The sequence below is a fragment of the Rhizobium leguminosarum genome, from assembly GCF_019798305.1.
In the GTDB taxonomy this organism is placed as follows: Bacteria; Pseudomonadota; Alphaproteobacteria; order Rhizobiales; family Rhizobiaceae; genus Rhizobium; species Rhizobium leguminosarum_U.
Map to the genome: position 1 here is coordinate 57,522 of NZ_JAAXDD010000016.1, position 54,943 is coordinate 112,464.

Here is a 54,943-nt window from a genome sequence, read left to right on the forward strand (position 1 = left end):
TCTGCTGCGCCGCGGTCCCGCGAGAGGTAAGAATGTTCTCGTGAGTGCGGCAGCGGGCGGTGTCGGGTCGCTGCTTGTGCAGCTGGCGAGACGTGACGGGGCGAAGATGGTGATCGCGGCGGCGAGCAGTGACGAGAAGAGGGCGCTTTCCCTGTCTCTCGGCGCCGATCATGCGGTCGATTATACGGCGCCTGCCTGGCAGGAGGACATCAAGAGGCTGACCGGAGGGCTCGGTGCGGATATCATCTATGAGACGGTCGGCGGTGCGTTTTCAAGGGCGGCGCTCGATGCGCTGGCGCCTTGCGGCGAGCTGGTGCTGGTGGCGATGGGGCGGTTCGGGCTTGAGGCGGCCGATATCGAGCGCATGCTTGGTGACAATCAGTCAATCAAGGGATTTTCGCTGTTGCCGCTGGTGACGTCCCAGGGTGTGCGGGAGGATCTTGCCGAACTCTTCGAGTTTGCCGCGGCGGGCGCCCTGACGGTTATCGACGGCGGTCGTTTCCAACTGCATCAAGCGGCGGAAGCGCATCGCGCCATCGAAGGGCGGAGGGCGGTCGGCAAGGTGGTGCTGGTGCCTTAAATCAAACAGGGCGAGCACGACGTGGCGCCGCTCGACGTCATGCTCCGTCAATCAGATCGCCGTGGCGATCTCCATGGCGAGCTGTCCGAGGGTTGCTTCGGCGGAGGGGCCGGCAAGCACATAGGAGGTGCCGGCATTGTGCCAGGTCACGAGGCCGATCTCGTCCTTGATCGTTTCCTTGAAGTCGTCGGTCTCGGGCGGCTGCGCGTCCTTGCGGAAACAGATGGAGATAACGTCGCCGTCGGCGTTGGAATAAACGAGCTGCCCGACAGGGCGGCTGTCGCCGAGGATGACACGCGCGCCTTGGAAGGTCCAGGCTTCGGCGCTGAGATCAGGCACGCGGAAGGGCACGCCGATCGCGGTTGTCAGCCAGCTGGAGATTTCCTCGGCCTGCGAGGCGGGCACTTCGACGAGATGGCGGGGCTGGCGGATCAGCAGGCGCTGATAAGCGGTGACGTCGCCCAGCCAATCGTTGGTATTGGTCGGTGCCGTATTGGTGGTGGCCATGGTGACGATCTCGTCGGCATCGGGGCCCGCTCCGACGAAATAGCCGATGCCGCATCCGACGACGAAGAGGATGAGGGCGGCGGCCAGCGCCTGCGGGCCGCTCGGCGCCAGTTTCACATGCGGACGCATGGCGCGCTGGGCGATCGGCGTTTTCGGCGGCTGTGTGCTCTTGATGGAGCGGACGAGGGCGAGCGGCACCGGCTCCTTCAGGATATCGTCGAGGCGGCGGCGGCCAAAATCGGCACCGTGACGTAGCTTCTCATGCAGCCGGCGCGCATTCTCGTCACTTGCCAGATGCTGTTCCAGTTCGTGCCGCTGTTCGGGCGAGACTTCGCCGTCGAGAAGGGCGGTGAGCTGGGCCTCGAGCGGCAATTTCCTAAAATCGAGCAAATTCAGTACCTGTGGATCGGGTGAGTGCCGGCAAGCCCGGCGAAATGCAGCCTCGCGATGGCGAGCTGAGAGACGACGTTTGCCACCGGAATGCCCATGATGTCGGCCGCCTGCTGGTAGCTGTGGCCTTCGACGTCGACGAGCAGGAACATGCTGGAAACGCCATCCGGCATATCGGAAATTATGTGATGGATGGTGTCGGGATCGACCGCAGCCGAGCGTTCGCGCGCGGCCTCGCGAATATCGGTGACGTTGCCGCGGACGGAAGCCTTCGGCTTGCGCTTGCGGTTGTCGTCGGTCCATTGCTGGCGGGCAAGCGTGTAAATCCAGCTTTCCAGCCGGCCTTCGCCGCTCCATTGATGACCTTTGGAAATGGCGCGCTGACAGACGGCCTGAACGAGTTCATCAGCCACGGCAACCTCACCCGCGAGCGTGATCGCGAAGCGGCGAAGGCGGGGCAGGAGGCCGACGAGATCACGCCGGAGATCGATGGTCGTTGCGGGCTGACGCATTGTCTATCCAAAAAGCATTCACAATGGTTTCGCGGACGAAGGGTTCGCCGTCGGGCGCGAAACCGACTTTATCGACGCCGTCGATGCATGTGCTTTATGAAACAAGTCTCCTGCACTTCGCAAGCATCCGGTCGTCTTCATCCCTCTTTCCCAAGGGATTTTCGTATTGTGGTCCATAAAGCTTGCGTCAATATGTCTTGTAGCCGTTCAAACTTTGCAGCAGGGAGCGATAGGCCCAGGTGCCTTCGCCGCCGCGATCACGGATTTCAACAAGCTGGACACGGGCGCCCTGGATGTCTCCCTGTTCCACCAGCGCCATGCCCATATAGGAGCGGGCGAGGATATAATTCTCATCCGCCTGCAGCGCCTTGCGGTAGTAGGACATGCCGAGCTCCATGCGGCCGGCCTTGCGGTTGGCGTAGCCGAGATAGTTCAGGACGCGCGGGTCGTTCTGGTTGCGAGCGAGATTGAGTACCGTGATTGCGTTGTCATACTGCCCGGCATAGGCAAACTCGCGGGCGAACTGATAGAGATCGTCATCGTTGAAGCTGCTCTTCTTCGGATTGACACATTCCTTCCTGGCCTTGTCCCAGACCTTGCCGCCGGTGCAGGTCTTGGTCGTCTGGGTCTTCGGCGGCGGATTGGTATCATCGTTGCTGTCGCCGGCCGCAAAAGCGGCCGTTGCGATGCCAAAGGCAAAGCCGGCGGCGAGCGAAAGTCTGGACAGGTAACGGAAAGAAGAAGTCATCGGCGCGCTCCATTCTCAGGCAATGCAGTTGCTCGGATTGTACGCTTACCACTAAAAATACCAAGAGGGTAAGCAACCTCCATGGCAAATGTTGCGACGGTGGCCCGATGTCCTCGCAGATCGATTCAAGTGCTGCATAAAAAGCGTTCAGAGGTGACGCTAAGGGGCGAAAATATCGGCACTTTCCGGCATCACCGCGTCGCCGGCCCGGTTGATGCTGAAGCGCTCGCCGCTGAGCTCCCAGGCGCCGGGGGAGCCGTCGATGGAGAAGAGGTTGTAGGCGGCGGGCGGCTTGACGCTACCCGGTCCCTGCGAGGCTGAGGCAATGCCGACGACCGGCACCGGCTGCACCTGGCCGCGCAGCCAATGCAGCGTGTTCAGGTGCGTGTGGCCGTGCAGCACGAGTTCGGCGCCGCCCGTCGAAATCACGGCGGCGAAGCGGCGGATGCCGATCATCCGTTTGTAAAAGGCCGTGGCGCCGCGGATTGGCGGATGATGGATCATGACAACGCGGAAGAGCCCGGCTTCCCCAGCCGCGCGCAACATGTTGACAGTATCGCGGGCCTGTCGCGCGCCGAAAAAGCCTGAGGCGGCGAAGGGAGGAGTGGCGACCGCCGTCGAACAGCCGACAATCCCGACTTTGCCGCGAACACGCAGATAGGGGAAGATATGGCGGTCGTCCTGCCATTGCGGCGGAGCCAGATCGCCGCGGACATAATCATACCAGGCGCGCATCGACTTCTCATAGGCGCCTGGTACATAGGCGTCATGATTGCCGGGAACGACTGACGTGTTCGCGGGATCGCCGAACGCGCGCAGCCACGCAGCCGCGGCGCGAATCTCAATGCCGCTCGCCAGATTGACGAGGTCGCCGGTGACGGCCAAGTGATCGGCCTGGTGGGCGCGGATGTCGTCGAGCAGCAGATCCAACGTGCTGCCGAAAAGGTGCTTGCGTCGATTTCGATGCCAGTTCACAAAGCCTGTTATGCGTTTTGAAAACAGCTCTTGAATGGAAAGACTGGGCAGCGGCCCGAGGTGGACGTCGGAGATATGCGCGAGCTTGAACATGTTACGAGACATAGACCAGCTTATTGACAAATCAAACACATCGGGCGCGATGAAGAGCTGAAACGGAGTGATAGTGGATAACGAGAACCGGCCCGTTCACATGAGGCTGACATTGCGCCTGCTGCATGTCTATTTCAGTTTCGTCCGCAGCATGACCGTGGGCGTGCGGGCCGCTTGTTTCGATGCAGACGGACGCATCTTTCTCGTGCGCCACAGCTATGTCGGCGGCTGGCATATGCCAGGCGGCGGGCTGGAGCGCAACGAGACGGTCGAGGAAGCGCTTGCCAAGGAATTGCGCGAGGAGGGCAACCTTAGGATCATCGGCAAGCCGCAGCTGATCCAAGTCTATTTCAATACCACGACCACAAGGCGCGACCATGTCGTCTTCTACCGGGCGACCGTCGAGCAGACGGCGCCGCGGCCGCCGGACTGGGAGATATCCGACAGCGGCTTCTTTTCCCTCGACAGTCTGCCCGAGGGCACGACCAAGGCGACGTATCGCCGTCTCGCGGAGCTTCGCGGCGAGCGGGAGCCCGATCACCGCTGGTGAACCTCAGGCGGCGGCAAGCGACTGCATAATTTCTTAAATCGGAATCGATTTAGGGATAAAAGTATGCAGCAATTCAAAGTGTTACAGCGTCCTTTGCACGTCTAAAAAGGCGCGCGGCGCTGTAGTACGGCCATGCGGACTATCGAGATCGAGCGCCGGGCCGACGGGAACGATGCCGGTCGGATTGATCGTCTTGTGGCTGCGATAATAGTGCTGCTTGATGTGGTTGAGGTTCACCGTCTCGGCAACGCCTGCGGATTGATACAGGTCTCGCAGATAGCCGGGCAGGTTGCGGTAGTCGGCGATGCGGCGGATGTTGCACTTGAAATGGCCGACATAGACGGCGTCGAAGCGCACCAACGTGGTGAACAGGCGCCAGTCAGCCTCGGTCTGGCGGTTGCCGAAGAGGTAGCGGCCCTTGCCGAGGCGCTCATCGAGCATGTCGAGCGTTTCGAACAGCTTGCCGACGTTTTCTTCATAGGCTTGCTGGGTGGTGGCAAAGCCCGCCTTGTAGACGCCGTTGTTGACGGTGTCGTAGACGGTGGCGTTCAGCGCATCGATTTCGGAGCGAAGGTCCTCGGGATAATAATCGGCTGTCGAGCCGGTCAACCCATCGAAGGCGCTGTTGAACATGCGGATGATCTCGGCGGATTCGTTGCTGACAATCGTGCCGGTCTTCTTGTCCCAGAGGACGGGAACGGTGACGCGGCCGGAATAGTGCGGATCGGCCCTGACATAGATCTGCCAGAGCGTGGTGGCGTCGAAGAGGTGGTCGCCGGTGGCACCTTCGCCGACCTTGAACTCCCAGCCGTTTTCGACCATCAGCGGATCGACGACCGAGACCGAGATCAGCTCTTCGAGCTTCTTCAGCTTGCGGAAGATCAGCGTGCGGTGCGCCCAGGGGCAGGCGAGCGAGACATAGAGATGGTAACGCCCGGCCCCGGCCTTGAAGCCGCCGTTGCCGGTAGGGCCGGCCTCACCGTCCGATGTCACCCAGTTGCGGAACTGCGAGGGCTGCCGCTTGAAATGGCCCTTGTTCTCCTTCGTGTCGTACCAGACGTCATGCCAGACGCCATCCACCAGCATTCCCATGGTCTTCATTCCCTTGATTGCGTGTTGGAACGGAAGATATCGCAGATGGCAGGGCTTTACAGGCGACAAAGATTGAACAGTGCGTCACGTCGCGCATTTTGCGTTGGACGGCGGAAATTTTTCCTGCTATCGGCGTTTTCACGATTTTCGGACCTGTGCCTGATGTTCATTTCCAGAAACCCGCGACGACGCTGATGCTCCCGAACGCCCAAGGCGTGTTCGAGACCCATCAATCTGTCCATCCGGTTTCTGTCATCATGTACAAGCACGATCTCGTCTACCTCACTGAAGACGCGTCTCATGACGCCGCCATCGAACACATCAACGAAGAAGCCTTCGGTCCGGGCCGCTTCACGCGCGCTGCCGCGCGCATCCGTGAGCAGGGGCCGCACGATCTGTCGCTCTCCTTCATCTGCACTGATAACGGTGAGACGATCGCCTCCGTGCGTATGACGCCGGTACTGGCCGGCACGGTGAAGGGCCATCTGCTCGGCCCGCTCGCCGTCCGCCCCTCCCACAAGAACAAGGGCATCGGCCGGGAACTGGTGCGGATCGCGGTGGAGGCGGCAAGGCGCAAGGGCTCGGAAGCCGTCATCCTCGTCGGCGACTCGCCCTATTACGGCCCGCTCGGTTTCGAGAAGGTCGCCTACAATGCACTTTCTTTTCCAGGCCCGGTCGATCCTGGCCGTGTGCTTGTCGTTCCGATTGCCGAGGGCGTGCAGGCGCGGCTGAAGGGCACGATCGCCTGGCGTGAATGATTTAGAGCGCCGTGCGTCCTTTCGGACGCAAAGGACGCTCTAACTCTTTCAATCCTCGCATCGTGCTTTCCGAAAATCGATTCCGATTTTCGGGCCGATCCGCTAGAGGCTTTTCCGGAGAAAGCTGCGCGTGCGGGCTTCCGGGAAATCCTCAAGCTCCCCGAAGACCTCATAACCCTGGCGCAGATAGGCGCGCAGAGCCTGCGGGCTGAACGTGTCGATCCAGGCGCCGCGGCATCCCCGGGCTCTCGCCTCTTCTTCCGCCTTTGCGAGGATATTGCCTGATATACCCGTGCCGCGCAGTGTATCGGGAATGTAGAGCATCTGGGTGAAAAGCCAGCCCCAGGCGGTAAAGCCGGAAAGACCGCCCATCACCTTGCCGTCGGTATCGCGGATGAGGACCGCAAGCGGCCGGCGATCCGAGGGGCCGACATCGCTATCGTTGAAGGCCGAGAGCGCGTCGGTGATCACTGCCAGTTCCTCCGGTGAGGGCGAGGCGGTGAGCTCGAATTCCGGCATGAGACTAGCGCCCTTCGCGCCACCACATGGCGCCAAAGGCGAGCAGCAGGATGCCGACACCGGCGAAACCGGCAAAGAGCGGCAGCGTGTTGATGCCCTTCAAGACGGTCTCGCTGGTCATGCGGATCATCATGCGATCGTTGTCGGAGACGCGCACCTGACCGCGCACCGGCAGGATCGGCGGCACGGAGATCGCGCCATTTGCATTGGAGACGCGGGCGACGAGACCCTTGCTTCTGTCGGCGACCGGCTGCAGCACATCGGTCGTCGAGATCATCGCCTTGAATTCCGGTGCGTCGACGGCGCCGATATGGACAAGCGTCGACAGCTTGCCGTTGCGGATTTCGAAGAGGCCGATTTCGTCCATCCTCTTCTCGGCCTTGTAGAGGCCCGGTTCGGACTGGGTAAGCGGCAGGGTTTCGGTCTTGCCGGAGGGATACCGCACGGTGGCGTTGCCGGGGTTGTCGCCGATCGTCTGACGCGTGACCTCAAGGGTACGGCCGGAGGCGCGCGCCGTAAGCGCTTCTTCCTCGAGCGCCGGCTCCTTCATCAGCCAATGGGCGATACGGCGATAGAGCGAAACGTTCGGACCGCCGCCTTCGAAGCCGCGCGCCCAGAGCCAGCCCTGATCGGAAAGCAGCATCGCGACGCGGCCCTGGCCGGCGCGATTCAGCACCAGCAGCGGGTGATTGTCGGCACCGAGCATGATCGTCTCGCCCTGCGGCCGGTCGACATCGACGCTGCGGAACCAGCGGCCCCAATGCGGCGGGTCCTCGCCCGACCCGTCAAGGCCGCGCGTGACGGGATGTTTGCGGCCTTCCTCGGAGAGGCGGGGATAGAAGGCCTTTTCGATCATCTCTCCGGTGGGCGTTGCCGGCAGGACCGAGGAAAGCGGCGTCAGTGCAATGGAATCGGGGCCAGCGTGCTCGGGACCGGCGGCGATCAGCAGCGCGCCGCCGTTGTCGACATATTGCGCGATGTAGTCGTAATAGAGCAGCGGCAGCACGCCGCGGTGTTGGTAGCGATCAAAGATGATCAGGTCGAAATCCTTGATCTTGTCGACGAAGAGCTCACGCGTCGGGAAGGCGATCAGCGACAGCTCGTTGATCGGCGTGCCGTCCTGTTTTTCCGGCGGACGCAGGATGGTGAAGTGGACGAGATCGACCGACGCATCGGATTTCAGCAGGTTGCGCCAGGCGCGCTCACCGGCATGCGGCTCGCCGGAAACGAGCAGGACGCGGAGATTCTGGCGGATGCCGTCGATGACGTGGACGGCACGGTTGTTGGCGGTGGTGACTTCGCCGGGAAGGGCTGCGACCGAGAATTCGAGCACATTGCTGCCGCCACCCGGCACCTTGAAGGAGAAGGGCGTATCCTGCCCGGGTGTCGCCTGCAGGGTGGCGATCTCGTCACCATTCAGCTTCACCGTGACATCGGCCGTGCCGCCGGGGCTCGGGCCATCGTCGAAGACGCGCAAGATCACCTGCTGCTCTTCGTTGACGATGCCGAAGCGCGGCCCCTTGATGACTTCGATGCGGCGATCGTATTCGTTGGCCTTGCCGGTTACGAGGCCATGGATCGGCGCGTCGAAACCGAGCGCCTGATTGGCGGCCGGAACATCATGGACTTCACCGTCGGTCAGCATGATGGCGCCGCCGATACGGGCGGGCGGGACATCGGCAATGTTGGCCGACAGCGCGTCGAACAGGCGCGTGGACGGCACGTCGGAATTGACGTCGCCTTCGACATCGACGAAGCGGGGTTCTATCTGGGGGAAGCGGGCGAGCTGTCCTTTGAGGGCAGCAAGCGCATCGTCGGTCATCTTGACGCGATCGGGCGTCTGCTGGCTCTGGCTTCGATCGACAAGAACGGGGACGATCGTCGACAACTGATCTCTGTCCTCCTGCAGGAGCACAGGATTGGCAAGCGCGGCCAGCATGGCGAGTACTGCCAGCGTTCTGATCCAGGCGCCGCGGATGCCGCGCCAGATCGCGAAGACGGCGATGATCGTGCTGACAGCAGCCAGTGCGGCCAGAACCGACCAAGGCAGGAAGGGCGAAAAGTCGAACGTCATCTCATTGTCCTAACCGTTCGAGGAGGTCGGGAACATGGACCTGGTCGGTCTTGTAGTTGCCGGTCAGCATATACATCATGATGTTGACACCGGAACGGTAGGCATATTCGCGCTGCGTTTCATCCGACGGCACGGTCGGCAGTATCGGTACGCCGTTGTCGTCGATCGCCCAAGCGCCGGCGAAATCATTGCCGGTGATCAGAATCGGCGAAACGCCGTCGGCTGTCGCCGCCGATTTTTCGCTCGGCCCCTGACCGCCCTGCCGGGACTCGATCCAGAGGGGGCTGCCGGTATAACGACCGGGAAAGCTCGACAGGAGGTAGAAGGACTTCGTCAGCACATGGTCTGATGGTACCGGTTCGAGCGCCGGAATATCGAGATTGGCGAGGATTGCCTGCAGCCTCTCACCGTTGGCGCTGACATTGCCGCCATTGTCCAATGCGCTGATCTGATCGCGCGTATCGAAAAGCACGGTGCCGCCATTGCGCATATAGGCGTCAATACGGCTGATCGCCGCCGTCGACGGCATCGGCGCCGTCGCCGAAACCGGCCAATAGATGATCGGATAGAAGGAGAGCTCGTCTTTGGTGAGGTCGATGCCCACGGGCGGTGCCGGCTCCAGCGTCGTGCGAAAAGTCAGGAACTGGGTGAGTCCCTCGAGACCGCGCTCGGATATATTGTCCACCTCCTGTTCGCCGGTAACGACATAGGCGAGGTGCGTGTTATCAAGCCTCTGCAAGATGAGGTCGTCGCCGGGCTGGGAGTCGTCGGCGTGAAGTGTGCCGGGTTGGATGAGAAAGCCGGCACCGACGGCGACCGCTATCATCGCGGCGGTGCGGACAGCCGGACGCAATCGCGAGAATGCGCCGTTCATGAAGAGGACGATCAGGCTATCGGCCAAGAGCAGCAGAAAGGCTGCGAGAAAAAGTGCCGGTTTTGCCGACCAGCTTTCGCCGCCGACCAGGCCTTCGCGCACGGCATTGGTCCCTGTTATGTCGAGCGGCGTCAGTTCGGCGTTCTCGGGCAGCACGTTCAGGGAGGTGAAACCATCCTCCGAACCGTAGAGCCCGGGCGGGTTGTCGAAATTCGCCGTCGGTTCAGCTCCGGCCTGTGGAATGAGCGGCCGCGCCGAACCCGTCTCGGAAACGAGCGTGCCCTCGGCCGTCAGCATGCGGAATGGCGGCAGGGTTTCGGAGATACGCGCATTGCCGCGCGCCTCCGATGTCACGCCGCCCGAGCGCGATATCTGCAGGAGGTGACGCAGCATGTCGACGAAAGTGCCGGAGATCGGCAGATCGGACCAGGTTGCTTCCGCGGTGACGTGAAACAGGACGATCTGGCCGGATGCGAGCTGCTTCATCGTCACGAGCGGCGTGCCGTCAGCCAGGCTCGCCCAGGTGCGTTCGGCAAGATCGGGCGTCGGTTCGGCAAGCACCTGCCGCTTGACGACGACATCGGCAGGACGCGCTATGCCGGCGAAAGGCCCGAAACTTGGAAATTCGGCAAGCGACTGCGGCTCGCTCCAGGACAAGGTACCCCCCAACGCCCGTTCTCCCTGACGCAGGATGACGGGGATCAGCGGATCGTCTGCAGGGGCTGCCGCCATGCGCGGGCCGGCAAAACGCAGGAGCATGCCGCCATTCGATATCCAACGCGTCAAAGGCTGGTAGGTTTCCTCCGGCAGCCGGCCGATATCGGCCATGATGATGATGGAGGGATTGTTGGCGAGAAGTTTTGGTATCGCGACCGAAAGATCGGAATCGGCAGGTTGGATCAGATCCGCATAGGGTTGCAGTGCCCGCTGGATATAATAGAGCGGCGAGAGCAGCGGCTGGAACTCGTCCCCTCCTTCACCTGACAGCAAGACGACGCGGCGGCGCTTGAATGCGTCGTCGAGAAGGTGGACGGCGCCTGCCGTCGCGCCATTATCGACGCTGACGCGCGCGAAATCGTTGCGCATCTCGAAGGGGGCGGTGATCGAACTCGTCGCGACGCTCTGGCCCGGGCGGAAATCCGCCCTGCCATTGGCGATCGAGCGGCCCTGGGTATCGACGGCGTTCAGTGCTACCGATGCGGCCTGTGCACTGTTGAGCCGGGTGACCTTGACGGTCATGGCATCCGCCGCATTGTTAGCCGCCGTGATCGCGACTGTCCGCGCGGCATCGCCTTCGATCAGGCGCAGATCGGCGGGCTGGAGTTCGGCGAGCCGGCGCACCGTCGCGTCGTCGGGCTTGGCGGCGGCGCCGTCGGTCAGGAAGGCGAGGGTACCGGGCTTGATGCCGTTCAGCGCGGCGCGCAGCGCCTGGAAGGCGCGTTCGCGGTCCGGCACAAGCGGTCGTGGCTCGGCGGCGCGCAGCTTGTCGCGGGCGGCAGCGGCGGTGCCGGGCACGGCATCGTTGGTCGGATCGGCGGTGAAGGCGATCGACACAGGCGTGCCGGCGGATTCGGCATCGTCTATCAATGCGTCGGCGGTCTGGATGCGGCGCTCCCAGTCGGGTGCCGCCGCCCAGCTGTTGTCGACGAAGAGGACGAGCGGGCCACCAGATGCGAGCGAACTGGTGCGCGGATTGAAAACCGGATCGGCGATCGCAAGGATGATGGCGGCGGCGAGCAGCATGCGCAGCAGCGTCAGCCACCACGGGCTTTGCGCCGGCGTCTCCTCGCGCTTCAGCACGGAGGCGAGGATCTTCAGCGGCGGGAAGACTTCGGCCTTTGGACGTGGCGGCGTCAGCCGGAGCAGCCACCAGATAACCGGCAAGGCAAGGAGCGCGCCGAGAATGGCGGGATAGGCAAAAGCGAAGGGAAGGGCGTTCATAGCTGCCCTCCATGCGTAGCCTTGGCCGGCATGCCGGACAGATACATGTGCACCGCGACCAGTGCCTCCGAAGCAAGACGATCGGTGCGGTGGGTTGCGAAGGTCCAGCCGAGATGGCGCAGCGACTGGCCGAGGCTGTCCCTGCGGGCGAGATAGGCGTTGCGATAGGCCTCGCGGATGTGTTCGGCCCGCCCGGAGATAAGCTTGGCGCCGCTCTCCGGATCTGTGAATTCGGTGCGGCCGCTATAGGGGAATATCTCTTCGGCGGGATCTGATATCTCCACCACGTGGCCGCGCAGGCCGCGGCGGGCAAGCGGGCCGAGCCGTTCCATGATTGCCGGCGCATCGTCGAGGAAATCGCCGATGAGGACGAGGTCGCTCCAGCCGCGGATCATCGCCGTTTCCGGCAGGCCGCCGGTCAGCGGTGTGTGCATCAGAGCGGCTGCGAGGCGTTCTGCGGCGTTGCGGGCGGAAGCGGGTTCCATGATGCCGGGGCAGCCGATGCGCTCGCCGGAGCGGGCGAGGATTTCGGCAAGCGCCAGCATGATGACCAGCGCGCGGCTTTCCTTGGAGACGCTGCCATAGCTCGACTTGTACATCATCGAGGGCGACATGTCGCACCAGAGCCAGATGGTGTGCGCGGCCTCCCACTCGCGCTCGCGCACGTAGGTATGGTCGTCGCGGGCGGAGCGGCGCCAATCGATGCGTGACAGGCTCTCGCCCTCGGCATAGGGGCGAAACTGCCAGAAATTCTCGCCGATGCCGCGCTTGCGGCGGCCATGCCAGCCGGCGATCACGGTGTTGGCGATACGCTTGGCTTCCACCAGGCAGTCCGGCACCAGGGCGGCCCGCTGCCTGGCGCGGGAAAGGGCATCACTGCCGGGTGTCGGATTGACGATCTGTCCGATAGATGCCACGCGTCCGGCTTCCTTATCCCTTTGCCTGCTTGACCAGTCCGGCGATGACGTCGCGCACCGACATGCCTTCGGCGCGGGCGGCGAAAGTCAGCGCCATGCGGTGCTGGAGAATGGGTTCGGCGAGCGCGAAGATATCGTCCAGAGACGGTGCGAGACGGCCTTCGTAGAGCGCGCGGGCACGCGCGCAGAGCATCATCGCTTGGCCGGCGCGCGGGCCTGGACCCCAAGCGACGTTCTTGTCGGTCGAGGCATTGCCCTGTCCTGGGCGGGCGGAACGTACCAGCGCCAGGATGGCATCGACAACCGTGCCGCTCACCGGCATCTGGCGCACCAGGGTCTGGATCTCGATCAGCCGCTGCGCATCGATGATGGCTTCCGGCCGGGTTTCGCCCAAGCCCGTCGTCTCGAGCAGGATCTGCCGCTCGGCGGCGAGTTCGGGATAGTTGACGTCGACCTGCAGCAGGAAGCGGTCGAGCTGGGCTTCAGGCAGAGGATAGGTGCCTTCCTGCTCGAGCGGGTTCTGGGTGGCGAGCACATGGAAGGGCGCCGGCAGGTCATAGCGCTGGCCGGCGATCGTGATATGGTATTCCTGCATGGATTGCAGAAGGGCCGATTGGGTACGCGGCGAGGCGCGGTTGATCTCGTCGGCCATCAGGAGCTGGGCGAAGACCGGGCCTTTGACGAAACGGAAGGAGCGGCGTCCACTGTCGTCCTGGTCCATCACCTCGGAGCCAAGAATATCCGAGGGCATCAGGTCCGGCGTGAACTGGATGCGGTTGGCGGCAAGGCCGAGCACCTCGCCGAGGGTCGACACCAGTCTGGTCTTGGCAAGGCCGGGAACGCCGACGAGCAGAGCATGACCGCCTGACAGCACGGCGAGAATGGTGTTCTCGACGACGCTTTCCTGACCGAAGATCACCTTCGAGACTTCCCCGCGGATGGCGGCGATATCGGAGAGCGCCCTTTCGGCGGCGGCGACGATCGCCTTTTCATCGAGGCTGGCTTCGGTCTTCATCATACCCATGCTTATCTCCAACGGCTGAATCATTCGGCAGCGAATCGGCGGACTTATACATGTGCCTCATACCCGATAGAGTTATGGAGATGTGACGGGCTGACAAGTTCGTTGCGAATGACTATCTCGTGACTTTACTTCGTTAAGGACAAACCGGGACGGAAGAATGGCAGCCGAGGAAATCAGCGGACAGGCGGATGCGGCGGGACTGGCCGCACTGCTTTCGCGCGCGTCTGAGGAAAATGCCGGCAAAAAACGAGGATTACCGCCGGTCGAGCGGTGGAATCCGCCTTTCTGCGGCGATATCGACATGGAAATCCGGGCGGACGGCACCTGGTTCTACATGGGCACGCCGATCGGCCGACCGGCGCTGGTGCGGCTGTTCTCGACGGTTTTGAGGAAAGATGACGACCAGAAGACCTATCTCGTAACTCCTGTGGAAAAGGTCGGTATAAGGGTCGTCGACGCGCCTTTCATCGCCGTGGAGATGAGCGTGGCGGAGGGGCAAGGCCAACAGGTGCTGACTTTTCGTACCAATGTCGGCGATGTCGTGGAGGCGGGAGGAGAGCATCGGCTGCGCTTTGCAATTGCGGGCGAGAATGCCGAATTGAAACCCTATCTGCATGTGCGCGGGCGGCTGGAGGCGCTGGTGTCGCGTGCGGTGATGTATGAACTGGTCGCGCTCGGCGAGACTTTCAAGGTGGAGGGGCAGGCGATGTTTGCGATCCGCTCCGCCGGCGAAGTCTTCCCGATCATGCCGGCCGACGAACTGGATGCGCTTTGCCGATGAATGATGCGATCACCCACCGCTACCCGCTGTTTTCCGCAGCCGAATTCCGCCGCCGCGCGCTCAACCAGAATGGCGGGCCGGTCGACCGTGCCTGGCGCGATCACGGGGACCACATCCTCAATCCCGATATCGTGGCCGAGGTCGAGACCTTCAAGCTGCGCGACGCCGCCGTGCTCGTGCCCGTCGTCGACGACGGCGAGGAGGCGCATGTGATCTTCACCAAGCGCACGACGACGTTGCGCAAACATTCCGGACAGATCGCCTTTCCCGGCGGCTCGATCGATCCCGCCGATATCTCGCCTGAAATGGCAGCGATCCGCGAGACGGAGGAGGAGATCGGCCTGGCCGGCTCCTTCGTCGAAACCGTCGGACGGCTGCCGAATTACCTTGCCTCGACGGGCTTCCGCATCACGCCGGTGCTCGGCGTCGTCGCGCCGGGCTTTGCGCTGACGCTGAACCCGACCGAGGTGGACGACGTGTTCGAGGTGCCGCTTTCCTTCCTGATGGATCCTGCCAATCACACCCGGGACAGACGTGTCATCGACGGCATCGACCGGCATTTCTACCGCGTGCCCTATGAAACCAGAATGATCTGGGGCATCACCGCCGGCATCGTCCGCACGCTTTATGAAAGGCTTTATGCATGACCGGCATCGCCGACCAAGCATGGTTTCGCGACCCCGCCCTCGGCCGGATCTTGGCGCTTCTCAACGCCGATGGCGGGGAAGGGCGGGTGGTTGGCGGTGCGGTGCGCAACAGCCTGATGGGCCTGCCGGTCAATGATGTCGACATCGCTACGACACTCAGACCGGAGGCGGTGATCGAGCGGGCGGCGGCGGCCGGCATCAAGGCGGTCCCAACCGGCCTGGAGCACGGCACGGTGACGCTCGTCATCGACGGCAAGCCCTTCGAGGTGACGACCCTTCGCACCGACGTCGAGACCGACGGACGGCATGCCAAGGTCGCCTTCAGCACCGACTGGAAGGCAGACGCCGAACGGCGGGATCTGACGATCAACGCGCTTTATGCCGATGCAAAAGGCGAGGTGGTGGATCTCGTTGGCGGACTTGCCGACATTGAGACGCGCAACATCCGCTTCATCGGCGATGCCGCAAGGCGTATTTTCGAGGATCATTTGCGCATCCTGCGTTTCTTCCGCTTCTTTGCCTATTACGGTTCCGGGCGGCCGGATCCCGAGGGGCTGAAGGCGTGTTCCCTCGCGCGTTCGAAACTGACGACGCTTTCGGCAGAACGCGTCTGGTCTGAACTGCGAAAGCTGCTTGGCGCCGACGATCCCGGCCGGGCGCTGCTCTGGATGCGGCAGGTGGCGGTGCTGACGGAAATCCTGCCGGAGTCGGAACGATGGGGGATCGATGCGATCCCTTCGCTGATTACCACCGAAAAGGCGCTCGGCTGGACGCCCGATCCGCTGCTGCGCCTTGCGGCGATCGTGCCGCCGGATGCTGAGCGCATGGAGGTTCTTGCAGCCCGGCTCAAGCTCTCAAATGCAGAGGCGGCCACTCTCAAGGCCTGGGCAATGGCAGCGCCTGTTGATGACGACATGTCGTCGGCCGCCTTCGAACGGCTGCTTTACCGCAACGGCGCCGACGGCATCACGACGCGGCTGAAGCTGGCGCTTGCGGTGGCGCGCGGCAAAGCTGAAAGCGATTTCGACGAAATGGCGCGGTCGGCGCGGCTCACCAAGCTGCTGGACAAGGCAATGCACTGGAAGAAACCGCAGTTTCCGTTGAACGGCGGCGATGTGATTTCGGCGGGAATCGCGTCCGGCCCGCGTGTCGGCGAGCTGCTTGCCGGCCTGGAAAACCAGTGGGTGGAGGAAAATTTCGTTTCCGACCGGGCGGCGCTGCTCGCCCGGCTGCAGGAGCGCGTGCAATAATCAGGCTGCGTTCACCTCGTCGCGGATGCGAGCCTTGATATTATCCACCATGTTTTCGCGGATTGTGGTTTCGCCGTGAGCATTTTTCAGGTGCTCAACGGCACGGCGGACCACCTCGGCGTCGCTATCCGCCCGTGTATGCCAGGCGCAGCCCGGAACGAGAGTGCCGCATTCGAAAAGTCGCATGATCTTCTCCTCTGTTCGAAACACAACGACGATCGCGATCTTACGCGATTTATGAATGTGCGGGGGGAGGGAAGGTTCCGGCCGGCATCGACATGCCGGCCAGCAAAGGCAAAGTCAGTCGGGCATCGCCCAGGCTTTGTAGGTATCCAAGAGGTGGCGGGGCATGTTGCTGTTAGCGGCCGCTGCTTCATTCTGCAGCTGTTCCGGCGACTTTCCGCTGGCCAGTTGCAGCTTGACCTGCTCGATGAAGCAGGACAGCGGCAGATCCGAGCCGCTCTTGGCCCGCAGTTTCTCCGCGATGCGCGTTAAAAACTCAGGCGTGTCGATCGCGCGGGATGTTTCCTGGACATCCGTGGACGCAGGCGAGCCACCTTGTATCGTCATGACAATCCTCCTCCGATTGTTACGCACATACACATAAAGTTAGGACGCACTGAGTTTTCGTGAAGGTCTATCACCTCGAATTTATCGACGAGATCTCACAGTTTCATGGCCAGCGGACGACGGGGGGCAACGATGAGAGAATGGATTCAACGTTGCCGCCGGTCTTCAGGCCGAATATCGTGCCGCGATCATACAGCAGATTAAATTCGACGTAGCGGCCCCGGCGGATCAATTGTTCGTCGCGGTCGGCCTCCGTCCACAATTTATTGAAGTTGGAGCGGACGATCTTTGGATAGACCATGGAGAAGGCCCGGCCGACATCGCGCGTGAAGGCGAAATCGGCATCCCAACCGCCGGCTTCCTCGCTCGAATGCAGCCAGTCGTAGAAGATGCCGCCGATGCCACGGGCCTCGTTGCGGTGTTTCAGGAAGAAATATTCGTCGCACCAGGTCTTGTAGGCATCGTAGTCGGCGACGGCATGATTGCGGCAGGCGATCTCCATGGCCTTGTGGAAGAGTTGGCTGTCTTCGTCCTCCTGCGTGCGGCGGCGCGACAGCACCGGCGTCAGATCGGCGCCGCCGCCGAACCAGCGGCTTGATGTAACGACCATGCGGGTGTTCATATGCACCGCCGGAACATTGGGGTTGACGGGATGAGCGATCAGGGAAATGCCCGAGGCCCAGAAACGCGGATCGTCCTTGGCGCCAGGTATCTGGCCACGGAAATCCGGAGAGAACTCGCCGTGGACGGTGGAGGTGTGGACGCCGACCTTCTCGAAGACGCGGCCTTCCATCATCGACATCCGGCCACCGCCGCCGGCGCCGTTTTCGCGTGACCAGTCCTTGGCGACGAAGCGGCCAGGCTCCTGGTCGGAAAGCGGCCCTTCCAGCTCATCCTCGAGGGCCTCGAAGGAGGCGCAGATCGTATCGCGCAATCCCTCGAACCAATTGCGGGCGGCAGCCTTCTTCTCTTCGATGTCGCCGGGCAAGCCGATCGGCAGTTCAGGTCGTTCCATTTGCGCCTCCGGCGATCGACATCTCCTTTGGAGGCGACTCGCTCATTCTTGATTGCACGCCATGATTAGCAGTTGGTGCTGCATCTCGCCAAGCCGAGGCAGCGCTGCCGAGCGCCTCCAAGATTCGACTCGCAAATCAAGAATTTCGATATTACCTTTTCCGAGGAGGTAGGTTTGATGAAAAAAGTTCCAGGGCCTCCGTCCTTCGACGGCCTGAAGCGCAGGATAGCGAGACATCGGGCGGAAAATCCCCCGAGCAAGAAAGACCATTTCGTGCGTGAGACTTATTGCCTCGGCCTCATGGACGCACGGGCCAAGGCGCGCGAATGGTTCGACGAATATCCGAAAGCCGCCTATTGGACCGAGGTAGAGAGTTGGCGTCAGCTCGACGGCGACCAGATCGAATTCACCATGCGCCGCCTGCCTTCGGCCGACTGACCGTCACTTTGCGGTCGCCCGCACGCGGCTTTCGATCAGCAGGCCGCTTTCATCCATGATCGGATGCGCCACCGAGACGATGTGGGCGTTGAGGCGCTTCAGGTCGCGCAGCATGTCGAGATGCAGCGAACTCGTCTGCAGGCTGTCGGCACGGCCGTCACGCAGGCGTTCGAGGTGGCGCTCGGCAGACTGTTTTTCCATCCGGCGCACCTCGACCTTTACCTCCATCATCTGACGCGCGAGATTGAAATCGCGGGTGACGAAGATCGTCTGGGCGACGCGCAGATTGTCGATCGTCAGGTCGAACAGCTTGCGCAGTTCCTGATGACCGTCCTCGGAAAATTTCAGGCCAAGGGAGATCTTCTTCGCGACCTGCTCCAGCAAGCCCTTCTCGATGATATCGCCCATATGTTCGAGGTTGATCGCATAATCGATGACCACGATCGAGCGGCGGGCGTTCTCGTCGCTGAGACCCTCGCGGCCGAGCTTCGAGAGATAGACCTTCACCGCCTGCTGCAGCCGGTCGACGCGCTCTTCGAGGGCGGGAATCTCGGCAAGTTTGGAGGGATCACCGTGCTCGAAGGCTTCGGACACCCGGATCAGCATGCGCTCGATCAAGTCGCCGACGCCGAGCACTTCGCGGGTGGCGCTGGCAAGGGCAACGACCGGCGTTGAAAGCTCCTGCGCATCCAGATATTTCGGGGCGCTGTCAGGCTCGGCCTGATCCGGTACCAGCCGGGCCATCAGGGCGGCGAGCGGCCGGGAGAATGGCCAGGCCAGCGCCGCCAGCAGAAGGTTGAAGGCAAGATGCGCATCGACCGGCAGCTTGGCAGGGCCGAAAGGCAGCATTTGGATGAGTTCCGCGCCATATCCTGCCAGCGGCAGGGCGATAAGGCAGCCGAGCGTGCGGACGGCGAGATTGCCGAGGGTGACGCGCCGAGCCGAAACCGGGCCGGACAATGTCGCGACGACAGGCGGTATTGCGCCGCCGAGATTGGCGCCGAGCACGAGCACGATGACGAGTTCGGCGGAGACCACGCCGGCCGAGGCGAGCGACAGGATGAGCACCACCACCGCAAGGCTCGACGAGGACGCGAAGGCAAGTGCTGCCGAGATGATCATCGCCACGGGCAGGGCGCCGTCCAGCAGGCCGATGAAGGCGGCAAGGGCGGGAGAGGCGCGCATCGGTTCCGTCGCAAGGCCAAGGAGGTGCAGCGACAACAGCATCAGCCCGATGCCGATCAGTGCCGTACCGCCGCCCTGGATGGTGCTTGAACGGCCGCGGTAAAGCACGATGCCGGCAAGAATCAGGAGAGGAGAGAGCCATTCGATGCCCGTTGCCACGATCCAGGCGGTGATCGCGGTACCGACATTAGCGCCGAGCAGGACGATCTGCGCCATGCGCGGCTTGATCAGGTCACGCTCGACGAAGGAGGCCGTCATCAATGCCGTTGCCGTCGAGCTCTGCAGCGCGATGGTTGCGACGAGGCCCGACAGGAAAGAACGAAGGCTGCCGCGTGTGCCGGTTGCCAGACCTGTTCTCAGGCGGGCGCCGAAAGCCCTGGACACGCCATCCTTCACCTGCGCGAGGCCGAACAGCAGCAGAGCCACGGCGCCGAACAGGTTGATCATGATGATTGTAGAGTCCATTTTGTTGTTTTATTCTTCTTTCACAGATGTGGAGAAATGCGATTTTCCTCGCATGGCCATTCCAACTTATTGGAATTATGAAGGCCAATACTGAATTTTTGATTGCCCGGCTAATAAATATACGCCGGTTTGACAGATAGACAACGCTATTTTGCGACATATTCTGGAGCGGATCGGCAATTCCGCGGGCTTTTGCTCCGCCAGCGCCGGTGTCCGTCAGGCCCAGACGGTTTGGCGCATAGCCTCGCCGACGATCATCGCGGCCGACACGGCGACGTTGATCGAGCGCTGGCCTTCGACCATCGGGATCAGCACGCGCGCATCGGCTGCTTCATGGACCTGATCCGGCACGCCAGCGCTTTCGCGACCGAAGAGCAGGATATCGTCCGGCCGAAAGGCAAGATCGGTGTAGCGCTCCGCCGCCTTGGTCGAGGCGAGGATCAGGCGGCGGCCGGTGGTCAGACGCCACGCCTCGAAGCGGTCCCAACTGACATGGCGGGTGAGTGCGGCGGCGGCGATATAATCCATGCCAGCCCGTTTCAGGTTGCGGTCGGAGATGTCGAAGCCGGCGGGCTCGATCAGATCGACCGCGAAACCAACGCAGGCGGCAAGGCGCAGGATCGTGCCTGTATTGCCTGCTATATCCGGCTGATAGAGTGCCAGTCTGAGTGAAGTCATAATGCGCCATCTTCCCGCTTTCACCGCCAAAGGCCTAATGCAACTGTGATTTCGAAGCAACATGGCGCGTTTGGGCCCGAAAAGATGAAATTTTTGGCAGAACAGGGCTGGAAAATTCCTCGTTTTCGCGTTATCGGTGCATATCTTCAATCGCCAGCAAGGAGCGCCAGAATGAATATTTTGCTGTATGTGCGCCTCCCGGCCGTGATGCCAAGCAGTGCGATTTTCCGCCGATAGTGCGGGTTTCTTCCCTGAATTTCCCTTTTTGATCCCTTGTGCGGCTGTCTCAGCCTCGCCCCTTGAACGTTCGGTTCCCATATGTGCTTGCATAGCGCTGGGATGGCGCGAAGCCGGGAGCCGGAACGCTGACGTTTCGGAGCAATTTCATGTTTGGCTGGTTCGAACAGCGACTCAATCCCTTTCCAAGCGAGGACCCCGTCGTCCCGCCGAAGGGTCTTTTTGCCTTCTGCTGGCACTACAGCAAACCGGCCGCGCCCTGGCTCGGCCTGATGGCCGTGCTGACCGCGCTGATCGCGATCGGCGAAGTGGCGCTGTTCCAGTTCCTCGGCGACATCGTCGACTGGCTGACCAATGCCGACCGTGCCACCTTCCTGGAGAGAGAAGGCCACAAGCTGTTCTGGATGGCGGCGCTGGTGCTGGTCGGCCTGCCGCTGACCGCCGGACTCGATTCTCTCATTATGCATCAGATGATGCTCGGCAATTATCCGATGATCGCACGCTGGCAGATGCACCGCTTCCTGCTGCGCCACAGCATGTCGTTCTTTGCCAACGAGTTTGCCGGGCGTGTCGCGACCAAGGTGATGCAGACGTCGCTTGCGGTGCGTGAAACGGTGATGAAGATCCTCGACGTCTTCGTCTATGTCGTCACCTACTTCCTGACGATGATCATCGTGATTGCGGCGGCCGACTGGCGGCTGATGATCCCGATCCTCGTCTGGCTCGCAGTCTATATCAGCATCGTCGCCTATTTCGTGCCGCGGCTTCGCAAGATCGCGGCGGCGCAGGCGGATGCACGCTCGATGATGACGGGACGCGTGGTCGACAGCTATACTAATATCGCGACCGTCAAGCTGTTTTCGCATGCGGGGCGCGAGGAGGTTTACGCGAAGCAGGGCATGGACGAGTTCCTGCAAACCGTGCACAAGCAGATGCGCAAGGTGACGCTCTTCCATATCAGCGTCTATATGAACAACTGCATCGCGCTCTTCGTCATCTCGGGCCTGTCGATCTGGTTCTGGCTAAATGGAGCGATCTCGGTCGGCGCCATCGCCATCGCCATCGGTCTTGCCATGCGTGTCAACGGCATGTCGCAATGGATCATGTGGGAAGTCTCGGCACTGTTCGAGAATATCGGCACGGTCTATGACGGCATGGAGATGATGAGCAAGCAGCACGACATCGTCGACAAGCCGGGCGCACCCACCCTGACGGCGAAGAAGGGTGCGATCCACTATGACCGCATCCGCTTTCACTACGGCAAGAGCAAGGGCGTCATCGACAACCTTTCGCTCGACATCAAGGCGGGTGAGAAGGTCGGCCTGGTCGGCCGCTCTGGCGCCGGCAAGACGACGCTGATGAACCTGCTGCTGCGCTTCTATGATTTGGAGGCCGGCCGCATCACCATCGACGGGCAGGACATCGCCGGCGTCTCGCAGGAAAGCCTGCGCTCGCTGATCGGCGTGGTGACGCAGGACACCTCGCTGCTGCATCGCTCGATCCGCGACAACATCGCCTATGGTCGCCCCGATGCAACGGACGCCGAGGTGATCGAGGCCGCCAAACGCGCGAATGCCTGGGAGTTCATCGAGGGTCTCGTCGACTTGCAGGGCCGCGAAGGGCTGGATGCGCAGGTCGGCGAACGCGGCGTCAAGCTCTCCGGCGGCCAGCGGCAGCGCATCGCGATCGCCCGCGTCTTCCTCAAGGACGCTCCGATCCTGGTGCTCGACGAGGCGACCTCGGCGCTCGATTCGGAAGTCGAGGCGGCGATCCAGGAAAACCTCTTCGCCCTGATGGAGGGCAAGACGGTGATCGCGATCGCCCACCGGCTTTCGACCCTGACGGAGATGGACCGGCTGATCGTGCTCGACAAGGGCCGGATCATCGAGGCCGGTTCGCACAGCGAACTGATCGCGGGAGGCGGCATCTATGCCGACCTCTGGAACCGCCAGTCCGGCGGCTTCCTCTCCGATCATGCCGAGGAGGCGGAAGTAGCGGCGGAATGAAATGAGGCCCTCCCCACGGAAGCGGGGAGGGCCTTTTAAATTATTAGGATGGCTATGAGCTTACTGGACGGTTGCTGAAGACCGCGGTTGCTTCTTAGCCGTTCAAAGGCTGTCGGCCCAATCAATCGCGCGGTGATGTTCGATGAGGACGATGGTGTTGGCGGCGGCGATCGTGCGCAGCGCTGTGATGCGGCGGCGCTCCTCCTGGTCGATCCAGGCGGTGATGGCCTCGGTGACGATTTCATCGCGCGGCAGCGCCAGGTCGATGGCCAGGGCATCCAGCCTCTCTGCAAGCGGAAGCGGAATATGCGCATCGAGCATTTTCGTTTCCATGGACGTTGTCTCCGGTGAAGCGCGATCGTAACGTCAGATTGTGACCGGTTGAGGGGCAATCAATGCCGATGCCGCCGATGTTATCGATAATTACCAAAATATAACATTCTGTCCGCTTTCATTCTCTTTGCCGGGTCGGCTAATCCGCCTATATCGCTTCTATGTTGCTGAAGCCTATCCTCCGCCGGTTCGAAACCTGGATCGACCCGTTCCGCCCACGCGCCAATCTGCAGCCGCCGCGCTCGACGCTCGGATTCATCTGGTTCTATATCGGCCAGGCGAGGATTCCGTTTATCGCCATGCTCGTTCTCGGTGGGACATCGGCGGCAATCGAGGCTGCACTGTTCTGGTTCGTCGGACGCTTGGTCGATATCCTCGGGAGCATCACGCCGGGTGCCGGTTGGAACGGTCTTCTCGCCGCCCACGGCGGCGAATTGTTCGGCATGCTCGCCCTTATCGGGCTCGTACGCTTCGTCGTCGCCTTCCTGATCGCGCTCGTCGACCAGCAGGTGATCACGCCGGGCTTCTACAATCTCGCTCGCTGGCAATCCTATCTTCACGTCTCCAGGCAGTCATTGTCGTTCTTCCAGAGCGATTTCTCCGGGCGCATCGTCACCAAGGTGTGGTCGGCGGGGCAGGCAACCGGCGATCTCGTCACCTCGTTGATGGAAAGCGTCTGGTTCGTCGGCATCTATGCCGCAACGACGCTCGTGCTCGTCGCCCGGCTGGACTTTTCCCTTGCCGCCGTCGTGCTGTTCTGGCTTGGCGCCTTCAGCCTGCTTGCGCGCCACTTCGTTCCGCGCATCCGCCATCATTCCCGCGAAACGGCGGAAGCCGGATCGATGCTGAACGGCAGGATGGTCGACTCCTACAGCAACATGCAGACGCTGAAGCTGTTTGCGCGCGATGAGGAGAGCGACCGCTACATGCGGCAGGGCTTCGATATCTATCAGGATACGGTGCTGCGCTTCACGCGGTTCATCACCGGCGTTAGGGCCTCCATGGCGCTGCTCTCCGGCCTGATGATCGTGACGATGGCCGGGCTGAGCGTCGATCTCTGGCTGCGCGGCCTGGTGAGCTCCGGCGCCGTGGCGTTTTCGCTGGCGCTGGTGCTCAGGCTGAATTTCCTACTTGGGCGGCTGATGACGCAGTTCAACGGCATCATGCGCAATCTGGGCACCATCCAGAACGCCGCCGATCTGATCTCCCAGCCTCTGGGGCTCGTCGATCGGCCGGAAGCCAAAAACCTGGTGATCCGGCAACCCGGTATCCGCTTCGACAATGTTACCTTCCACTACGGCAGGGGTCAGCAGCCGGTCGTCGAGAACTTCTCCCTGACCATCCGGCCCGGCGAGAAGGTCGGGATCGTCGGTCGTTCGGGCGCGGGGAAATCAACGCTGGTGAACCTGCTGCTGCGCCTTTATGATATTCAGGATGGCCGCATTCTGATCGACGGCCAGGATATTGCAGCCGTGACGCAGGAATCTCTCAGGATGCAGATCGGCGTCGTCAGCCAGGACACCTCGCTGCTGCATCGTTCCGTGCGGGACAATATCCTGTTCGGACGGCCGGATGCCGGCGAGGAGGGGTTGGTCGAGGCAGCCAGGCGCGCCGAAGCCATCGACTTCATCGCCCGCCTGCAGGATCAGCAGGGCCGCAGAGGTTTCGATGCGCATGTCGGCGAACGCGGTGTCAAACTGTCGGGCGGGCAGCGGCAGCGCATCGCCATTGCCCGCGTCATGCTGAAAGACGCCCCAATCCTCGTTCTCGACGAAGCGACGTCGGCGCTCGATTCGGAAGTGGAGGAAGCGATCCAGTCCAATCTCCATCGAATCATGGAAGGCAAGACGGTGCTTGCGATCGCCCATCGGCTATCGACGATTGCCGCGCTCGACCGGCTGATCGTCGTTGATCTCGGCCGGATCATTGAAGAAGGCAGCCATGACGAACTGCTTCGCCGCGGCGGGCTCTATGCCGAACTTTGGGCGCGCCAGTCCGGCGGCTTCCTCGCTACGGATGAGGACACGGGTTCAAGGATCGATGACAAATTCCGCCATGAGGCCAAAATGATTTGATCCGAAGCCGTTCTCGATGCGGCGCACCGATTTCAGCCGCAGCGGCGCCCGGGTAAAGACGTGATCGATCGGAATACCGAAGGCGCCAGCCCGGATCGGCCATGTCGCGGGCTCCAGCGATGCCGTGCCCAAGCTTTGAGTGCGCATGAGATACTGCACGTCGGGCGCCAGGATCGACGTATTGAAATCGCCGGCAAGAACGAGCGGTCCCGAAAGGGTAGGGATGATCTCCGCGAGATCCCAGATTTCGAGGCCGTGGAACTCATCGTAATAAGGTTTGGTCAGGTGCGCGGCGAGGAAATTGACCTTCTGGCCGTCGAAATCGATCGTCGAGATCGTCAGCCGATTGCGCCAGAGCAGGCCGAGATTGCGGATGTGGGATTCGATCAGCGGGCGTTTCGACAAGACCAGCGTATCGCATTGCTCCATGCCGACGCCGCATCCGATATAATAGGGATAGGCCTTCAACAACCGCGGCAGTTCCGACAGCAGCGGTTCGGCCTCCAGGATGTTGACGACATCGGCGCCCGAGGCGATGACCATGTCGGCGATGTCAGGGCCGTTTGCGAAATTATCGTTCTCGATATTGAAGGACATCAGCCTGAACAGGGCCGGGCGGCTCTCCTCGACTGATGGTTCGATGAACTCGCGCATCATCACGACGCCGTGGACGGCAAGGACCACCGATACCGCGAGGGTCAGCAGCGCATACCAATGCCGCTTGACGAGAAGGGCTGCGACCGAGGCCACCACGCCGGCCACTGCCAGATGGACCTGGAAGCTGTAAAAGAACGACAGCAGATAGAAATCGGCAAGGTATCGCAGAGAGACGATGGCGAGAACGAGGGTTGTGAGGACGCTGAATACGCAAAAAATCGTGTCTCTCATCCGCTCCGGTCCGGCTCGCTGGCGTGGCTGCGACTGCGCCTATCACGAGGCCGTTTTTGTTGCAATGCAACATAATGGCAAGCGCGTGTTTGCCTTAAAAAATTCATCCGAAATTTCCCGCGACATTGTGCCCTCATCCCCTTGCCAAGGCTGGACATAATTTGCGATCAAGCATAGAACGCGCCGGATTGCCGGGGAATCTATGGCCGAATTGTGTCCAGAGATTCGCCGGTAGAGGGGGCAGGGCGGAATTCCGCGAAAATTGCGCAGAGGATGTTAGCCGTGAGCGAACACGAAACGACAAGCGAGGGCATGGGCGAACCCACTCGCCGTGATTTCCTTTATCTCACCACCGGTATGGCAGGCGCCGTCGGCGCCGTTGCAGTCGCTTGGCCATTCATCGATCAGATGCGTCCTGACGCTTCGACGCTCGCTCTCGCCTCCATCGAAGTCGACGTTGCCAGCCTTGAGCCTGGCATGTCACTGACGGTCAAATGGCGCGGCAAGCCGATCTTCATCCGCAATCGCACGCCTGAGGAAGTGGAAGCGGCAAACGCCGTCCAGCTTGGTGATCTGAAGGACCCGATCGCGCGCAATGCAAATCTTCCTGTGGACGCTCAGGCAACGGGTGTTGACCGTTCGGGCGGCAAGGGCAAGGAAAACTGGATCGTTATGATCGGCACCTGCACGCATCTCGGCTGCGTGCCTCTCGGCCAGGCCGGCGAATACAATGGTTGGTTCTGTCCCTGCCATGGCTCGGTCTACGACACGGCCGGCCGCATCCGCAAAGGCCCGGCGCCGCAGAACCTGGCGATTCCGACCTTTTCATTTTTGTCCGATACCAAGATCAAGATCGGTTGAGGGGAGACTGATTAATGAGTGGCCATTCCAGCTACGAGCCATCAACCGGCCTCGAGAAATGGGTCGATGCGCGCCTTCCACTGCCGCGCATGGTCTATGACAGCTTCGTCGCCTATCCGGTTCCGCGTAACCTGAATTATGCCTATACTTTCGGCGCAATGCTCTCGGTCATGCTGATCCTACAGATATTGACCGGCGTGGTTCTCGCCATGCACTATGCCGCCGAAACGACGATCGCCTTCAACTCCGTTGAAAAGATCATGCGCGACGTCAATCATGGCTGGCTGTTGCGCTATATGCATGCCAACGGCGCGTCTTTCTTCTTCGTCGCCGTCTACCTGCACATTGCCCGTGGCCTCTACTATGGCTCCTACAAGGCGCCGCGCGAAATTCTCTGGATTCTCGGTGTGGTCATTTACCTGCTGATGATGGCGACCGGCTTCATGGGTTACGTTCTGCCCTGGGGTCAGATGTCCTTCTGGGGTGCGACCGTCATTACCGGCTTCTTTTCCGCCTTTCCGCTGATCGGCGAATGGGTGCAGCAGTTCCTGCTCGGCGGCTTTGCTGTCGAACAGCCAACGCTGAACCGCTTCTTTTCGCTGCATTACCTGTTGCCGTTCATGATCGCCGGTGTCGTCGTCCTGCATATCTGGGCGCTGCACGTCACCGGCCAGACGAACCCGACGGGCGTCGAGGTCAAGACGAAGACGGATACGGTGCGCTTTACGCCCTATGCGACAATGAAGGATGCGCTCGGCGTCTCGGTCTTCCTGCTGGTCTATGCTTATTTCGTCTTCTACCTGCCGAACTTCCTCGGCCATGCCGACAACTACATCCCGGCCGACGCGTTGAAGACGCCGGCCCATATCGTTCCGGAATGGTACTTCCTGCCGTTCTACGCGATGCTGCGTTCGATCACCTTCAACGTCGGTCCGATCGACTCCAAGCTCGGCGGCGTGCTGGTGATGTTCGGCGCGATCATCGTGCTGTTCTTCCTGCCCTGGCTCGATACGTCGAAGGTCCGTTCGGCCGTCTACCGCCCCTGGTACAAGCTGTTCTACTGGCTGTTCGTGATCAATGCGATCATCCTCGGCTGGCTCGGCTCGCAGCCGGCGGAAGGTGGCTATGTGATGATCTCGCAGTTCTGCACACTCCTCTACTTCGCTTTCTTCCTGGTCGCGATGCCAGTTCTCGGCCTGGTGGAAACGCCGCGCCGCATCCCGAACTCGATCACCGAAGCGGTGCTCGAAAAGCGCAACAAAACAGCTGCAGCCAGTGCGGCGGCCAAAGCGTAAGCGAGCGAAGGAATAGGAATATGAAAAAGCTTGTTGCAAGCATTCTGCCGCTCGCTGTCGCTACCGTTCTCAGCAGCGCCGCCTTTGCCCAGGAGGCGACGCCCGCAAACGGCGCGGCTCCGGCCCATCACGAGGAAAGTGCGACACCGCACTATCCGCTGAAGGAGCCGAAGGAGGAGGAATGGACTTTTGCCGGTCCATTCGGCCATTACGACAAAGGTCAGCTTCAGCGCGGCCTCAAGGTCTACACCGAAGTCTGTTCCGCCTGTCATTCGATGAACCTTGTGCCCTTCCGCATGCTCGACGAGCTCGGTTATTCCGAGGCGCAGGTGAAGGCTTTCGCAGCGAATTACGAGGTTCAGGACGGCCCGAACGCTGCCGGCGAGATGTTCACCCGCAAAGCGGTCCCTTCCGATCACTTCCCGGCGCCTTTCCCCAACGCGGAAGCCGCTGCTGCTTCCAACAACGGTGCGGCTCCGCCCGACTTTTCGCTGATTGCAAAGGCTCGCGAAGTCGAACGCGGCTTCCCGCAATTCGTCTTCGACATCTTCACGCAGTATCAGGAAGGTGGCCCGGATTACATCCATTCGCTGCTGACTGGCTATGAAGAGCCGCCGGCCGGTTTCCAGGTGCCGCAGGGCGGACATTATAATCCCTATTTCCACGCTGCGGCCGTGCTTGCCATGCCGAAGCCGCTCTCCGACGGCCAGGTGACCTATGACGATGGTGCGCAGGCGACGGTCGACCAGTATTCGAAGGACGTCTCCGCCTTCCTGATGTGGGCCGCCGAGCCGCATCTCGAGGAGCGCAAGCGTACGGGCTTCATGGTCATGATCTTCCTCTTGATCTTCACGGTGCTGATCTACCTGACGAAGCGGTCGATCTACGCCAACAAGGAACATTGAGCGGTTCCCGATCGACATTCAAAAGGCGGCCTCGGGCCGCCTTTTTTGTTGGTTCCGCCCCTGGCAATTGATAGGGTGCGGCCAGTTTCATGCCCTCGCAGAATATGGACTTTCCATGGACAATACGACTTCGGAGCTCGCAGCCAGCATCCGCTCTATTTCCGACTATCCCAAGCCCGGCATCATTTTCCGTGACATCACCACGCTGCTCGGCAATCCACGCACTTTCCGCAGGGCGGTTGACGAACTGGTGCAGCCCTATGCGGGCACGAAAATCGACAAGATCGCCGGCATGGAGGCGCGCGGCTTCATTCTGGGCGGTGCGGTGGCCCACCAGCTTTCCTCGGGCTTCGTGCCGATCCGCAAGAAGGGCAAGCTGCCGCACGAGACCGTGCGCATCGCCTACAGTCTGGAATATGGCGTCGACGAGATGGAGATGCATCGCGATGCGGTGCAGCCCGGCGAGAAGGTGATCCTGGTCGACGACCTGATCGCCACCGGCGGCACGGCCGTCGGCGCAACGAAGCTGCTGCGCCAGATGGGCGCGGAAGTGGTCGGCGCCTGCTTCGTCATCGACCTGCCGGATCTCGGCGGCCGCAGGAAGCTGGAAGAACTCGGCGTTATCGTGCACACGCTGGTCGAATTCTCCGGGCATTAGATCAAAGAAATAGAGCATGATGTCGTCCGAAAACCGCTCACACGTTTCGGCAGCATGCTCCGAACCACATCCATTGCGGGCGGCGTCAGTCGAATTCGAGGACGCCGCTTTCGAAGCGGATAACGGGACCGCCGTTTTGATTAACGCCTTCGCAGAGGATCGTGTTGACGTGCCAGCCCGGCCGTGAAGCGAGCGCCCGGCTGGAGAGTAAGGCGACGGAATAGGACACGTTATCGTCGACGAACACCGGCTGCAGCCACTGCAGGTTCTGAAAACCCGGTGAGGGGCCGAGCTTCGGTGCTGTCAGGCCCTTTTCCGCGAGTGCTACGCTCTGCCTTTCCCAAAAGGCGATGAAAGTCTGCATCCAGGCGGCCGTCGTGTGCCAGCCGGAGGCGCAGAGGTCGCCGAAGAGGCTTTCCTTTGCCGCCTGCCTGTCGATATGAAAACGCTGTGGGTCGAAGCGCTTGGCGAAGCGGATGATGCTTTCCTCGGTGAAGGTGTAGCTGCCGATCTCGGCCTTCTCGCCGACGGTGTAGAGGTCGGACATTTTCATGCTGATGTCTCCGGGCGCATGCGGAGCATGACCGAATTTTCTGAGACCAAGACGAGTTGGCCTCGCTGGTTTTCCACCTCATGACGGAACTTGACGATGCCCATGCCGGGCCGCGAGCGCATCGGCCGGGATTCGAGCACAGTCGAATGGCCCGACAGCGTGTCGCCGGCAAGGACAGGCTTGCGCCATTCCATCAAATCGATACCAGGCGCGCCCTCGGCGAGCGCGTTCAGGAGATAGCTGTCGGCCATCATGCGCATGAACATCGAAGAGGTGTGCCAGCCGGAGGCGGCAAGCCCGCCGAGAATGCTGGCGCGGCCGGCTGCCTCGTCGAGATGCATCGGCTGCGGATCGAATTCCCTTGCGAACTCAATGACTTCCTCGGCGACGACCAGCTTCGGACCAAGCGCGAAGCGGCGGCCGGGCCGGAAATCCTCGAAGGAAAGTTTTTCTGCCGACATTCGTTCCTCCCGCCATATGCAGCGCACAATGCTTACAATAGCATCCGTGCGGGCTCAATGATTCCGGGGAGATAAATGGGTATGACGGAACTGAGATCGATACTCGACGAAGCTGCACACCAGGGGCTGATTTCGCCGGAGGCAGGCGGGCGGCTGTTGCCGTTTCTGGTCGAGCGCGGCGTCACCGTCATAGAGGCACGGCCGGTAATGGCAGCGCAGGAAGAGCAGGCCTGGTCGGATACCGAGACACCGCGTTTCGTGCGCGGCTTTCACGATGTGCTGATCACGATCGGTGTCGTCGTGGCGCTCGGCGGCCTCTGGGGGCTTGCCGCCCTTTATGCCGTGCTGCCTGCGATCATTGTGCTTTCGGAGATCCTGGTGCGCGGGCAGCGGCTTGCTCTGCCGGCAGTCAGCCTGACGATCGCGCTGTTCTGCTGGACATTCCTGCTGATGTCCTTCTTCTTCAAGCCGATAACACCTGCTTTCAACGGGGCGGAGGCGACGCAGTTCGTTGCCGGCTTCCCTATCATTCTCGGCGCCTATTATGTCCGCTATCGTGTGCCGTTGGCGTTGGCGCTCTGCATCATGTCGGCCCTTGCTTTCGTCCTCACCCTGCTTTTGCGGCTCATGCAATGGGCGAGCGGGGATCCGCAATTCTTCGCCAACCATCCCGTCTTGCTCGCGGTGGTCTGCCTCGTTTGCGCGCTCGGACTGTTCGCAACGGCGCTGTATTTCGACCTTGGCGATCGGATGCGCCGGACAACACGCTCCGATATCGCCTTCTGGCTTCATCTGGGTGCTGCACCGGCGCTGCTCTTCAGCGTCCGCCTGCTGATTTCGTTCGACGGCAATTTGTTGGATGTTGCCCAGACGGTTTCGATCAAGACGCCGATCATCGTTATCAGCGTTGCGGTGCTGATGCTGATCGGCCTTGTCATAGACCGGCGGGCCTTCGTCACGTCTGGGCTGCTGTCGCTCGGTTTTGCGATTTACGGCATTTTCCGGCAGGGAAGTGCGACGGTTGATACCTATATCTTCACGACGCTGATCGTCGTCGGGGTGATCGTGCTCGTCATCGGAACGGGCTGGATGCCGCTGCGCCGCCTCGTGCTGCCGGCGCTGCCGGCCGCCATTTCGCAAAGACTGCCGCCGGCCGTCTTAGGGGCAACTCCGTAAATCTTACGATTTCGCCCAAACCGCTGAGCGATTTGGGCGAAATGAATGGATCGGGATAGCGGCAGTATCCGTTCAGGTGTTGAAGCGGAAGTGGATGACGTCGCCGTCCTGGACGACGTATTCCTTGCCTTCGTCGCGCGCCTTGCCGGCATCCTTGGCGCCGACTTCACCGTTGTATTTGATGTAGTCGTCATAGGCGATGGTGTTGGCGCGGATGAAGCCGCGTTCGAAATCTGAATGGATGACGCCGGCGGCCTGCGGCGCCTTGGTGCCGCGCTCGATCGTCCAGGCGCGTGTTTCCTTCGGGCCGACGGTGAAATAGGTGATGAGGTGGAGCAGCTTGTAGCCGGCGCGGATCAGCCGGTCGAGGCCCGCCTCGTCAAGGTCGAGGGCGGAGAGGAATTCCTTGGCCTCCTCTTCGGGAAGCTGGGCGACCTCAGACTCGATCGCCGCCGAGATGGTGACGGTTTCAGCACCCTGCTCCTTCGCCATCACCGCGACAGCCTCGGTGAATTCGTTGCCGGTCGAGGCATCGCCTTCGGCGACGTTGCAGACGTAGAGCACCGGATGCGAAGTCAGAAGATTGAGGCTCTTGAGGATGACGATTTCTTCCGCATCGAGCGTCGACAGCAGCGTGCGAACCGGCTTGCCTTCGTTGAGCAGCTTCAGCGAGGCTTCCATGATCGGCAGCATCGCCACCGAATCCTTGTCCTTGCCGGTGGCGCGCTTGCGGGTCTGCTCAGTGCGGCGCTCCAGGCTTTCGAGGTCGGCAAGCATCAGTTCGGTCTCGATCGTCTCAGCATCGGCGACCGGGTTGATGCGGCCCTCGACATGAGTGATGTCGCTGTCTTCGAAGCAGCGCAGCACATGCACGATAGCATCGACCTCGCGGATATTGGCGAGGAACTGGTTGCCGAGGCCTTCACCCTTCGAGGCGCCGCGCACCAGGCCGGCGATATCAACGAAGGAGATGCGGGTCGGGATCAATTCCTTCGACTTGGCGATGTCGGCAAGCTTGCGCATGCGCGGATCGGGAACGGCGACTTCGCCAGTGTTCGGCTCGATGGTGCAGAAGGGATAATTCGCCGCCTGTGCGGCGGCCGTCTTGGTGAGCGCGTTGAAGAGGGTCGATTTGCCGACATTCGGCAGCCCGACGATACCGCATTTGAAGCCCATGGCTAAAACCTGCTGTTCTTGAATTCCTTGCTGGTGCCTATGGGATAAAGGAGCAATGTGGTCAAGTCTTAGAGAGCTTTTAGCGTCGCTCACTTGCCGACGGATCGGTGCTGGCCTATTCTTGAATACCGATGGAGATTTCGACATATTGCTGATTTGCCGGTCGCTGATCGTATAGACGCAGTGGCCCTATCAGTGTCGAAGCCGGCGACCAGCTCTTGCCTGTTTGGGGCGGGGAGCCAGCCGGCCGACTGTCGAAAATTCGTCATCGACAATGATTAGATGGTTTTGAAGATTCCTGACCCCATGTCATCAACGGGTGGATTTTTCCGATGAGTGACAATGACATTGCCCTGAAACCGAAGACCAAGGTGAAGCTCAAGCTGGACAAGCCGAAGCTCTACAAGGTCATTCTCGTCAATGACGATTTTACACCGCGCGAATTCGTCATCCTGGTCCTGAAAGCCGTCTTCCGCATGAGCGAGGAGACCGGCTACCGGGTGATGATGACGGCGCACAAGCTCGGTTCCTGCGTGGTCGTAGTCTGCGCCAGAGATATCGCCGAGACCAAGGCCAAGGAAGGCATCGACCTTGCCAAGGGCATGGGCTTTCCGCTGATGTTCACCACCGAACCGGAAGAATAGGTGCTGCCCGAGGGCTCTAAAATAGGGTTAGGGCCGGCGAATCTGATAGCCGGTCTTGTCCTGCACGAAGCCGCAATTCTCATACAAGCGCAATGTTGCCGGATTTTTGGAGCCGGTGAGCAGCATCACCTTGTAGCAGCCGGCGCTCCAGGCGTCTGCCACCGCATGGCCGATGACGGCGCGGGCGTAACCGCGCTTGCGATGATCGGCATGGGTGACGACGTTTTCGATGAGCGCATAGGAGGCGCCGTTCCGTGTCAGGTTCGGAACGACGACGCTTGTGACGGTGGCGACGGCGACCGCACCCGCAAAACCGATGAAGACGATCATGCCGGGCTGGGCCAGGATGGCGGAAAAGCGTTCCTCGGCAATGGCCTCGTCAAGAACCGGATCGGTGGGGTTCAGGTGACGGTAAAGCGTCATGAGACCGGCGAGATCGCCGCGGGTAGCCGGGCGGATGATGACGTCTTGATCCGGCATCGGTCTCAATCGCCCTTTTTGCCGAACATCTTTTTCAGCATGTCGGCCATCGGGCCGGTGGCCGGCAACTTCGGCTGATTGTGGTTGCGGGCCTGATGGATATGCGACTGGCCGGCCGGCTTCTTCTCGACGTCCTTCTTTTCTTTCGCCGGTTTCTCCTCCTCGGCCTTTCCGCCGAGCGCCAGCGCAATCTTGTTCATCAGCTGCGAATCTTCGTTTCGGACCAGCATGTCGGCATTGTCGGCGAGCGTGTCGAGAAGCGGCTCCAGCCAGGCCTTGTCTGCCTTGGCGAAATCGCCGAGCACATGGTTCTGCACCATTTCCTTGATGCCGGGATGGCCGATACCGAGGCGTAGCCGTCGGTATTCCCTGCCGCAATGGGCGTCGAGTGACTTGATGCCGTTGTGGCCGTTGTGGCCGCCGCCGGTCTTCAGCCGCGCCTTGCCCTGGGGAAGGTCGAGCTCGTCGTAGATTGCCACGAGATCGGCCGGCTGGAGCTTGTAGAAACGCATCGCTTCGCCGACGGACTCGCCGGAAAGATTCATGAAGGTCTGCGGCTTGATCAGCAGCACTTTCTCGCCGCCGACCTCGCCCTCGGCGATCTCGGCCCTAAACTTCTTCGACCAGGGCGAAAAGCCGTGGCGCCGATGGATGGCGTCGACGGCCATGAAGCCGATATTGTGGCGGTTGCCGGCGTATTTGCTGCCGGGATTGCCGAGACCCGCGATGATCAGCATGGCCTGTTTTTCCTCGCTAAAGCATGTCGCGCAAAGTGTGCAGCGGTTTTGCGACAACGACATGCGTAAAAACAAAGACCTAAAGCGCGAGGAGCAAATCTGAAAGATCGCGACGTGCTTTAGAACTTCCCGCCGTTCACCACCGCGAAATGAACGCAAAGTCAAGCGGAAAGGGCAGTTGTCTCCGGAGTCATTCCGACAGGTTCATGCCGTATTTCAGGAAGATCTGCTTCTGGTCGCCATCGGCGATCAGCTTGTCGAGAGCAGCCTGCATCCTGGCGAGCAGATCGTCCGGAAAGTTCTTCTCGCATGCGATGCCCATTGGCTGGGCGGAGAGCACGGTCACCAATTCCACCGGCTGGTCGGCCTTCAGTTTTTCGAAATAGAGTTCGGAGATCGGCATCATGTCGATGCGCCCGCCAAGCAGTTTGCGCAGCGTCGCGTTGAAATCGCTAGCGACATCGAGCTTGGTGAAGCCCTTCTCCTTCAGGATCGTCTCGGTGTAATCCTCGCGCTGAGTGCCGACCGTATATTTCTTCGCCTCGTCCAGATTGCTGGCGGTGACAGTAGAACCCTTGCGGGTGATCAGGATGTTGCGGTCGATGAGCAGCGGCTCGACCCATTTGAACAACGGGTCACGCGCCCCGTTATGGGCGGTCGCGAAGACACACGTCATCGGCGCCGTGCGGCCAAGGCTGAAAGCGCGCGCCCAGGGCATGATTTCGATCGTGTAGTCGACGCCGATCGCGGCCATTATCTTTTCGACCTGCTCGACGGTCGCGCCTTTGATCTCCTTGCCTTCGCGGTAGTTGAAGGGGGCATAATCCTCGGTCGCGAAGATCACCGTTTGCGCATGGGCGGTGCATGGCAGCGCCAGGCATGCGAGAAGCAGGAGCTTTTTCATCGGCATCATCTCCTTCGTTCTTCGTTTACGAGGCGCGTGCGATGGCCGATTGCGAGGCCATCAGTTCCTCGATCAGCGTGGCTGCGTGCTGCGGACGGTGGAAGAGGTAGCCCTGGCCATAGTCAAGCCCCATCTGGTGGAGCGTGCGGCACTCCTCTTCGGTCTCGATGCCTTCGGCAATAACGGTGCAATCCATCTTGTGGGAGAGCGTGGTGATGCCTTCGATCAGCATGCGGCTCTTCTGGCGCACGTCGTCATCGCCGTCGTTGATCGCGCGGGTGAAAGACTGGTCGATCTTGATGATGTCGACAGGGAAGCGGTTAAGGTAGCTCAGCGACGAATAGCCGGTGCCGAAATCGTCAAGCGCGATACGGCAGCCGAAGCGACGAAGCTCGGTGACGATCATGCGGATCTCAGGGTTGTCGTGCATCAGCACAGCCTCGGTGATCTCGACGACGATGCGCTCGGGACGGATGCCGTGGCGACCGACGATGGCGGCAAGACGGGCCGGCAGCGCCGGCTCGAACTGCAGCGGCGAGAAGTTGATGGCGAGATAGGTATCCTGCATACCGGGGATGCGGGAAATCTTGGCGAGGTTGGCGACCGCCTTTTCCATGATGACGTTGCCGACGCGGACAATTTTTGCCGTCTCCTCGGCGACGCTGATGATCTCGGCCGGCGGCATCAAGCCCTTCTGTGGATGGTTGAGGCGCATTAGCGCCTCGAAACCTGATATGCCGCGACCGTTCAGGTTGACGATCGGCTGCAGGAAGGCCTCGAACCAGTTGTCGACGAGGCCGGCTTCGATATTGGCTTCGATCTCGGCGCGGCTGCGGGCACGGTCGAGCATGGCATTGTCGAAGAGTTGCGCGCCGTTTTTGCCGTCGCGTTTCTTGGCATACATCGCCATGTCGGATTTCTGCAGCAGTTCGGCCGCGGTTGCGGCATGATGCGGATAGATGGCGATGCCGACGGAAGCGCTCAGATGCATGTCCGGGGCGAATGGCGTTTCGAAGAGCGTGGCAATCTGCTCGCACATTGCCTTGGCGCGTTTTTCGGCGTCCTTTGCCGGCAGCAAGATGGCAAATTCGTCGCCGCCGAGACGGGCTGCCTCGTCGGAGGGGGCAAGATGGGTTTTCAGGCGCTCGACGAGCTCGACCAGCGCCAGGTCGCCGGCGGCATGGCCCATATTGTCGTTGATCCACTTGAAGCGGTCGAGATCGACGAAGAGACAGGCGAGCTCCTGGCCGGCGGCGTCGGCGGCGGCGATCTTATTGTCGAGGACGGCCTCGAAGCCCTGGCGATTAAGAAGCCCGGTCAGGTGATCGGTGATTGCCTGGCGGTGGTTGCGGTCCTCGGAAGCCTTGAGTTCGGTGACATCGGTCATGACCGATAGCGAGAGGCGGTCGTGAGCGCCGGCTCCCGCCTCTGATTCCATGATCAGGACGTCCATGGTGCGACCGTCCAGGCAGACAAACTTGACGGTGACGGTCATGCCGCTTTCGGCCCGGCGGCGCTTGATGAATTTGTCGCGGGTGGCGGAAGTGACGAGATCGGCGAAGTTGCGGCCGATGACGGCGGTGCGGCTATAACCTGTGGCAAGCAGCCAATAATCACTGACGGCGGTGATGCGGTCTTCCTCATCGAGCGAGAAGAGCATGGCGGGCGTCAGATTGTAGATGTCAGTGGCGCGGCGGTGGGCGAGCTTCAGCTCCTTTTCCTCGCTTTCGAGCTTGGTCTGCATCTCGTTAAAGCTATGGGCAAGCCGTCCCATCTCGTCGTTCGACTGCCAGTCGACATGATGGCGGGAGCCGAGCTGGCGGGTGGCCTCGATCGCCGCCGTCAGCCGCATCAGCGGCTGGATGACGAAGAAACGGTTGCCGATCAGCGCCGTGCCGAAAACGGTCAGCACCGCGAAGATGAAGATCGAAATAAAGACGACCTCTTCCTGCTTCAGGCCGGAAAACAGGCCGAGCGCAGGATAATAGACGCTGATGCTGCCGAGGTTCTTCGGACCGTCGACAGCGTTGTAGATGATGGCGCGCGACACCTGCACCAGCTTGCCGTCGAAGGAGCGCGGAATGGTGGACTGGCTGACATCGAGCTGGCCTGACTGGTCACGCACTTCGACCTTGACAATGGCGCCCTGGGAAACGACCGTCGCGCTGATCTGGGTAACGCTCTCCTCATCGAGGTCCCACAGCGGTTTGGCCAGCGCCTGGGCATTGGCGACGAGAAGAACGGAGATGTGATCGCGTATTTCCTTGTCGGCTCGTTCCGAGGAAAGGAAAAGGAAGAGAACAAAGAGGGGAGCAACAAAAACAAGCAGCGCTCCGCAAACTATCGCAAAAAATCTGTTCTCAACGGAATTGTTCATGTTTCCGTCTACTCCCCCGGGCCGCCATATTTGCCGTCGCGCATTAAGGCGGGCTTCTTCGCAGCTGACGGAACATGCTTTCACGAATTTGTTAAATGTTGCTGAAACGGGGCCTTTCGAGGCAATGAAAAGCCCGCCTTCCCTGTGAATTGGCCTCCGAAAGTTGGACGACAACCTTCGGGGGCCAGTTCACTGGGGAAAGCGGGCCATATGCTTTACAAATTCGTCGAAGCGATCAGGCTTCGGCTTCGCCTTCCGCGGCGCTCTCGTCGATGCCGGCAGCCGGAGCGATAATCGTCGCGATCGTGAAGTCGCGGTCGATGACCGGGGTGACGCCCTTCGGCAGAGTGACTTCCGCGATATGGACGCTGTCGCCGATCTTCTTGCCGCTGAGATCAATGTTGAAGAACTCAGGGATCGCATCGGCCGGGCAATGAACTTCGACTTCATGGCGAACGATGTTCAGAACGCCGCCGACCTTGAGGCCCGGGGACTTCTCTTCGTTGATGAAGTGAACCGGGATTTCGACGGTCACCTGGGTGTTGCCGGAGACGCGCAGGAAATCGACATGCATGGTGAAGTCACGGACCGGATCGAGCTGGTAGTCCTTCGGCAGAACCTTGTGCTTCTTGCCGTCGACGTCAATCGTCGCCACGGTGGTCATGAAAGCACCGGCGTGAATACGCTTCGTCACCTCATTGGTGTTGAGAGTGATGGAAATGGGGGCCTGCTTGTCACCGTAGATGACAGCGGGAATCAAACCGTTGCGGCGAAGTTCACGGGCGGACCCCTTACCAACCCGTTCGCGCGCCTCGGCCTTGAGCTCGTAAGTTTCCTGGCTCATGGCTATTCCTTTCGAGGTTATTTGGAGAGTTCGGCGGCGGGCAAAAGCCTTGTTCCGACGAACCGGAGGCGATATGACCCGACCTCATCCGCGTTGCCTCCAAGGGTGTCTACACGGACCGGTGGCCTATATTATAAGTCGATCGGAAACGCAAGTTGCGGATTCGGGTTGTTTTCTACACGCTTCGGCAAACCGAAACCGCATTCGAGCATCGCGTCGATCGTCACGGTGAGCCGAGTGCCGGATACGAGGAGGCGATGTTCTCGCCGTCCGAAATACGCGGCCGTATGAACGGCAAAATCGCCATTCTCTTCCACAGCTGAGGTTGACATCGGCGCGCTTCGCATCTTTGGATGGCCGCGTTCAAAAAGGGCTGAGGAGAAATCGGACTATGCGTCTCAAACTTGTCACGGCAACGAGCTTGCTGGCACTTTGCCTTGTCACCACGGCCCAGGGCGTCGAGATCAATCAGGATGGCGCCAATGCGGTCAAGGACAATCTGACGAAGCTGCTTCCCGAGGATCTGGCGAAGAGCGGCATGCTCACCGTCAATCCGGCGGGCACACGCTACGAGATCATCTACGATCTGGCGAAGCTGCTTGCCAAGGCCGATCCAGCGACATTTGCGATCAGCGGGCTGACGCCGTTCTCGATGTTCGCTACGCCGCTCGATAGTGGGCTCTGGAACATTGAGGGTGACAACAAGCTCAACGTCTCCGGCCATTTCAAGGGGCCCGACCAGAAGCCGACGGATTTCTCCTACTCCATCGCTTCGCTTGTCTATACCGGCGTCTTCGACCCGGCGATCAGCTACCTGCGCTCCGGCACCTTCACCGCCAAGGACATCAAGGTCGCCAGCAAGTCCGACACCGAGGAAGTCCATGCCAGCTTTGCAGGGATGGACCAAAAGCTGACCTCGACGGACAGCGCAGGCGGCAATGGGCGTATCGATTTTGGGGGCAGCGGGTCCATGTCGACTTTCGTCGAGCAGGTTTCCGGCCTGCAAATGCCGCCTGTTGAAATCCGCGCCGACTCGATCGATTTCGATGCCAAGGTGAACGGCCTGCCGGCTAAGCAAATCCGCGAGATCGTCCTTTTCATTCTCGACCATCTCGAGGAGAAAGAACTAAGCCCGGAAAACAGCGACAAGATAAAGGGAATGCTGAAGCAAGCCTTTCCGATTCTTGCCTCGTTCAACGAGACGATCGGGGTCAATAATCTGACCGTCAGCAACCAGATGGGCAATGGCGGCGTCAAGGCATTCGGTTACAACCTGGTTATGGATGGGCCGAGCGACGCCATGCGTTTCGGCTTCGGCATCGATGCGCAGGACATCAGCCTCGTCAGCCCGGCAATGCCGGCAAGTTATTCGCCTTTCGTGCCGACCAATTTCGATCTGCAGCTCGCCATTCCGAATCTGGATTTCGCCACCTTCGGCGACGCGCTCATGGCGATGGATTTCAACGCCAAGCCGCCGGAGCAAAGCGGCGACGAGATGGCGAAAAAGCTCTTCCGCGATGGCCGGCTCACCATCGAGTTTCCGAAGGTCAGCGCCAAATCCGATGTCTACGACGTCGACATGACCGGCAAGATCGAGGGACGGGTCGATACCCAGAAGGACTATTCGATGGAGGCGACGATCCTTGCCCGCGACCTCGACAAGACGATTGCCGCGGTTCAGGAGCTTGCCAAGACGGATCCCGACCTCAACCAGGTCTCCTTCGGCATCATGATGGTGAAGGGCTTCGCCAAGACCGATGCGGATGGCCGTTCGCGCTGGGACATCACCATCGGCCGCGATGGCGCAATCGCTGTTAACGGCCAGGTGGTCAAGGAAGCGGACCAGCCGCAATAGCGTATACCAGGGTCTTTCGACCGAAGAGCAGATGCGCCGCTCAGGGTCTCACCCTTTGCGGCGCAGCAGCGCCGTTGCCATGTCGAGAAAGGCGCGCAACTTCAGCTGCGTCTGCGAGCGGGCGGGGAAATAGGCAAAGAGACCGGGCGTGGTCGGCAAGAAGGGATCGAGCACGCGTTCGAGCCGCCCTGATGCCACGGCCTCGCCGACGGAAATATCCGGCAAATAGGCAAGACCGAGCCCGGCCTCGGCGAGCTCGAGCAGCAGCAGGAAATCGTTGACCATCAGGTTGCCCGGCGCATCGACGGAGAAGTCGCGGCCGTCTCGCTCGAATTCCCAGCGATAGATGACGCCCGATGTCGGATAGCGGTAGCGGATCGCCTGATGGCGGGTGAGGTCCTCCGGCGTCACTGGCCGGCCGTATCGGGCGAAATAGCCGGGTGAGCCGACGACCGTCCAGGTGATATCAGATGTCAGCCGCATGACGATCATGTCCTTTTCGATCGCCTCGCCGATGCGGATGCCGGCGTCGAAACCGCGTTCGGTGATATCGATTGCCGCATCATCGACCGAGATCTCGACGGAGATATCGGGATAGGCGTTGCGAAATTGCGGCAGCAGCGGCGTCACGATCAGCGGCACGGCCATGCGCGGCACGGTGAGGCGCAGGTGCCCGAGCGGGCGGTCGCGGAAGCCACCCAGCATGTCGAAGGCATCGGCAATGTCGGCGGCAGCCGGACGGACGCGCTGGAAGAGCGCGGCACCGGCTTCAGTGAGCGCGACGCGCCGCGTGGTGCGGACGAAGAGCGGCACGCCGAGCCTCGTCTCGAGCGCGCGGATCGTCTGGCTGACGGCAGTCGGCGTGACGCCGAGCGATGCGGCGGCGGCGGTGAAGCTCCTGGCGTCGGCGACGGCCAGGAATTCCGTCAAACCGTTGAAGGGGTCGGGCGTCATCGGTCTATTATGAAGTTAAGCTTCATAAGCCTTATCGATTCGGCGGATTTTTTGCAATAATGTTTTGAGGCATTGTCTTCCCATCCGATCACGACAATCCAATGGATGGAGGATGACATGCAATATACGACCCTCGGCCGGACCGGCCTTGCCGTTTCCAGGCTTGCCTTCGGCGCGATGACTTTCACATCGGGCGACCGCAGCTTAGGCGCGATCTACAAGACCGATGCCGATGTTGCCGATGCGCTTGTCGGACAGGCACTTGATGCCGGCATCAACTTCTTCGATACGGCAGACGCCTACGCATCCGGCCAGTCGGAAACGATCCTCGGACAGGTGCTGATGGCGCGGCGCAGCGAGGTGGTGATTGCCACCAAGGTCGGCTTCCGCACCGGCACGCCTCTCGGCCAGGCCGGACTTTCCCGCCGCCACATCCTTTTGTCGGTCGAGGAAAGCCTGAGACGGCTCAGAACGGACTGGATCGACGTCTATATCGTCCACAAGGAGGATCCGTTCACGCCGCTCGAGGAGACGCTCGCGGCGCTCGATGCGGTCGTGCGCTCCGGCAAGGCGCGTTATATCGGCTTTTCCAACTGGTCGGCCTGGAAGGTGGCGGCGGCGCTTGAAATCCAGAAGGCGAACGGGCTGGCGCCCTTCACGCATGGACAGATATATTATTCGCTGCTTGGCCGCGACGTCGAGCGCGACATTCTTCCCATGATGCAGCGTTATGGCCTCGGGCTGACTGTCTGGAGCCCGCTCGCCTCCGGCTTCCTCTCCGGCAAGTACACCCGCGAAACGCTCGGTGATCCCGACAACCGCTATTCCGGTTTCGATATCCTGCCCTTCGACAAGGAACGGGGCTTCGCGCTGGTCGAGCGCATGCGGGTGATCGCCGCCGCGCACGGGGCGAGCGTCGCCCAGGTGGCGATCGCCTGGCTGCTTGCGAAAAAGACGGTCTCAAGCGTGTTGCTCGGCGCCTCGAAACCGCATCAACTGGTCGACAATCTCGGTGCGGCGAAGCTGGTGCTTGATGAAGGCGACCTTACAGCGCTCGATGCGGCGACTGAGCCGGCCCCGGTCTATCCGAACTGGTTCATCGACAATCTCGTCGACCAGCCGCAGAAGGCGGCCCTCAACGGTCACGTCGCAGCTGGCCGATAGTTTATCTTCAGTCGAAGAGGCTGGAGACGGACTCTTCCTGGGCCGTTCGGCTGATGGCTTCGCCGATCAGCGGCGCCGTCGTTACGACGCGGATATTGTGTGCCGAAAGCACGGCCGTGGTCGGCTGGATCGAATCCGTGATGACGAGTTCGCGCAGCTTCGAGGAGGTGACGCGAGTGACCGCGCCGCCGGAGAGAACGCCGTGGGTGATATAGGCGGTGACGCTGGACGCGCCCTTGGCCAGCATCGCGTCGGCCGCGTTGCAGAGCGTGCCGCCGGAATCGACGATATCGTCAATCAGCAGGCAGTCCTTGCCGGCAATGTCGCCGATGATGTTCATGACTTCGGAGTCACCCGGCCGATCGCGGCGCTTGTCGACGATGGCCAGAAGGCAGTCCAGGCGCTTCGCGAGCGCGCGGGCGCGAACCACACCGCCGACGTCGGGCGAGACGACCACGACGTTGCTGAGGTCATAGTGGCTCTTGATGTCGCGGGTCAGCACGGGCATGGCAAAGAGGTTGTCTGTGGGTATATCGAAGAAGCCCTGGATCTGCCCGGCATGGAGATCGAGCGTCATCACGCGGTCAGCGCCGGCCTCGGTAATGAGGTTTGCGACCAGCTTGGCGGAGATCGGCGTGCGCCCGGAAGCCCGGCGGTCCTGACGGGCATAGCCGAAATAGGGCAGGACGGCGGTGATGCGGCGGGCTGACGAACGACGCATGGCGTCGATCATGATCAGCAGTTCCATGAGATGATCGTTGGCGGGAAAGGCGGTCGGCTGCACGAGGAAAACATCCTCACCGCGCACATTTTCCTGGATCTCCACGAAGATTTCCTGATCGGCAAACCTTCGAACACTGGCTTTCCCCAAGGGAACATTGAGATAGTTGCAGATCGCTTCGGCGAGTTGCCGGTTCGAATTGCCTGCGAAAACCTTCATTTTGGTCCGCCTGTTACGCGCTGATAGCCGCGCTTTTTAGTCAGCTTCCCCGTGAATGCAAGGGCAAAGGCGCCACAGGCTTCCATATTTGCAAAAAGTTTGTGACTAACCACCCTGAGTCTGCCGCCAGGAGGAGAATTCCGCGATCGTTTTTGAGCCGATCTGCTGCATCACTGAGGCCGGAACGCCCGCCCATGGATCGGTCGCCGCCGTCGGCACGCTTTCTTGCCCCTGGATGCGGTGCAGGCGGCCCCCGCCGCTGTCGAGAATATCCCAGACATAGACCACGGTGACCTTGCCATCGTCGCCGAAGGCGGAGAGGTAACCTTTGAGAATATAATCGCTGCTCGCATCGTTCGAACTCTTGATGGAAAGGCCATGCGCGCGTGCCTCGGTGCCGAGTTGGCGCGAGAGCGGGGTCACGGCCTGCACCGGCGCGCCGATGATCGGCAAGAAGCGCACGGTATTGCCGCGGGCGGAGGAGGGGGCCGGGCTGAGGGCGGCGGTCTGCTGCGGCTGTTGCGTCTCGGCCGGTTCAGCCGACTGTGCGGGAAGCCGACCACTGGCCGCCGGCGGTGGCAGCGATTGTCCCTCGATCGGGGCGGAGGCGGCCGGCGAGGAGCCGCTCCTCGATAGGGCGTTTGCCTGTTCCTGCATCGTCGTCGGTGGCGCGCCGGTGCCGGGTCGATAGGCCTGCTGCGACTGATCATAGGCTGGATGGTAGCCGCCCGGCTGCGGATTTCCAGCGAAAGTCGGGTGGCGGGTACCCGCCAAGCGCTCGGCCTCGCTCTGCGTCACCGGACTCGAAGGTGCTGCCGCTGAGGAATCGCCGATATCGACCTGCGGTGTCAGCGCGTCGGTGGTATTGCAGGCGGTCAGCAGAGCCATGACGAATAGGAGCGTGGGCACAATCGCAGCTCGCGTCATCCCTTGATCCGTCCTTCCCACAATCGCAATCAGCCCCACCCGAATTTATGCGGGTGGGGACGGTCGTCTGTCAATTCCGGATTCTCACCGGTCAGAGGCCGATGAAATCGAGCGGATGGCGGGACAGCGCGCGCGGCGCATCCGTTGTCGTCAAATAAGTCTGGCCAAGCGTCATCGCCGTGCCCGTATCGGAATCGGCGATGATCATGTGCACGAAGAGCGACATGTCCGGCTCGATCGGCTGCGGATTGCCGACATGGAACATTTGATGCTCCATCCAGGAGGGAGAGAAGCGGGCGCCGAGCGAATAACCGCAGGCATTCAGCCGGTGGCGGGCCAGGCCGCGCTCGTCGATGATCTTGGCATGCATGTCGAAGACATCGCCGAAGGTCTGGCCGGGCTTCAGCACGGTCTCGATCGCCTCGATGGTTTCGCGGCAGGCGCTGTAGAGCTCGCGGTGGCGGTGCGTCGGCTCGCCGATGACGATCGTGCGCATCATGGCGGCGTGGTAATGCGCATAGGCGCCGGCCCATTCGAGCGTCAGCTGGTCGTTGGCGTCGAGCTTGCGGCGGCCGGCCTTGTAGCGGCAGAGCAGCGCGTCGGCGCCGGAGCCGATGATGAACTCGTTGGCGGGGTAGTCGCCGCCGCCGGAAAAAACCGCGCCCTGCATGGCGGCAAGGATATCGGCCTCGTCGGCGCCGGATTTCGTCAGCCGGATCGCGGCATCGAGCGCATCGTCGGCGAGAACGGCGGCACGTTCGACATAGGCGACCTCCGTCGGGCTCTTGATCAGGCGCAGGCGGCTGACGAGGTAGGAAGCATCGACGATCTGGCCGAAGATGGTCAATTGCGCGTCGAGCAGACGGGCGACGCGGCCGGTCATGCCGTGCGTATCGTATTCGACACCGATGCGCGCCCCAAGCAGATCCATCTCGACCAGCAGGTTCTTCAGGTCGAGCGTCGGATCGGCATTGACCCGGTCGACCCAGATATGGATGTTCTCGAGGATCGAGGTATGCCTCGCCTGGCGAAGATCGGCCGAGCGGGTCATCAGCGCCATGGTGCCGTCGCTCTTGACGACCAGCGTCTGGAAGAAGCAGTAGCCGAAGGTGTCGTAGCCGGTCAGCCAGTACATGCTTTCCTGGGCGAAGAGCAGCAAGGCGTCGAGCTTTTCTTCCTTCATCTTCTCGGTGAGGCGCGCAAGCCGGCTTGCGAATTCGGCCTTTTCGAAATGCAGTGCCATTCTGCTCAAGTCTCCCTGATTGATATCGCGGAAATCTGGCGGCCGTAATCCGGCTCCTTGCGATGTGTCGTTCTGCGGTAGGAAAAGAAGCGCTCGCTATCCGGATAGGTGCAGAGGCCGAGGCTTTCGGCATGCACGCCGGCTTTCGTCAGCCGGTCGACGGTCAACGCCGGCAGGTTGAACATGGCATGGCCGGGCGTTGCGGAAGGCACAAAAAAGCGCACGTCCTCCGGATTTTCGGCGACGAAACGCTCGACGAACTCGGGACCGACCTCATAACTTGCCTGGCTGATCGAGGGGCCGAGGCAGGCGACGATGCGAGCGCGGTCCGCACCGAGCGCCTCCATGGCGGCGATGGTATTTTCGAGCACGCCCGTCAGTGCGCCCTTCCAGCCGGCATGGGCTGCGCCGATGACGCGGTTATCGGGATCGGCAAAGAGGATCGGCCCGCAATCGGCGGCGAGCACGCCAAGCGCGATTCCCGGGGTGCGCGTTACCATCGCATCGGCGTTAGGGCGGGCGCCGTCATAATCGGCACCGACCATCACGACATCGGGAGAATGGACCTGATGCACGGTTGCCAGCCGCTCGACCGGCAAGCCGAACCAGGCGGCGACACGGCGCCGGTTTTCGAGGACCTTGTCACGTTCGTCGCTGGAGCCGAGGCCGACATTGAGGCCACGATACAGTCCTTCGGAAACGCCGCCGGCCCGCGTGAAATAACCGTGCCGGATGGTGCTGCCCGCCGCTTCGTTCAGCAGGGCGCTTTCGATCGGTGCGGGAGAGGCCGCGTCCTGCATCTGTGATTCCGGGGTTTTCGAGGGGTTTGTTATGATCCCAAGCGCATCGCATATGCGGCGCGCTTCAAGTTCTTGTTTCGGGCCGATGTTGAACCAGCCGCGTGCGCCCTGTCAATCCACCGGACGAAACGGCATGAGATCGATGGCGGGATGGGAGACCGCCATCACCTTGAAGAGTTCACCCATCCGGCCTTCACCGGCGCCTGCAAGCCTTTCGACCGCCGCCTGGATGACCTGCTGGGTTTGCGGCTCGCGATCCCGACCGAGGGCCGCCGCACGTTCGAGAATGCCGAGGCCACTTAGAAAATCACCTTGATGCAGGGCGCCGTTCAGATGGACGCCGGCCGCAAGCGCCGTTTCGGCGAGCTGCTGGAAGTCGACATGACTTGTCAGATCGGCTTCACCGGGATGGGCGAGCGGCGGGTCGAATTCATGCATGCGCACGGCCTGGAGCGTATCGCCGAAGCCGGTGACGAGATGGCCATAGTCGACCGTAAGCGCCGTGCCGCCGAAGACGCGCAGCCGCTCGCAGATTGCGATCATCACCGCCTGGCGGGCCGGCGAGATTTCAAAGAGAGTGCCGACCGGAACGTTCTGCACCGGTTCGGGAAGAAGCGCGGGATCGAGACCGGCGACGCCGGCGGCGAAGGTCAGCTCGCCATCGGCGTCGATGCCGACCATGCGCTCGCGGAAACCCGTCGGCATGCGGACGAACTGGCGGATCGGGATGGCGTCGAAGAGCTCGTTGGCGGCAATCAGCGTGAATCCGGGCGGCACTTCGTCGAAGCCATTATGCCAGGCGATTTTCTCGCCGTAAGGCTCGAGTGTCTGGCTCTGGACGTCGCGCAGGCGCTCGCTGGTTTCGACGAGATGCACGCTCATAGCGTCCAGGAGTGGCGGGGCGATGCGGGAGATGACGCGCAGCATGTCAGCCATCATCGTACCGCGGCCGGGGCCGATCTCGACGAGGCGCACATCCGTCGGTGCGCCGTGGCGCTGCCAGGCATGGACGATGAAAACGCCGATCATCTCGCCGAAGATCTGGCTGACCTCGGGCGCGGTGACGAAATCGCCGGAACGGCCGAAGGGCTCACGCGTCCGGTAATAGCCGTGTTCGGGATCGGCGAGGCAGAGCGAGAAATAATCGGTGACGCTGATCGGGCCGTTGGCCTGGATGATTGCCTTGATCTTTTTGCCTAGAGCGGTGGTCATGTCGCGCGTCCTGCCGTTTTCAAAGCTGCAGCGCAGCCCGGCGGCGGGCCCGCATCATCGCCCAGAGCCCGAGCAGGATCATCGGGGAGGAGAGCACCATGCCCATGGTCAGCCAGTTCGTGCCGAGGAGGTAACCGATCTGGGCGTCGGGCTCGCGGAAGAATTCGACGAAGATGCGCGAGAGCGCATAGCCGCACACGAAGACGCCTGTGATGAAGCCGGGGCTTTTCAGCGCGCGCATGCCGTAGACCAGGGCGGCCAGCACTGCGAGCAGAGCAATGCCTTCGAGGCCGGCTTCGTAAAGCTGGCTTGGGTGGCGGGCGAAGGGACCGCCGGTCGGGAAGACCACGGCCCAGGGCACGTCGGTCAATCGGCCCCACAGCTCGCCATTGATGAAATTGGCGATGCGGCCAAAAAGCAGACCGAAGGGAACGACGGTGGCGACGATGTCGAACAGGCTCCAGATCGGTATGGCGTTGCGGCGCGCAAAGAGGATCATGGCAATCGTCGTGCCGGTCAGGCCGCCATGGAAGGACATGCCACCGTTCCAGATCTCGAGCGCACGGACGGGACTGCGCAGGACGGCGGGGAGATCATAGAAGAAAATATAGCCGAGACGGCCGCCGAGGACGACGCCAAGCGCTGCCCAGACGATGAAATCGTCGAGCTGCGTCCTTGACATCGGCGAGACGTTGCCGGGCCAGAGACTTTCATTGGCGGCGAGGCGGCGCGCATAGGCCCAGCCGAGCAGGATGCCGGCGACGTAGGCGAGGCCGTACCAGTGAATCGCCAGCGGACCGATCGAAAAGGCAATCGGATCGATATCCGGGAAAGGCATGATGGCAAGGAGATCGGCTGCTATCGGCAAGGTTTTCCACCCGTTGAGTTGCGCGGAACATGCCGCTGCGATCCCGGACGGTCAAGTCCATTGTTCGTGATGGCTCGTTCCTGGCCGGTGCCGGCAAGCTTATCCCGTGCAAAGCGCTTGCATCGTCGGTGGCGAAGCCCTACCTCAATCCTCGAGGCCCCGAAGGGCTGAATTCACCTCATGCGAAGGGAGAAAAACGCCATGACGACCGGAACGAACCGCATCATGGACGAATTCGCCAAGCTGATGACCGATGCGGCCGGTGCCGCCCAGGGCGTCCGCAAGGAGATCGAAACCGCCTTCAACGCCCAGGCCGAGCGTTGGCTGAACAGCATGGACATCGTCAAGCGCGAGGAGTTCGAGGCCGTGCGCGAGATGGCGATCAAGGCACGCGACGAGAACGAGGCGCTTGCCGCCCGCATCGCAGTGCTCGAGGCGAAACTTGCCGGCGAGGGCGCTTAGGTCCCGATACGACACAGATGCGGCGTTGCATTCATGCCATACGCCGCATCTTCCGTAAAAAAACCAGGTGAGTTTTCCACCTGTGGACACTGCCAAAAAAGCCAATTCGCAGAGTCGCTTATTCTCCCTTCTGAATTGAATTTCGAAGAGCCTTTCCACAGTGGCCGGTCCTATTTTCCGTTCGGGGGGCTGGCAGGGGGCAAGGGGCGCTATACACTGATTTTAAATGATGATTCGAAGCGACTTGGTAAGCTCCGGGCAGGTTATCTGCGTTAAGTCTGGCAGCGGTTCAACGATCATCCGAGTGGTGGTTCCGGTATTTTGCGTGTGTCTTTCTTGTGTTCGTACACCAAGTTAGGTCGCATTCGTTCCGGTCAAGAAGGTGCTGCATGAACCTGATGGAATTGGAAGTCGAGCGTCAGTCGAACCCGGTCGATATGATCGAGTACGTTGCCTCCAACAACGACTGGTCGTTCGAACGGTCCGGCGAGGACGAGATCGCGATGACGGTCGAGGGTCGCTGGACGGACTATCACGTCTCTTTCTCCTGGATGGAGGAATTCGAGGCGCTGCATCTTGGCTGCGCCTTCGATATCAAAGTTCCCGACATCAGGGTCAACGAGGTGGTCAAGCTGCTCTCGGCGATTAACGGGCAGGTGCTGATGGGTCATTTCGACCTCTGGCGTCAGGAAGATGTGGTCATTTTCCGCCAATCGCTGCTGCTTGCCGGCGGTGCGGAGCCCACCAATCGCCAGGTGGAGGTGCTGCTTTCCAGCGCGCTCGACACCTGCGAGGCCTATTTCCAGGCATTCCAGTTCGTCGTCTGGTCCGGCATGGAAGCGACGAAGGCGATGGAAGCCGTGCTGTTTGAAACGGTCGGCGAGGCATAAGATGCCGACGACCCCTTTCTCCTCGACACATCCCGTCGTTCTGATCGGCGCCGGAAACATGGGTGGGGCGATGCTCTCCGGCTGGCTGAAAAGCGGCGTTCCGGGCTCGGCCGTCATTGTCGTCGATCCCGGCCCGTCGCCGGCGATGCTGGCGACGATCAACGGGGCCGGCGCGACCCATCTGACCGCGCTTCCCATGGATTTGAAGGCAAGCGTGCTGTTCCTGGCGGTCAAGCCGCAGGTGATGGAAACGGTGCTGCCGGCGGTGAAAAGTGCGGTCGGGTCGGGCACGGTGGTCGTCTCGGTCGCAGCCGGCAAGACGCTCGATTTCCTCGAGAGACATCTCGGCAAGGCCGCCATGGTGCGGGCCATGCCGAACACGCCGGCCATGGTCGGGCGCGGCATCACCGGCGCCTTTGCCAATTCAGGGGTCAGCGATCAGCAGCGCAAACGCGTCCATTCCCTTCTGCGCGTCTCGGGCCCGGTCGAATGGGTGCCGGCGGAAGCCGATATCGATGCCGTGACGGCGCTTTCGGGCAGCGGCCCGGCCTACGTATTCTATCTCGTCGAATGTATGGCGGAGGCAGGCCGTAAACTCGGCCTGCAGGCGGACCTCGCCATGCGTCTTGCGCGGGAAACAGTCGCGGGGGCTGGTGAACTCATGCACCAGTCCCCCGACGACGCTTCGCGGCTGCGAGAGAATGTGACTTCTCCCGGCGGCACCACGGCGGCGGCGCTCGCCGTGCTGATGGGCGAGAACGGCATGCAGCCTCTGTTCGACGCAGCCCTTGCGGCGGCGCGCAAGCGGGCCGAGGAACTGGCCGGCTGACGGAGACAATATGGCAGAAGAGATCAACTACGACGATTTCGAGCGTGTCGACATTCGTGTCGGCACGATCATCGAGGCCAGTCCCTTTCCGGAAGCGCGAAAGCCGGCAATCAAGCTGGTGATCGATTTCGGCCCTGAGATCGGCGTTAAAAAATCCTCGGCGCAGATCACCGTGCATTATACGCCGGAAAGCCTGTTGGGCCGGCAAGTTCTCGGCGTCGTCAATTTCCCGCCGCGCCAGATCGGGCCGTTCCGCTCGGAAGTGCTGACGCTGGGATTCGAAGACGAGAACGGCGCGATCGTGCTTGCTGCGGTCGAACAGCCGGTGCCAAACGGCCGAAAGCTGATGTAAGCGCGAGCTCGCACTTAAAGCGCGTCGCGTCGAATCGGATTCATGCGACGCGATAGCTCTTTATGCAAGTCGTTATCCCAAAACCGCTGCGCACTTTTTGTCGACATGCATCAGTTGTTCGGGGCTTCGCCTGCTGCGCCGGCATCGGATCCTCCCCGAGATCTGATTTCCTGCAGAAATGGATTGCTTCGCCGCTCGTCGCCGATGCGGCTGCCAGGGCCGTGGCCGCAGATGAATCCGACTTCGTCGCCGAGTGGCAATACCTTGTCGCGGATCGAATCGAGAAGCTGCTGATGATCGCCGCCGGGCAGGTCGGTGCGGCCGATCGAGCCGTTGAAAAGCACGTCGCCAAGATGAGCGAAGTTCTGCGCACGGTTGAAATAGATGACGTGGCCGGGGGCGTGGCCGGGCGTGTGGTAGACCTCGAATTCATGGGTGCCGAAAGAGATCTTGTCGCCGTCCTTCAGCCAGCGGTCGGGCACGACGTTACGCAATCCTGATATGCCGTATTTCGCGGCCTGGGCCTCGATCCGCTGCAGCAGCGGCAGGTCGTCCTGATGCGGGCCGACCACGTCGATACCGAGAGCTTCCTTCAGTTCGCGGGCACCGCCGGCATGGTCGAGATGGCCGTGTGTCAGCCAGATTTCCTTGATGGTCAGGCCGTTCTGGGCAATCGCCTGCAGAATGAGCGGCACATCGCCGCCGGGATCGACGACGACGCCTTCCTTGGTATCGGGATCGAAGAAGATCGTACAGTTCTGCTGGAAGGGTGTCACCGGAATGATGCCGGCCTGGAGCATGCCCATAAGTGCCTCGCTTGGTGTCTCTGCTGCTTCGGGTATAGTCCGAAACCCTGGCAAGGGCAGCCGGAATCTTCCGCCATTGCGGTCCGCCTCACGGCAAAATGACGGACTGCAACAAGAATTTATGCCCCTCTCCGCCATCATGATAGAGGCGAAAAATTGAATTTTGTTCAATTCTTCTAGGCACTTGGACGAATTCTCCCACAAGCCGCATTTCGCTCGGCGGAGCGCATGGGAACATCGTGGAACCCCGCGCGTTGTCAGCCCATCGAAACCAAGGAGACGCTCACATGACCTTGAAGAGAAACATTCTGTTGGCTGGAGCCGTGCTCCTGGCGAGCGGGTCTCGCGCAGGCTGAGATGATGGCGACGACGGTCAACGATCTCAACGTCCGTGCCGGTCCGGGCCCGCAATATCCGACGGTGGGCCTTGCCACCCGCGGCTCGACAGCGGTCCTCGATGGCTGTATCGAAGGCAGCCGCTGGTGCCGTGTCGACGTCAACGGCATGCGCGGTTGGGTCTATGCCGATTATCTGCAGGTCGATCAAGGCGGCAGCCCTGTCATCGTCGAGCAGCACCGTGCCGAGATCGGCGTACCCAGCGTGACTTATGAGTCGACCGCGAGTGTCGTGCCGGCCGAGCCACAGCCGGCACCTGGCGACGAGTTGCTCGGCCCCGTCGGAGCGGTCGAGACCATCACCCCGCCGGAGACGGTCCGCACTTATATCGAAACCAATCCGGGCCAGACGGTGCAGCTCGGCGGCGATGTCGTGGTCGGCGCTGAGGTGCCTGACGATGTCACCTTCCAGTCGATTCCCGACTACGAGTACCGTTATGTCAGGATCAACGATCGGCCGGTGCTGGTCGATCCCGGTACACGCCGGATCGTCTACGTCTATCAATGACGTGATCGACTGAAACTGAGGCGGGGCGGACGTCGGACCGCCTCGTACCGGGGCGCTTCTTCCTGCCTTAATCCCGCATCGGTTGATTTTTCTTAACGCTTTCCTCCAAAACATGTTAAAATACTAATATGCCGAAGGTTCGGCATGGATCGGCGATCGGGGAGATCGCTAGAGGAGGAATTCATGGAAGCGCTACTTCCGCTCATCACACAATTGATTGCCGGTGCAATCGGCGGCAACGCCGCGAGTGCCGCTTTGAAGCAGCAAGCAATCAATGTCGTCGCCCGGACGATCGCAGGCGCGATCGGCGGCGTCGCCGGCGGTATGCTGCTCAGCATGGTCGGCGGCGAAGCGGCCATGACCGGGCTGATCGCCGACGGCATCGGCGGTTTGATCGGCGGCGGCATTCTTTCGACGCTCGCCGGACTGGTCATGGCACGGGCGCATAGATAAAAGGCCAGACGGGTCGGCGCTACAGCGCCGCGCGTCTTTTGAGACGCGCAAAGGACGCTTAACACTTTAAATTGCTGCAAAATTTTAGCCTTAAATCGATTCCGATTTAAGGAATTATGCAGTAGCCGGACCGATTGCGTGACGGCTTTGTTCGGCGGCGATCGCCGCCGGATAGACTTCTATTTAGTCGTTCATCAGCGTTACTTAAATCATCGACGGCGTGAGGCGATACGCGCCGATTTCGGAAACCGGGGTCACTTCCGCAGCCGAGCCGGTGAGGAAGCATTCGCCGAAGCCGGGAAGCTTTTCCGGCAGGATAGCGCGTTCGACCACCTCTATGCCGCGGCGTTTGGCGAGTTCGATGACGATCTGGCGGGTGATGCCGTTCAGGAAGCAATCCGGGGTCGGCGTGCGAATGACGCCGTCCTTGATGAAGAAGATGTTGGCGCCGGTCGCTTCGGCGACCAGGCCGCGATACGTGGATCTTCGCGTCTTTCCCAGGCGACGAACTCGCCTTTAGACCAGATTTCGCGGTCCAGCTGGTCGAAAGGAACTAAAGCCTTCCCTAAACTGCTCCGGTGCTTGAGCGCCATGCCTGTTGATTGTTGTCCCCATTACGTTTTATCCACAGACGCAAGGGGAAATCGCCTATTGCGTCGGAGTGCCGGACGGGCCTTGGTTTCCAGGGAAATGAGAGACCGTGCGGGCCACGCGCAGAGTTCGGGAATGTTAGCAGCGACGCATCTCAGTAAAGCTGACATGTCTTCGCGAAAGTTTCCCGCAGCGCGCGGAAAGAGAAAAGGAAATGCCGAGTGTCACGACAGACCGGCCCGAAAGCAAGCAAGCCAGAGCCGCTGGCCACGCCGATGGAAGATACAGGGATTATCGATTTCGAGATCATCGAGCTGTTCTTCTTCGCCTATCGCGACTTCGTTTCCGATCCTGACGCCATCCTCGAAAAGAGCGGCTTCGGCCGGGCGCACCATCGCGTCGTGCATTTCGTCAACCGCAATCCCGGCATGACGGTTGCCGATCTTCTCGATACCTTAAAGATCACCAAGCAGAGCCTCGCAAGGGTGCTGAAACAGCTGA

Annotated in this window: 57 protein-coding genes and 2 pseudogenes (2 of these 59 only partly in view); 25 read left to right on the plus strand and 34 right to left on the minus strand. The window is 61.3% G+C overall.

The genetic code is table 11. From position 1 onward, the window contains the following. Positions 1-580 carry the 3' portion of a zinc-binding alcohol dehydrogenase family protein gene (locus HFO99_RS26245; RefSeq protein ID WP_222364563.1) on the plus strand. The gene continues 401 nt to the left of window position 1, outside the view, so 580 of the gene's 981 nt are visible here — the last part of the coding sequence; its start codon lies beyond the left edge, outside the window; its stop codon occupies positions 578-580. A gap of 51 nt (positions 581-631) precedes the next feature. Here the strand turns inward: HFO99_RS26245 and HFO99_RS26250 are convergent, their stop codons facing one another. The 4 genes from HFO99_RS26250 to HFO99_RS26265 form a co-directional block, all read right to left on the minus strand. Continuing rightward, entirely contained in the window at positions 632-1,477 is an 846-nt protein-coding gene (locus tag HFO99_RS26250; protein ID WP_222364566.1) for an anti-sigma factor family protein, read from the minus strand. Between the two features lie 2 nt (positions 1,478-1,479). Beyond that, the gene (locus HFO99_RS26255; RefSeq protein ID WP_064247837.1) at positions 1,480-1,989 is read right to left on the minus strand and encodes an RNA polymerase sigma factor; all 510 of its coding nucleotides are present in this window, start codon (positions 1,987-1,989) and stop codon (positions 1,480-1,482) included. Between the two features lie 187 nt (positions 1,990-2,176). Beyond that, positions 2,177-2,737, minus strand: coding sequence for a tetratricopeptide repeat protein (locus HFO99_RS26260; protein WP_222310515.1), 561 nt, complete (start codon positions 2,735-2,737; stop codon positions 2,177-2,179). A gap of 159 nt (positions 2,738-2,896) precedes the next feature. Further along, positions 2,897-3,805, minus strand: coding sequence for a metallophosphoesterase family protein (locus tag HFO99_RS26265; RefSeq protein WP_222247367.1), 909 nt, complete (start codon positions 3,803-3,805; stop codon positions 2,897-2,899). Positions 3,806-3,878: 73 nt separating this feature from the next. Here HFO99_RS26265 and HFO99_RS26270 point away from each other — a divergent pair, with 73 nt between their 5' ends. Next, entirely contained in the window at positions 3,879-4,355 is a 477-nt protein-coding gene (locus HFO99_RS26270) for an NUDIX domain-containing protein (RefSeq protein WP_222246805.1), read from the plus strand. A gap of 81 nt (positions 4,356-4,436) precedes the next feature. On the opposite strand, the gene HFO99_RS26275 is transcribed toward HFO99_RS26270, so the two are convergent. Beyond that, complete coding sequence (locus HFO99_RS26275) at positions 4,437-5,447, minus strand: glutathione S-transferase family protein (protein ID WP_222364666.1); 1,011 nt, start codon at positions 5,445-5,447, stop codon at positions 4,437-4,439. A gap of 194 nt (positions 5,448-5,641) precedes the next feature. Between HFO99_RS26275 and HFO99_RS26280 the strand changes: the two genes are divergently transcribed. Then, on the plus strand, positions 5,642-6,205 hold the full coding sequence (locus tag HFO99_RS26280; RefSeq protein ID WP_222364665.1) for a GNAT family N-acetyltransferase: 564 nt from the start codon (positions 5,642-5,644) through the stop codon (positions 6,203-6,205). 102 nt (positions 6,206-6,307) lie between these two features. Here HFO99_RS26280 and HFO99_RS26285 read toward each other — a convergent pair whose 3' ends face one another. From HFO99_RS26285 to HFO99_RS26305, 5 genes are read right to left on the minus strand one after another with little or no spacing between them, the layout of a single operon-like run. Then, positions 6,308-6,724: a GNAT family N-acetyltransferase gene (locus tag HFO99_RS26285; protein WP_222246807.1), complete on the minus strand. Its 417-nt coding sequence runs from the start codon at positions 6,722-6,724 to the stop codon at positions 6,308-6,310. 4 nt (positions 6,725-6,728) lie between these two features. Continuing rightward, positions 6,729-8,798: a hypothetical protein gene (locus HFO99_RS26290; protein WP_222364567.1), complete on the minus strand. Its 2,070-nt coding sequence runs from the start codon at positions 8,796-8,798 to the stop codon at positions 6,729-6,731. 1 nt (position 8,799) lies between these two features. Further along, positions 8,800-11,613 (minus strand): DUF4159 domain-containing protein, encoded by a 2,814-nt coding sequence (locus HFO99_RS26295; RefSeq protein ID WP_222364568.1) that lies wholly within the window; start codon positions 11,611-11,613, stop codon positions 8,800-8,802. Then, on the minus strand, positions 11,610-12,530 hold the full coding sequence (locus HFO99_RS26300) for a DUF58 domain-containing protein (protein ID WP_064247831.1): 921 nt from the start codon (positions 12,528-12,530) through the stop codon (positions 11,610-11,612). Before HFO99_RS26300 ends, HFO99_RS26295 begins: the two co-directional genes overlap by 4 nt. Positions 12,531-12,543: 13 nt before the next feature. After that, complete coding sequence (locus tag HFO99_RS26305; protein WP_222246813.1) at positions 12,544-13,554, minus strand: AAA family ATPase; 1,011 nt, start codon at positions 13,552-13,554, stop codon at positions 12,544-12,546. 157 nt (positions 13,555-13,711) lie between these two features. Here HFO99_RS26305 and HFO99_RS26310 point away from each other — a divergent pair, with 157 nt between their 5' ends. From HFO99_RS26310 to HFO99_RS26320, 3 genes are read left to right on the plus strand one after another with little or no spacing between them, the layout of a single operon-like run. Next, positions 13,712-14,335: a DUF1285 domain-containing protein gene (locus HFO99_RS26310; protein WP_222310511.1), complete on the plus strand. Its 624-nt coding sequence runs from the start codon at positions 13,712-13,714 to the stop codon at positions 14,333-14,335. Further along, entirely contained in the window at positions 14,332-14,982 is a 651-nt protein-coding gene (locus HFO99_RS26315; protein ID WP_222310510.1) for a CoA pyrophosphatase, read from the plus strand. Before HFO99_RS26310 ends, HFO99_RS26315 begins: the two co-directional genes overlap by 4 nt. Then, the gene (locus HFO99_RS26320) at positions 14,979-16,232 is read left to right on the plus strand and encodes a CCA tRNA nucleotidyltransferase (protein WP_222364569.1); all 1,254 of its coding nucleotides are present in this window, start codon (positions 14,979-14,981) and stop codon (positions 16,230-16,232) included. Before HFO99_RS26315 ends, HFO99_RS26320 begins: the two co-directional genes overlap by 4 nt. Here the strand turns inward: HFO99_RS26320 and HFO99_RS26325 are convergent, their stop codons facing one another. The 3 genes from HFO99_RS26325 to hemF form a co-directional block, all read right to left on the minus strand. Beyond that, on the minus strand, positions 16,233-16,418 hold the full coding sequence (locus HFO99_RS26325; RefSeq protein WP_003565542.1) for a DUF1059 domain-containing protein: 186 nt from the start codon (positions 16,416-16,418) through the stop codon (positions 16,233-16,235). 114 nt (positions 16,419-16,532) lie between these two features. Further along, on the minus strand, positions 16,533-16,802 hold the full coding sequence (locus HFO99_RS26330; protein ID WP_222364570.1) for a hypothetical protein: 270 nt from the start codon (positions 16,800-16,802) through the stop codon (positions 16,533-16,535). Positions 16,803-16,905: 103 nt separating this feature from the next. Next, on the minus strand, positions 16,906-17,817 hold the full coding sequence (hemF, locus tag HFO99_RS26335; RefSeq protein WP_222364571.1) for an oxygen-dependent coproporphyrinogen oxidase: 912 nt from the start codon (positions 17,815-17,817) through the stop codon (positions 16,906-16,908). Positions 17,818-17,994: 177 nt separating this feature from the next. On the opposite strand from hemF, the gene HFO99_RS26340 reads away from it, so the two are divergent. Then, positions 17,995-18,255, plus strand: a complete 261-nt coding sequence (locus tag HFO99_RS26340; protein ID WP_003541775.1) for a hypothetical protein — start codon at positions 17,995-17,997, stop codon at positions 18,253-18,255. Between the two features lie 3 nt (positions 18,256-18,258). On the opposite strand, the gene HFO99_RS26345 is transcribed toward HFO99_RS26340, so the two are convergent. Together HFO99_RS26345 and HFO99_RS26350 are read right to left on the minus strand one after the other, a co-directional pair. Continuing rightward, complete coding sequence (locus HFO99_RS26345; protein WP_222364573.1) at positions 18,259-19,905, minus strand: Na/Pi cotransporter family protein; 1,647 nt, start codon at positions 19,903-19,905, stop codon at positions 18,259-18,261. Positions 19,906-20,121: 216 nt separating this feature from the next. After that, positions 20,122-20,583 carry a tRNA (cytidine(34)-2'-O)-methyltransferase gene (locus tag HFO99_RS26350; protein WP_222246821.1) on the minus strand — a complete coding sequence of 154 codons (462 nt, stop codon included), beginning with the start codon at positions 20,581-20,583 and terminating at the stop codon, positions 20,122-20,124. A 386-nt stretch (positions 20,584-20,969) separates the two neighbouring features. On the opposite strand from HFO99_RS26350, the gene HFO99_RS26355 reads away from it, so the two are divergent. After that, complete coding sequence (locus HFO99_RS26355; RefSeq protein WP_064247823.1) at positions 20,970-22,826, plus strand: ABC transporter ATP-binding protein; 1,857 nt, start codon at positions 20,970-20,972, stop codon at positions 22,824-22,826. A gap of 102 nt (positions 22,827-22,928) precedes the next feature. On the opposite strand, the gene HFO99_RS26360 is transcribed toward HFO99_RS26355, so the two are convergent. Further along, positions 22,929-23,159 (minus strand): ribbon-helix-helix protein, CopG family, encoded by a 231-nt coding sequence (locus tag HFO99_RS26360; RefSeq protein WP_130662010.1) that lies wholly within the window; start codon positions 23,157-23,159, stop codon positions 22,929-22,931. A 161-nt stretch (positions 23,160-23,320) separates the two neighbouring features. On the opposite strand from HFO99_RS26360, the gene HFO99_RS26365 reads away from it, so the two are divergent. Beyond that, positions 23,321-25,234, plus strand: a complete 1,914-nt coding sequence (locus HFO99_RS26365; protein WP_222364574.1) for an ABC transporter ATP-binding protein — start codon at positions 23,321-23,323, stop codon at positions 25,232-25,234. Here HFO99_RS26365 and HFO99_RS26370 read toward each other — a convergent pair. Then, entirely contained in the window at positions 25,190-26,122 is a 933-nt protein-coding gene (locus HFO99_RS26370; protein ID WP_222246824.1) for an endonuclease/exonuclease/phosphatase family protein, read from the minus strand. The genes HFO99_RS26365 and HFO99_RS26370 overlap by 45 nt on opposite strands. 282 nt (positions 26,123-26,404) lie before the next feature. Here HFO99_RS26370 and petA point away from each other — a divergent pair, with 282 nt between their 5' ends. From petA to HFO99_RS26390, 4 genes are all read left to right on the plus strand, one after another. Next, positions 26,405-26,983, plus strand: a complete 579-nt coding sequence (gene petA, locus HFO99_RS26375) for a ubiquinol-cytochrome c reductase iron-sulfur subunit (RefSeq protein WP_026154254.1) — start codon at positions 26,405-26,407, stop codon at positions 26,981-26,983. 14 nt (positions 26,984-26,997) lie between these two features. Further along, positions 26,998-28,278, plus strand: a complete 1,281-nt coding sequence (locus HFO99_RS26380) for a cytochrome b (protein WP_170254792.1) — start codon at positions 26,998-27,000, stop codon at positions 28,276-28,278. 20 nt (positions 28,279-28,298) lie between these two features. Beyond that, on the plus strand, positions 28,299-29,183 hold the full coding sequence (locus tag HFO99_RS26385) for a cytochrome c1 (RefSeq protein WP_222331395.1): 885 nt from the start codon (positions 28,299-28,301) through the stop codon (positions 29,181-29,183). A 115-nt stretch (positions 29,184-29,298) separates the two neighbouring features. Then, positions 29,299-29,841 carry an adenine phosphoribosyltransferase gene (locus HFO99_RS26390; protein WP_168251175.1) on the plus strand — a complete coding sequence of 181 codons (543 nt, stop codon included), beginning with the start codon at positions 29,299-29,301 and terminating at the stop codon, positions 29,839-29,841. A gap of 85 nt (positions 29,842-29,926) precedes the next feature. Here HFO99_RS26390 and HFO99_RS26395 read toward each other — a convergent pair whose 3' ends face one another. Continuing rightward, positions 29,927-30,394 (minus strand): MaoC family dehydratase, encoded by a 468-nt coding sequence (locus tag HFO99_RS26395; RefSeq protein WP_222364577.1) that lies wholly within the window; start codon positions 30,392-30,394, stop codon positions 29,927-29,929. Further along, on the minus strand, positions 30,391-30,855 hold the full coding sequence (locus HFO99_RS26400) for a MaoC family dehydratase (protein ID WP_222364579.1): 465 nt from the start codon (positions 30,853-30,855) through the stop codon (positions 30,391-30,393). The genes HFO99_RS26395 and HFO99_RS26400 overlap by 4 nt, the downstream gene beginning before the upstream one ends. An 81-nt stretch (positions 30,856-30,936) precedes the next feature. Between HFO99_RS26400 and HFO99_RS26405 the strand changes: the two genes are divergently transcribed. Next, positions 30,937-32,031 carry a hypothetical protein gene (locus HFO99_RS26405; protein ID WP_222364580.1) on the plus strand — a complete coding sequence of 365 codons (1,095 nt, stop codon included), beginning with the start codon at positions 30,937-30,939 and terminating at the stop codon, positions 32,029-32,031. 72 nt (positions 32,032-32,103) lie between these two features. On the opposite strand, the gene ychF is transcribed toward HFO99_RS26405, so the two are convergent. Then, positions 32,104-33,207 carry a redox-regulated ATPase YchF gene (gene ychF, locus HFO99_RS26410; protein ID WP_024319526.1) on the minus strand — a complete coding sequence of 368 codons (1,104 nt, stop codon included), beginning with the start codon at positions 33,205-33,207 and terminating at the stop codon, positions 32,104-32,106. Positions 33,208-33,539: 332 nt separating this feature from the next. On the opposite strand from ychF, the gene clpS reads away from it, so the two are divergent. Continuing rightward, entirely contained in the window at positions 33,540-33,851 is a 312-nt protein-coding gene (clpS, locus tag HFO99_RS26415; protein ID WP_222246834.1) for an ATP-dependent Clp protease adapter ClpS, read from the plus strand. 27 nt (positions 33,852-33,878) lie between these two features. Here the strand turns inward: clpS and HFO99_RS26420 are convergent, their stop codons facing one another. From HFO99_RS26420 to HFO99_RS26440, 5 genes are all read right to left on the minus strand, one after another. Further along, entirely contained in the window at positions 33,879-34,340 is a 462-nt protein-coding gene (locus tag HFO99_RS26420) for a GNAT family N-acetyltransferase (protein WP_222364581.1), read from the minus strand. Further along, positions 34,337-35,068, minus strand: coding sequence for an aminoacyl-tRNA hydrolase (gene pth, locus HFO99_RS26425; RefSeq protein ID WP_222246836.1), 732 nt, complete (start codon positions 35,066-35,068; stop codon positions 34,337-34,339). The genes HFO99_RS26420 and pth overlap by 4 nt, the downstream gene beginning before the upstream one ends. Before the next feature lie 190 nt (positions 35,069-35,258). Continuing rightward, entirely contained in the window at positions 35,259-35,972 is a 714-nt protein-coding gene (locus HFO99_RS26430) for a substrate-binding periplasmic protein (protein WP_222364582.1), read from the minus strand. Between the two features lie 25 nt (positions 35,973-35,997). Then, positions 35,998-38,349 (minus strand): EAL domain-containing protein, encoded by a 2,352-nt coding sequence (locus tag HFO99_RS26435; RefSeq protein ID WP_222364583.1) that lies wholly within the window; start codon positions 38,347-38,349, stop codon positions 35,998-36,000. 235 nt (positions 38,350-38,584) lie between these two features. After that, the gene (locus HFO99_RS26440; protein ID WP_222364584.1) at positions 38,585-39,193 is read right to left on the minus strand and encodes a 50S ribosomal protein L25/general stress protein Ctc; all 609 of its coding nucleotides are present in this window, start codon (positions 39,191-39,193) and stop codon (positions 38,585-38,587) included. Between the two features lie 155 nt (positions 39,194-39,348). Here HFO99_RS26440 and HFO99_RS26445 point away from each other — a divergent pair, with 155 nt between their 5' ends. Next, positions 39,349-39,516, plus strand: a complete 168-nt coding sequence (locus tag HFO99_RS26445) for a hypothetical protein (RefSeq protein WP_222364585.1) — start codon at positions 39,349-39,351, stop codon at positions 39,514-39,516. A 68-nt stretch (positions 39,517-39,584) separates the two neighbouring features. Then, entirely contained in the window at positions 39,585-41,048 is a 1,464-nt protein-coding gene (locus tag HFO99_RS26450) for a hypothetical protein (protein ID WP_222364586.1), read from the plus strand. A 48-nt stretch (positions 41,049-41,096) separates the two neighbouring features. Here HFO99_RS26450 and HFO99_RS26455 read toward each other — a convergent pair whose 3' ends face one another. Beyond that, positions 41,097-42,002, minus strand: a complete 906-nt coding sequence (locus tag HFO99_RS26455; protein WP_222331403.1) for a LysR family transcriptional regulator — start codon at positions 42,000-42,002, stop codon at positions 41,097-41,099. Positions 42,003-42,119: 117 nt separating this feature from the next. Here HFO99_RS26455 and HFO99_RS26460 point away from each other — a divergent pair, with 117 nt between their 5' ends. Then, positions 42,120-43,166: an aldo/keto reductase gene (locus HFO99_RS26460; RefSeq protein WP_222364588.1), complete on the plus strand. Its 1,047-nt coding sequence runs from the start codon at positions 42,120-42,122 to the stop codon at positions 43,164-43,166. A 7-nt stretch (positions 43,167-43,173) separates the two neighbouring features. Here HFO99_RS26460 and HFO99_RS26465 read toward each other — a convergent pair whose 3' ends face one another. From HFO99_RS26465 to lgt, 6 genes are all read right to left on the minus strand, one after another. Then, on the minus strand, positions 43,174-44,106 hold the full coding sequence (locus tag HFO99_RS26465) for a ribose-phosphate pyrophosphokinase (protein WP_017965321.1): 933 nt from the start codon (positions 44,104-44,106) through the stop codon (positions 43,174-43,176). 105 nt (positions 44,107-44,211) lie between these two features. Next, positions 44,212-45,033, minus strand: a complete 822-nt coding sequence (locus HFO99_RS26470) for a hypothetical protein (RefSeq protein ID WP_222364596.1) — start codon at positions 45,031-45,033, stop codon at positions 44,212-44,214. A 91-nt stretch (positions 45,034-45,124) separates the two neighbouring features. Further along, positions 45,125-46,276, minus strand: coding sequence for a M24 family metallopeptidase (locus tag HFO99_RS26475; protein ID WP_222364598.1), 1,152 nt, complete (start codon positions 46,274-46,276; stop codon positions 45,125-45,127). 5 nt (positions 46,277-46,281) lie between these two features. Continuing rightward, positions 46,282-47,076 carry a peptidoglycan editing factor PgeF gene (gene pgeF / locus HFO99_RS26480; RefSeq protein WP_222364600.1) on the minus strand — a complete coding sequence of 265 codons (795 nt, stop codon included), beginning with the start codon at positions 47,074-47,076 and terminating at the stop codon, positions 46,282-46,284. Positions 47,077-47,187: 111 nt separating this feature from the next. Further along, positions 47,188-48,288, minus strand: a complete 1,101-nt coding sequence (locus HFO99_RS26485; protein WP_222246849.1) for a class I SAM-dependent methyltransferase — start codon at positions 48,286-48,288, stop codon at positions 47,188-47,190. Positions 48,289-48,307: 19 nt separating this feature from the next. Then, positions 48,308-49,156, minus strand: a complete 849-nt coding sequence (gene lgt, locus HFO99_RS26490) for a prolipoprotein diacylglyceryl transferase (RefSeq protein ID WP_222364604.1) — start codon at positions 49,154-49,156, stop codon at positions 48,308-48,310. A gap of 201 nt (positions 49,157-49,357) precedes the next feature. Between lgt and HFO99_RS26495 the strand changes: the two genes are divergently transcribed. The 4 genes from HFO99_RS26495 to HFO99_RS26510 all read left to right on the plus strand — a co-directional run bounded on the left by HFO99_RS26495 (position 49,358) and on the right by HFO99_RS26510 (position 51,689). After that, on the plus strand, positions 49,358-49,618 hold the full coding sequence (locus tag HFO99_RS26495) for an accessory factor UbiK family protein (protein ID WP_003561307.1): 261 nt from the start codon (positions 49,358-49,360) through the stop codon (positions 49,616-49,618). A gap of 389 nt (positions 49,619-50,007) precedes the next feature. Next, positions 50,008-50,508, plus strand: a complete 501-nt coding sequence (locus HFO99_RS26500) for a YbjN domain-containing protein (RefSeq protein WP_003541709.1) — start codon at positions 50,008-50,010, stop codon at positions 50,506-50,508. 1 nt (position 50,509) lies between these two features. Beyond that, positions 50,510-51,337, plus strand: coding sequence for a pyrroline-5-carboxylate reductase (gene proC, locus HFO99_RS26505; protein WP_222364606.1), 828 nt, complete (start codon positions 50,510-50,512; stop codon positions 51,335-51,337). 10 nt (positions 51,338-51,347) lie between these two features. Continuing rightward, positions 51,348-51,689, plus strand: a complete 342-nt coding sequence (locus tag HFO99_RS26510) for a tRNA-binding protein (protein ID WP_222331411.1) — start codon at positions 51,348-51,350, stop codon at positions 51,687-51,689. A 110-nt stretch (positions 51,690-51,799) separates the two neighbouring features. Here HFO99_RS26510 and HFO99_RS26515 read toward each other — a convergent pair whose 3' ends face one another. Beyond that, a complete protein-coding gene (locus tag HFO99_RS26515; protein ID WP_222331412.1) occupies positions 51,800-52,495 on the minus strand; it encodes an MBL fold metallo-hydrolase in 696 nt (231 codons plus the stop codon). A 287-nt stretch (positions 52,496-52,782) separates the two neighbouring features. On the opposite strand from HFO99_RS26515, the pseudogene HFO99_RS26520 reads away from it, so the two are divergent. Together HFO99_RS26520 and HFO99_RS26525 are read left to right on the plus strand one after the other, a co-directional pair. Continuing rightward, positions 52,783-53,398: pseudogene (locus tag HFO99_RS26520) on the plus strand (DUF1236 domain-containing protein). A 183-nt stretch (positions 53,399-53,581) separates the two neighbouring features. Beyond that, positions 53,582-53,851, plus strand: a complete 270-nt coding sequence (locus tag HFO99_RS26525) for a hypothetical protein (RefSeq protein WP_003541697.1) — start codon at positions 53,582-53,584, stop codon at positions 53,849-53,851. 204 nt (positions 53,852-54,055) lie between these two features. Here the strand turns inward: HFO99_RS26525 and HFO99_RS26530 are convergent. Next, positions 54,056-54,328: pseudogene (locus HFO99_RS26530) on the minus strand (aminotransferase class IV); the annotation flags it as partial. A 335-nt stretch (positions 54,329-54,663) separates the two neighbouring features. On the opposite strand from HFO99_RS26530, the gene HFO99_RS26535 reads away from it, so the two are divergent. Then, positions 54,664-54,943: the 5' portion of a MarR family winged helix-turn-helix transcriptional regulator gene (locus HFO99_RS26535; protein WP_064247790.1), read on the plus strand. The gene runs 212 nt beyond the window's last position; the window shows 280 of its 492 coding nt (coding positions 1-280); the start codon lies at positions 54,664-54,666; its stop codon lies off the right edge, out of view.

Excerpts from the sequence above, each read along its gene's own strand:
- HFO99_RS26255 (WP_064247837.1), bottom strand. The coding sequence starts at position 1,989 with ATGCGTCAGCCCGCAACGACCATCGATCTCCGGCGTGATCTCGTCGGC.
- HFO99_RS26260 (WP_222310515.1), bottom strand. The coding sequence starts at position 2,737 with ATGACTTCTTCTTTCCGTTACCTGTCCAGACTTTCGCTCGCCGCCGGC.
- HFO99_RS26265 (WP_222247367.1), bottom strand. The coding sequence starts at position 3,805 with ATGTTCAAGCTCGCGCATATCTCCGACGTCCACCTCGGGCCGCTGCCC.
- HFO99_RS26275 (WP_222364666.1), bottom strand. The coding sequence starts at position 5,447 with ATGGGAATGCTGGTGGATGGCGTCTGGCATGACGTCTGGTACGACACG.
- HFO99_RS26280 (WP_222364665.1), top strand. The coding sequence starts at position 5,642 with ATGCTCCCGAACGCCCAAGGCGTGTTCGAGACCCATCAATCTGTCCAT.
- HFO99_RS26285 (WP_222246807.1), bottom strand. The coding sequence starts at position 6,724 with ATGCCGGAATTCGAGCTCACCGCCTCGCCCTCACCGGAGGAACTGGCA.
- HFO99_RS26290 (WP_222364567.1), bottom strand. The coding sequence starts at position 8,798 with ATGACGTTCGACTTTTCGCCCTTCCTGCCTTGGTCGGTTCTGGCCGCA.
- HFO99_RS26295 (WP_222364568.1), bottom strand. The coding sequence starts at position 11,613 with ATGAACGCCCTTCCCTTCGCTTTTGCCTATCCCGCCATTCTCGGCGCG.
- HFO99_RS26305 (WP_222246813.1), bottom strand. The coding sequence starts at position 13,554 with ATGGGTATGATGAAGACCGAAGCCAGCCTCGATGAAAAGGCGATCGTC.
- HFO99_RS26310 (WP_222310511.1), top strand. The coding sequence starts at position 13,712 with ATGGCAGCCGAGGAAATCAGCGGACAGGCGGATGCGGCGGGACTGGCC.
- HFO99_RS26315 (WP_222310510.1), top strand. The coding sequence starts at position 14,332 with ATGAATGATGCGATCACCCACCGCTACCCGCTGTTTTCCGCAGCCGAA.
- HFO99_RS26320 (WP_222364569.1), top strand. The coding sequence starts at position 14,979 with ATGACCGGCATCGCCGACCAAGCATGGTTTCGCGACCCCGCCCTCGGC.
- HFO99_RS26325 (WP_003565542.1), bottom strand. The coding sequence starts at position 16,418 with ATGCGACTTTTCGAATGCGGCACTCTCGTTCCGGGCTGCGCCTGGCAT.
- HFO99_RS26330 (WP_222364570.1), bottom strand. The coding sequence starts at position 16,802 with ATGACGATACAAGGTGGCTCGCCTGCGTCCACGGATGTCCAGGAAACA.
- hemF (WP_222364571.1), bottom strand. The coding sequence starts at position 17,817 with ATGGAACGACCTGAACTGCCGATCGGCTTGCCCGGCGACATCGAAGAG.
- HFO99_RS26340 (WP_003541775.1), top strand. The coding sequence starts at position 17,995 with ATGAAAAAAGTTCCAGGGCCTCCGTCCTTCGACGGCCTGAAGCGCAGG.
- HFO99_RS26345 (WP_222364573.1), bottom strand. The coding sequence starts at position 19,905 with ATGGACTCTACAATCATCATGATCAACCTGTTCGGCGCCGTGGCTCTG.
- HFO99_RS26350 (WP_222246821.1), bottom strand. The coding sequence starts at position 20,583 with ATGACTTCACTCAGACTGGCACTCTATCAGCCGGATATAGCAGGCAAT.
- HFO99_RS26355 (WP_064247823.1), top strand. The coding sequence starts at position 20,970 with ATGTTTGGCTGGTTCGAACAGCGACTCAATCCCTTTCCAAGCGAGGAC.
- HFO99_RS26360 (WP_130662010.1), bottom strand. The coding sequence starts at position 23,159 with ATGGAAACGAAAATGCTCGATGCGCATATTCCGCTTCCGCTTGCAGAG.
- HFO99_RS26365 (WP_222364574.1), top strand. The coding sequence starts at position 23,321 with ATGTTGCTGAAGCCTATCCTCCGCCGGTTCGAAACCTGGATCGACCCG.
- HFO99_RS26370 (WP_222246824.1), bottom strand. The coding sequence starts at position 26,122 with ATGAGAGACACGATTTTTTGCGTATTCAGCGTCCTCACAACCCTCGTT.
- HFO99_RS26380 (WP_170254792.1), top strand. The coding sequence starts at position 26,998 with ATGAGTGGCCATTCCAGCTACGAGCCATCAACCGGCCTCGAGAAATGG.
- HFO99_RS26385 (WP_222331395.1), top strand. The coding sequence starts at position 28,299 with ATGAAAAAGCTTGTTGCAAGCATTCTGCCGCTCGCTGTCGCTACCGTT.
- HFO99_RS26390 (WP_168251175.1), top strand. The coding sequence starts at position 29,299 with ATGGACAATACGACTTCGGAGCTCGCAGCCAGCATCCGCTCTATTTCC.
- HFO99_RS26395 (WP_222364577.1), bottom strand. The coding sequence starts at position 30,394 with ATGAAAATGTCCGACCTCTACACCGTCGGCGAGAAGGCCGAGATCGGC.
- HFO99_RS26400 (WP_222364579.1), bottom strand. The coding sequence starts at position 30,855 with ATGTCGGCAGAAAAACTTTCCTTCGAGGATTTCCGGCCCGGCCGCCGC.
- HFO99_RS26405 (WP_222364580.1), top strand. The coding sequence starts at position 30,937 with ATGACGGAACTGAGATCGATACTCGACGAAGCTGCACACCAGGGGCTG.
- ychF (WP_024319526.1), bottom strand. The coding sequence starts at position 33,207 with ATGGGCTTCAAATGCGGTATCGTCGGGCTGCCGAATGTCGGCAAATCG.
- clpS (WP_222246834.1), top strand. The coding sequence starts at position 33,540 with ATGAGTGACAATGACATTGCCCTGAAACCGAAGACCAAGGTGAAGCTC.
- pth (WP_222246836.1), bottom strand. The coding sequence starts at position 35,068 with ATGCTGATCATCGCGGGTCTCGGCAATCCCGGCAGCAAATACGCCGGC.
- HFO99_RS26430 (WP_222364582.1), bottom strand. The coding sequence starts at position 35,972 with ATGAAAAAGCTCCTGCTTCTCGCATGCCTGGCGCTGCCATGCACCGCC.
- HFO99_RS26435 (WP_222364583.1), bottom strand. The coding sequence starts at position 38,349 with ATGAACAATTCCGTTGAGAACAGATTTTTTGCGATAGTTTGCGGAGCG.
- HFO99_RS26440 (WP_222364584.1), bottom strand. The coding sequence starts at position 39,193 with ATGAGCCAGGAAACTTACGAGCTCAAGGCCGAGGCGCGCGAACGGGTT.
- HFO99_RS26450 (WP_222364586.1), top strand. The coding sequence starts at position 39,585 with ATGCGTCTCAAACTTGTCACGGCAACGAGCTTGCTGGCACTTTGCCTT.
- HFO99_RS26455 (WP_222331403.1), bottom strand. The coding sequence starts at position 42,002 with ATGACGCCCGACCCCTTCAACGGTTTGACGGAATTCCTGGCCGTCGCC.
- HFO99_RS26460 (WP_222364588.1), top strand. The coding sequence starts at position 42,120 with ATGCAATATACGACCCTCGGCCGGACCGGCCTTGCCGTTTCCAGGCTT.
- HFO99_RS26465 (WP_017965321.1), bottom strand. The coding sequence starts at position 44,106 with ATGAAGGTTTTCGCAGGCAATTCGAACCGGCAACTCGCCGAAGCGATC.
- HFO99_RS26470 (WP_222364596.1), bottom strand. The coding sequence starts at position 45,033 with ATGACGCGAGCTGCGATTGTGCCCACGCTCCTATTCGTCATGGCTCTG.
- HFO99_RS26475 (WP_222364598.1), bottom strand. The coding sequence starts at position 46,276 with ATGGCACTGCATTTCGAAAAGGCCGAATTCGCAAGCCGGCTTGCGCGC.
- pgeF (WP_222364600.1), bottom strand. The coding sequence starts at position 47,076 with ATGCAGGACGCGGCCTCTCCCGCACCGATCGAAAGCGCCCTGCTGAAC.
- HFO99_RS26485 (WP_222246849.1), bottom strand. The coding sequence starts at position 48,288 with ATGACCACCGCTCTAGGCAAAAAGATCAAGGCAATCATCCAGGCCAAC.
- HFO99_RS26495 (WP_003561307.1), top strand. The coding sequence starts at position 49,358 with ATGACGACCGGAACGAACCGCATCATGGACGAATTCGCCAAGCTGATG.
- HFO99_RS26500 (WP_003541709.1), top strand. The coding sequence starts at position 50,008 with ATGAACCTGATGGAATTGGAAGTCGAGCGTCAGTCGAACCCGGTCGAT.
- proC (WP_222364606.1), top strand. The coding sequence starts at position 50,510 with ATGCCGACGACCCCTTTCTCCTCGACACATCCCGTCGTTCTGATCGGC.
- HFO99_RS26510 (WP_222331411.1), top strand. The coding sequence starts at position 51,348 with ATGGCAGAAGAGATCAACTACGACGATTTCGAGCGTGTCGACATTCGT.
- HFO99_RS26515 (WP_222331412.1), bottom strand. The coding sequence starts at position 52,495 with ATGGGCATGCTCCAGGCCGGCATCATTCCGGTGACACCCTTCCAGCAG.
- HFO99_RS26525 (WP_003541697.1), top strand. The coding sequence starts at position 53,582 with ATGGAAGCGCTACTTCCGCTCATCACACAATTGATTGCCGGTGCAATC.